The sequence below is a fragment of the Variovorax robiniae genome, from assembly GCF_037889955.1.
In the GTDB taxonomy this organism is placed as follows: Bacteria; Pseudomonadota; Gammaproteobacteria; order Burkholderiales; family Burkholderiaceae_C; genus Variovorax; species Variovorax robiniae.
Window position 1 is genome coordinate 1 of the sequence record NZ_JBBKZS010000005.1, and the last position, 57,671, is coordinate 57,671.

The window sequence follows — 57,671 nt, forward strand, 5'->3', positions numbered from 1 at the left end:
CAGGCCGCAGGCGATCCAGCTGAGCGCCACCACCGACGTGAAGGCGCTGATGCGGGCCAATGGGGGCCGGTATGACATCGAGCAGGACCCACTGTGGAACGGGCAGCAGGAACCCAACACAGAAGCCTTTGCGAAGGAAGAGATTGCCTTCTACCAGTGCGACCACCTGGGAACGCCCCAGGAGCTCACCGACCACGAGGGCAACATTGCCTGGAGTGCGAGCTACAAGGCCTGGGGGGAGGCCAGGGAGGTCATCTCGGAGGCCGCCAGGCGCTCAGGGGTTACGAATCCGCTCCGGTTCCAGGGGCAGTACCTTGATGAAGAGACCGGGCTGCATTACAACCGGTATCGGTACTATGACCCGGGCAGCGGCCGGTTCGTCAGCAGTGATCCCATCAAGCTGGCGGGTGGGGTCAACCTGCAGGTATATGCGCCGAATCCTACGGAGTGGATCGATCCACTCGGTTTAATGGGGTATCGAGTCGCGACTAGAACTGATCGCGGAGTTGATCTCGGTAAAACACTCACCGACAAACAGGCAATTCAACGAGCGCAGCGAGGACAGGATGTGCACGCAGATAGCCGCAGCGAAGCAGTAACACTGGCCAAGAAATGCGGTCCTAGAAAAACTCATGAAACATCAACCGCATCCCAATCAAGAGACAGGGAGTACTGAGGGGCGCTTGCCACACGTTCACCCAAATGATCACGTAGACACTGTTGGAAATTCACACATTTTCTATCCCAAATAAAATGTCTCTCTATTTTTTATATTTTGAGTCAAAAAACAACCTCGCGACAAACTACGACGGATTTAAAGACGTCGGGAAATTTGATTTTCCTAAAAATCTATCGGCCGGAGCGATGCGCCTCCAATACGAAGGGAAAAATTACGAATGCGCAATCGTTTCAGACAAATCCCATCAGTGCGCAAATGATTACTTTTTGAAAGGAAATGACGACATTAAACATGAATTAATTGAATTCATCAAGTCAAGGCTGAAAAATGAATGCATCATTTCCAATTTAATTGGCTACGTTGAAAGGAATGAAAAAATTCCCCCGAAAGTTTTGGAATTGGAGAGCATAGAAATTAATTCGTTGATTGAAAAATTTACCACTCGCAATCTGAGCGACGGACGTGGTCTCAGAATAAGCAGGATGAATTAAATACCCTGATCTAAAACGCAACCTGAATGAGCGCTCAAGCAATCATCCGCGCCCATGACCTCTGGCGCAAAGGCATCGGAGGAGCCCCGGCCGGCTTGGCCGGCCAGAGCGACAGCAGCGCCTACGTGGGCCTTGACCTCAACCTCGCCCAATTTGCGGCCTCCACCTTCGCTGGCAGCAGCTTCAGCGCAACGACCTTCAAGCAAGCCGGATGGACTGGTTGTCAATTCATCGGCTGTACCTTCACGGCCTGCGATTTCTCCGGCATCTCCATCACTGGCTGCACATTCACCAACTGCACCTTTGCCCAATCGCAGTTTCAGAACAGCGGGCTCAGCAGTTCCAAATTCAATCGGTGTCAGTGGAACAGGCTGACCTTCGACCACAGCCACTGGTCCGGCGTGGACGTGCTGGATTGCACCGGCACTGGTATCCAGGCCGATGGCTTGTCCGGTGAGCATGTCGACTTCACCGGCAGCTGTTTCGAGCAGTCGGAGATGCGCAACACGCAGATCAACTGACTGAGCCGGCGGGAGGGCAACCGGTTTCGATATCCATCACTTCACTCTAAGGCGCGCAGCACCAAGGTCATGCATGGCACTGGAGCTTGAGGAAGAACATGTTCATCAAGCCGAGGGCGAATCGCTTGGAGGCGGGGAGCACCCGCCCAACACACGCTAATCCGGCTTGATCTTCGCCCGCTCGATCACAGGCTTCCACCGTTTTTTCTCCGTCTCGATGAAGCGCGCGAACTCCGCCGCCGTGCTGCCCACCGGAATGGCCGCCTCGGACTCCAGCAGCTTCTGCGCGGCCGGCTCCTTCATGGCCTGCGCCGCGGCGGCGGAGAGCTTGTCGGCATGGGCTTGCGGCAACGAAGCCGGTGCCAGCAGGCCGTACCACTGCGTCATCTCGAAGCCGGGGAAGCCCTGCTCGGCGACCGTCGGCACGTCCGGCAGTTGCACCAGGCGCTGGCTGGTGCCGGTCGCGATGCAGCGCAGCTTGCCCGCCTTGATGAAGCCGATCACGGCCGGTGCGCCGACCGCGGCGGCGTCGACGCGGCCGCCCATCAGGTCGGTCAGTTGCGGGCCGGTGCCGCGGTAGGGCACGTGCAGCAGGAAGGTGTTGCTCACCATCTTCAGGTATTCGAACGCCAGGTGACCCGCACTGCCGTTGCCGGCGGAGCCGTAGTTGAGCGTGCCCGGCTTGGCCTTGGCCAGCGCGATGAACTCGGTGAGGTTCTTCGCGGGAAGGTCGTTGCGCACGACGTACAGGCTCGGCACCTTCGACAGCAGCGAGATCGGCTGGAAGGCCTTGTCCGGGTCGTAGGGCAGCTTGGCGAAGATGAAGGGGTTCACGGCAATGGTGCCGATGTGTCCCAGCACCAGCGTGTGCTGGTCCTCGGCGCGCGCCACGTCGACCATCGCGACGTTGCCGGCGCCGCCGGGCTTGCTGTCGACGTAGACGCTCTGGCCGAGCAGCTTGGTCATCTCCGACGCAGCGGCGCGCGCCACGATCTCGGAACTGCCGCCCGGAGCGAAGGGCACCACGAGTCGGATCGACTTGCTGGGCCAGGCGGCCTGCGCCCTTGCCCCGATCGGCAGCATCGACGCGGCGGGGAGCGCGACACCCAGGCGCAGGGCGCTACGGCGTGTCAATTGGAAGGTGTTCACTGGGTATCTCCTTGGGTTGGTGTTCTTCAAGCGACTCGGGGCGACGCCGCGGTGGGCAACGGCATGGATGATGCAGCCGCCGCATCCCGGGCCTGGCTGCGTCCCATCCACACGACGATAACCGCGCCCAGCCCCGTCAGCAGCGCCAATGGCAGGAGCGAGAGCGGATAGCTGCCGGTCGCGTCCTTGATGGCTCCCAGCATCCAGTTGGCGCCGGAGGTGCCGATGTGGGCCAGCGTGTTGATGGCGGCGATGCCTGCGGCGGCCGAACTGGCGGACAGCCATTCGGTCGACAGCGCCCAGAACGGACCCTTGATCGAGTAGGTGCCGACGAGGATGAAGGTCAGCAGGACCATCGTGGCGGCGAGCGAACCGGCGGTGAGTTGCGTCGCGACAAGGCAGGTGCAGGTGAGCGCCAGCGGCAAGGCGGTGCTCCAGATGCGCTCGCCCGACTTGTCGGCACGGCGGCCCCACAGCACCATGACGATGGACGCGATGGCGAAGGGAATGCCGTTCATCAGGCCCGTCTCCATGGTGGTGAGCCCGAGCGACTTGAGGATCTGCGGCTGCCACAGCGACAGCGCATTGCTTGTGGCCGAGCTGCCGGCATACACGATGGCGAGCGCCAGCACGTACTTGTTCTTCAGGATCTGCAGCACCGACATGTGGGCCACCGGACCGGCCTGCTGCGCTTCTGCCGCCAGCTTGGCATTGAGCCAGTCGCGCTGCTCGGGCTTGAGCCACTTGGCGTTGTCCGGGCGGTTCGGCAGGATGAAGAACACCATCACGCCGAGTACCACCGCGGGAATCGCCTCGATGATGAAGAGCCATTGCCAGCCGCGCAGGCCGAGCCAGCCGTCGGTGCCGAGCAGTGCGGCGGAGATGGGCGAGCCGAGCAGGCTGGAGATCGGGATCGCGACCATGAAGGTGGCGACGATGCGGCCACGGTACTCCTTCGGGAACCAGTAGGTCAGGTACAGGATGACGCCCGGGAAGAAGCCGGCTTCGGCGGCGCCGAGCAGGAAGCGTCCGAGGTAGTAGCTGTAGGGCCCGACCGCAAAGGCAGCCAGTGCACCGACGATGCCCCAAGTGACCATGATGCGGGCGATCCACAGCCTGGCGCCCAGCTTCTGCAACGCCAGGTTGCTCGGAATCTCGAACAGGATGTAGGCGATGAAGAACAGGCTGCCGCCGAGTCCGAACATGGCTTGCGACAGGCCCAGGTCATGGTTCATCTGCAAGGCCGCGAAGCCGGCGTTGACGCGGTCCACGTACGCGATGAAGTAGCACAGCATCAGGAAGGGCAAGGTGCGCCAGGCGACCTGCCGCATCGTGGACTTTTCCAGTGCCGATTTTTCAAGCGGCTGAAGGGGAGCGGAAGGGGTGTGCATCGAAGTCTCCTTGTAGTTCACGGGGTTCACATGACGAAGGAGCACGACGCCTCTGGCGTGCGCGTGTCCATGTTCCGGCCACGGTTCAGGTGGTCGTCGATCTCGGCGGCGGCGCCGATCATTCGGCCGTAGAGGAAGACGGTGAAGGCCGCGGCTTCCAGGTCGCGCTCGGTCAGCGCGCCGGCCTTGTAGTCCTTCCACAGCAGCGCCAGCAGCAGCGCCGCGATGACCGCGTCGACGTTGACGCAGAAGACGTACGGCGTCGCGCCGGTCGCGTGCAGCGCCTGCACCAGTTCGAGGTAGTAGGCGTGGAAGATGTTGTAGTCGCCGCGCTTGGCCATGTAGCTGGCGATGAAGCGTTCGCGCGGGTCGTGGTTGACCGGCTTGCCCTTGAACACGGGGTGGTGCACGCCGGGCAAGGCGGGCGTCTCGGTGCCCAGTTCCTTGGCGGCGCGCTTGTCGGTCTTGTACGACTTGGCGAAGGCAGCGGCCATGGCCTTCAGGTCGATGCCATGCGATGCGTCGGTCGGGTCGGTGAGGCCGCTGTCCTTGAACTGCTTCAGAAGGAAGGCCATGCCTTCGAAGCCGTTGCCGCCGTGGCTGTAGCCGGTGTGCGTGAGGAAACCGGCCATGGCCTTGTTGATCTGCACGCGACCCGGTGTCTGCGGGCCGTCGGCGGCCACTGCGCCTTTCGCACCCTGCGCGGAGATGGAGCCGGGGCCATTCGAGACCAGCAGGCCGATCAGCATCTGCAAGGGCCGCGACTCGTCCTCGGTCGGCTTCTTGCCGGTGATGGCCAGGAAACACAGGTCGGCCATGGTCCATTTGCCGAAGCGTTCCTCGCGCGAGATGCCGCAGAGCGACCCGGCCTGGTGCTGCTCACCCGGGATCGACGCGCCGACCATCACGCCGTAGAGGCGCAGGTACCAGGGCAAGGTTTCCGCGGTGAGGCGGCTGATGCGCTTGCGCACCAGCGGGCCCCAGGCGATGGTCGTGGCGATGGCGGCCAGCAGCGCATCGCGCGAGGGACGGCCGCCGAGCGATTGCACGAAGCGCAGGAAGACCGACTTCGCGCCGCGCTGTTGGACGGCTTGCAGCATCGCTTCGGGACGGGGGTCGTCGGCCTCTTCCGGTCCTGCCATGAACAGTTCGCGCACGGCCGCATCGACCTTAAGTTGGCTGAAGTCGAAGCCCTCGTCATTGCCGTCCTTCAGGCCCGAGCCGGCAAACAGCTCGATCAGCGCCCGACTGCATGCGAGCGTGCGCTGCACGCGGCGCGGCCCGACGATGGCCACGGCCGCGGCCATCACGGTGTTGGGCGAGTTGCCGCCGTCGCGCGCCGCATCGGCGGCCACGAGGATCGGATCGCCGACGAGGTTCACTTCCGCGGCGACGGCGATGTCGAGCAAGGCCCGTTCGTTCGGCCCCGCGACTTCGTGCACCAGCGGCAGCGAGAAGTTCGCCTGCAAGGGCTCCAGCGCGAGTTCCAGCACCGAGCGGCCATGCACCGAGGTGACCTGCGTCTTCGAATCCATGACCGACGCGCCGGAGCGGTCCTTCATGTTCTGCCGCGCGATGACCGCGCCGACCTGCGCGCCGATGTCGGCGATCTGCTCGGCATAGGGCGCGGGGGCGGTGACGGGCTTGAGCGCCAGCGCATCGGGCAGCGTGATGCCCTGGTCATTGGCCATCCACGGCTTGAGGGCCAGGCTGCCGCGCGGTGCGAAATCGGGCTTCGCGCCGTTGAGCTTCATCACCGCCGTCAATGCGACCGGGATGTGCGCGATGTTGCTGACCACTGCGCCCTTGCGCGAGACGATCGGGTTTTCCGGCGTGTAGAGGCCGTCGACACCGAAGGCGTCCATGAACCAGCGCTCCTTGTCCTCGGCGCGGTCGCCCGAGCCGGCCATGGCACCGGCATGACCCACGGCCCGCGTGAGCTTCGATTTCCAGCGCCCGACCACGCAGGCCACCACAGGCTTGCCGAAGTCGATGTCGTGCTCGTAGTAGCCGCCGGGCTCGGCATAGAGCACCGCGGCGCGCGAGCGGCCGTCGTTGCGGAAGGCATGCGCGAAATCGCGCGCGGCATAGTGGATGTAGACGTCCTTGCCGGAGGAGACCAGCGTGGTCGTGCCCCAGCCTTCGGTGCTGAGGTACTGCGCGATGGTGCTGGTGAAGCCGCCGGAGTTCGAGAAGATCGCGACCGTGCCTTGCACCAGCGCCTCATCCGGATGGTCACCGCCGAGCGCACCGCCGATGCGGGTGCGGCTCCAGGAATCGGCCACGCCGAGGCAGTTGCCGCCGATGATGTCCACGCCGCGCTGTTGCGCCATCGCGCGGATCTCGCGGGCATCGTGCACGGAGATCTTCTCGGTGATGATCACGACCTTCTTCAGGTCTGGGTTCACGCGGATCAGTTCGGCCACACCGTCGCGCACGCCCGAGGGCGGCAGGTAGACCACGCCGGTGTTGAAGCTGTGGCCGGCGTCCAGCCCCTCGCGCACGTTGTTGAACACGGGGATGTTGCCGACTGGCGTCTTGAGCGACTGGCCGCTGCGGCCGGGCGAGGTGCCGAACACGACGTTGCCGCCCGAGAAGGCATGGCTGGTGGGCGTGACCTGGCGCGACTCGCCGCCGAGGATGTTGAGCACGCAGACGCGATCGCCGCGCGTGGCTAGGTCGGCGAGGGAGTGGATGCCGAGGTAGTACGGGGATGCTGTGGTGGCTTGGGTTTGCATGATGTCGTCTCTCTCAGTGGGCGGTGGCAGCGGCGTCGGCGTGGGCGGCGGCGGGTGCAGTGATGGGAGCACTGGCGATGGCAGGGGCAGTGGCGGTGGGAGCAGCGGAGGTCGCAGGGGCGGTGGCCTGGATGACGGGCTGGATCGCGGCCTGGACCGGCGCGGCGATACCGAGGTGCGCTGCGATCTGCGCACGTCCTTCTGCGCGCATCCACGCGTCGACCTTCTTCGCGTAGTTCACGACCTCCGAGATCGCGCTGTCGAAGCCGAAGAAGCGATAGGGCACGCCGAGTGCATCGCAGGCCTCGGCCAGCGCGCCGAAGCCGCGCACCAGGTTCGGACCGCCTCGGCCCACCACCACATACAGGGGCGTCGGCCCATGCTGCGAGAAGTGCTCGCGCAGCGCGTCGCCCATCGCGCGCAAGGTCTCGTGGATGTCGGTGTTGTTCGACTTGCCACCGATGATGAACAGCACGTTCGACTGCTTCAGGAAGTGGCGATAGCAGATGCGCGCCACCTCCTTCATCTTCTCGTAGGGCGGGTTGCCGCCGAAGTCCGAGGAGATGCTGGCCGCCTCGCCCAGCACTTCCGTCACCAGGCTGTTGGCGCCGCCGCCGAAGGTGGGCGCGAGGATGGTGCCCTTCTCGTTGATGACGAACACGTCCGACTGCCCCTGGTGCGTGCGCAACTCGTTCACCTCCTGTTCGAAGGCAGAGACGTCGGCCGCAAACAGATGGTCGGGCAGGTTGAGGCGCGCTACACGCGGATCGTCGCGATCAAAGCCGCACTTGAAATCGCAGGCCACCGGCGTGAGGCGGCCGTTCTTGTCGGCGCGCATGCGGATCGGGTTGAGCTCCAGCGTGGTCATGCCGTAGTGGTGCATCAGCTCCCACAGCTTGGGCAGGTGCTGCACCAGCGGCGAGATGACTTCGCGCGGCGCGCCGATGTCGGTGAGCGCATTGGCGATGACGAAGGCCTTCAAACCCGTGAGTGCGTCGAAGGGCACGGTGCGGATCTCGTCCTTGCCGAGTTCCTCGATGTCGACACCGCCCTTGTGCGTGATGGTGATCGTCGGTGCGCGGAAGCGCGTGTCGTCGGTGATGGAGAAATAGATCTCGTGCTCGGCCGGCACACCGCCTTCGAAGGTCACGCCGTTGGCCTTGGCGACAGCGTTGCCGTGCTTGTGCTCCGCGAAGTAGAGCCGCTCCTTCTCGGCCAGCGCGGTCTTCAGGTCGCTGGCCTTGCCGATGAGGCCCGACTTGCCCTTCTTGCCCACGCCGCCGCGAAACAGCGGCTTGATGAAGACCTGCCCGTGGTGCTTGATGAGGTCCTGGATCTGGCCTTCGGACGCATCGGGGCCGAGCACTTCGGAAGTCGGGAACTCCACGTGTTCGAGCAGTTTGGCGCCGTGCAGCATGCCGGTGAGTTGCATTGGAAATCTCCTTGGAAGTTGAAAAAGACGAGGCTCCGCCCGGGCGGGTGCAAGGCGCACCTGCCAGTGGCAATCAGGGGGTGGTTGAGTGGGGGCCGCCGTCTATCGCGGGGCGACCTTGAGGCCGAATTCCTCGGCCACCTTGCGGTAGCCGTTGACGCTGCGCTTCACGTAGGCCTCAAGCTCGGCGCCGGTCATTGCGAAGGCATAGAGCCCACGTTCGATGCGCAATCGTTCGTAGTCCTTGGTGGCCAGCATGCGGGCGAACAAATCGCTCCAAGCCTGGTAGTCCGCATCGCTGACCTTCGGCCCGACATAGAAGCCGCGGATGATCGGCCAGACCAGGTCGGAGCCGGCTTCGCGCGCCGTCGGCACCTGCGCGAGCGGACCCGGCAGGCGCTGCTCCGACATCACGGCCAGCACGCGAAAGGACGCACCGTCCTTGAGCTGCGTCCCCATCTCCGAGGCATCGCCGGTGTAGACCTGCACATGATTGCCCTGCAAGGCCCGCAACGCCTCCCCGCCGCCCTCGAAGGCGACCAGGCGCATGTTGCGGTGATTCACGCCGGCCGCGCGTGCCGTCATCGCGGCCTTGATCCAGTCCTGGCTGCCGACGGTGCCGCCTGCGCCGAACACGACCTTGGACGGATCGGCCTTGACCGCGGCCATCAGATCCTTCAGCGACTTGAAGGGCGAGTCGGCGGCCACCACGATCACGCCGTAGTCGGCCGCCACGCCCGCGACCCAGCGCACGTCGGCTTCGTCATGCGGGCCGAACTTGCCTTGGGCGATGTTCAGCAACGAGCCGCTGGAGAAGGCCACCAGCGTCTGCGCCTCGGCCGGCCGCTGCGTCGCGAAGGCGTTGTAGGCCAGCGCACCGATGCCGCCAGGCAGGTAGCTGATGCGCATCGGCGCAGGAATGAACTTGCCCTCCAGCAGGCCGGCCTGCGCCAGCTTGCAGGTCAGGTCGAAACCGCCACCGGGCTTGGCCGCAGCCACGCACTGGGTCTTGTCGAAGTCGACTGCGAGTGCCGGCGCGGGGGCTGCGCAGAGCGCGATCAGCAATGGCAGCAGGTGTTTCATGGGTCTCGCGTTCCGGCGTTGTCTCTGGGTGTGGAGTCACTGTAGCCAGCGGTGGCTGTCAGGGCGCTTTCAGAGAAACGGCGAAAACCCGAGGGAAAACCCGTGTCAAGAAGCCAGAGGTAACTCGATCGAGACAACAAGCCCGCGACCGCCCTCGCCTGCCGAAAGCCGCATGCCGCCACCGTGGCGCTGCGCGATCGAGCGCACGATCGCGAGGCCGAGGCCGGAGCCCGGCAGCGTCATGTTGCTGGCGCGAAAGAAGCGCTCGCCGGCACGCGACATTTCGTCCTCGGGGATGCCCTGGCCGGAGTCGACGACGTCGAGGATGGCGAAGTCTTCTGCGCGCCGCACTGCGACCGTGACCTCGCCGCCGCGTGGCGTGTAGCGGATCGCGTTGTGCAACAGGTTGGAGAGCGCCTCCCGCAACAGGGCCGCATGCGCGGGGAGTTCCAGTTGTTCGCAGTCGCTGTCGAAGCCCAGGTCGACGCCGCTGTCGCGAGCTGCGGGCCACCATTCCCGCGTGATCTGCCTTGCGAGCGCCACTAGATCGATACGCTCCAACTCCAGTTCAGCCGCATCCGTGCGCGCCAGCGACAGCATCTGGTTGGTCTGCCGAACGGCTTCGTCCAGTTGCGTCTTGACGGCGGAGAGGGCGTCGCGCATGCGATCCGCATCCGGCTCGCGCAGCGCATAGCCGACCTGCGTCGCCAGCGTGGCGAGCGGCGTGCGCAACTGGTGCGAGGCATCGTCGATGAAGCGCCGGCGCGCCTCCGTCAGCGCGCGATTGCGCACGACGTGATGGTTGATCGCCTCGACCAGCGGGCGCACGTCGGCCGGGATGCGCTCGGTGTCCAGCGGCGCCAGGTCCTGCGGCGCGCGCGAGCGCACTTCATCGTGCAACCGTCGCAGCGGCTTCAGCGCCCAGCCGATGGCCGCCGCCAGCAGCACGCTCGCTAGCAGGATCAGCAACAGGTCGCGCTGCACCGACTGCCACACGAGGCTGCGCGTGAAGGCATTGCGCGAGCCCAGGGTTTCGGCCACCTGGATGATCACGCGCTGGTCGTGCTGACTGCCACCGATGCGATCGGCGAGCACGCGCGCATAAGTACCCACGCGCACCGGCTCGTCGAAGTAGACCGAATCCGAGAAGCGCGGCTGACCCGTGACCAGCGTGCCGGTCGGCGCGGGCAAGTCGGCGTTGCCGATCTCGACCAGCCCGTCATCCGTCGCGACGCGGTAGTAGACCTGTCCGCTCGCGGTGAGCTCGAAGAACTCGAGCATGCGGTACGGCAACTCGACCGACAGGCCGCCGCTCTCGGTGGAGATGTTGGCATCGATGGCCTTGATCGCGCCGAGCAGCGAGCGGTCATAGGCCGCATTGGCGGCGTCCAGCGAGGTACGCCAGGTGAGCCACAGCTCGGCCACCACCAGCAGCAGCATGCCAGGCAGCAGGACCATCAGCAGGGTGCGCCGCAGGCTGGCCCGGTGCCACGCGTCGAATCTCATGGCGTGGATTCGAGGACGTAACCCAGGCCGCGCAGCGTGGTGATGCGCACCGGGCTGGCCTCCAGGCGCTTGCGCAGGCGGTAGACCAGCACCTCGATGGCGTCCGGGCTCACGTCCTGTTCATCGGAGAAGACGCGCTCCAGGATCTCCTGCTTGGACAGCGGCTGGCCGCTGTGCTGGATCAGCGTGCGCAGCACGGCGTGTTCGCGCGGCGTCAGCGTCAATGCTTCGTGGGCCAGCATGAACTGCTTGGCGCCGGCATCGTAGGAGAGCGGTCCGCAGGCAAAGCGCGGATGCTCGCTGCCGCGGGATCGGCGAATCAGGGCGAGCAAGCGGGCTTCCAGTTCGGCCAATTCGAAGGGCTTGGCCAGGAAGTCGTCGGCGCCTTCGGTCAGGCTGCTCACGCGCTCCATCAGCGAGTCGCGCGCCGTGAGGATGAGGATCGGCATGCGCTGGTCGGCGGCGCGCAGGTCGGCCAGCACCTCGTGGCCGCCCAGGCCCGGCAAGCCGAGGTCGAGGATCAGCGCGTCGTAGCGCGTGTCCCTGACGGCCCGGCGCACCATGCGGCCGTCCGCGACCCAGTCCACGCGGAAGTCGCTCTGCTCCAGCGCGCGGGTCAGCCAGGTCGCCAGGCCGGCTTCGTCTTCAGCCAACAGGATTCGCATCCGGGCATTCTGCATGCCGGACGGTGGAGGGCTTCAGATTTCGAACTGCGGCTGCAACTCGCGGATGCGCTTCATGGCGACGCCAGCGGCGGCGGTGCGCGTCTCGACGCCGAGCTTGACGTACACACGCTCCAGGTGCTTCTTGGCCGTGGCCGGGCTGCTGCCGAGGATCTCGCCGATGTCCCGGTTGGTCTTGCCCTTGACCACCCAGTAGAGCACCTCGGCCTCGCGCGCGGTGAGCTTCAGGCTCAGGCTCATGGCCTCGATGACGGCGGTGTCCGACACCTCGCGCATGATGATCATCCATTCGGCGCCGTCGTCGTCATGGCCGGTCTGCTGGTGCAGGCGCAGGTTGAGGTGCGCGGCGCCGAGTTCGATCGACAGCACCGGCGGCTCGATGCGGTCGACGGTGCCGGGCAGGTGCTGGTGCAGCCAGGCGAGCACGGCGGCCGGCGTCTCGGGCGCGCTGGTGCCGCAGTAGCGCAGCAGCAGGTCGCGCGCCAGCGAGGTCTGCCAGATCAGCTTGCCCTCGGGCATGCGCACCGTGATGCTGGCATAGCCGAAGGCGTCCAGCGCGTTGCGAGCCTGGCCGGCCTGCCGCGCCGCCTGCCGCGCCTGCCGCGCGCCCTGCAGGTGCACGTTCATGCGGGCCAGCACTTCCTTCGGCTTGATCGGCTTGGTCACGTAGTCGACGCCGCCGGCCTCCAGTGCGGCGACCAGGTGCTCGGTCTCGGTCAGGCCGGTCATGAACACGATCGGGATGTGCGCGGTGCCGGCGTCGGCCTTGAGGCGACGTGCCACTTCGAAGCCGTCGATGCCGGGCATCATTGCGTCGAGCAATACGATGTCGGGCCGGGCCTGCGCCGCGCGCTGCAAGGCCTGCTCGCCGTTGGTGGCGATCAGCACGGTGTAGCCGGACTCGTCGAGCGCGTCATGCAGTACGGCAAGGTTGTCCGGCACGTCGTCGACGATGAGGACGAGGTCGCTGTTGGCGGCGTTGTCGCGCAGCGTGCGGGCGAGTGCGCTGGTCATTGCAGCCCCCACGCTCGGCACTTCGTGTCCTCGCTGCTCCCCGAGGGGGCGTTCGCATCTTGGAGCGGTCCGGCGATGCTCATGGTGTTCATTGCGCGATCACCCGCCCCATGGCCTCGAACTGGAATTGCCGTGCCAGCGTGCGCTGCGCCTCGGTCCAGCTTGCGCATTCGGGTTGCGCTGCATCGATGTCGTCCAACTGGTTCATGATTCCGCGGAAGTAGCCGAGGCCGATGGCTTCTTCGAGCGCCTTGAGGCGCGCGTCGGAGGGCCGCACCTGCACCGCCGGCACGGGTGGTGCCTTGAGCGCGGCAACGGTGCTGTCGGTCCATTGAAGGGCAAGCCGGCGCTCCAGCCAATCGAGCAGGTCGCTGTGGCGCACCGGCTTGACGAAGAAATCCTCGGGCGTGATGCCCACGTCATTCGGCAGCCGCTTGTCGAAGGCGTTGGCCGAGACGATGGCCACGGACGTCTTCGTCAGGCCCAGCCGATGCGCGCGCCGGATGGTCTCCCAGCCGTCGATGCCGGGCATGGCCAGGTCGACGAACATCGCATCGGGCCGATAGCCGGCAGCGATGAGGTCCAGCGCATCGTGGCCGCTGGCGGCGGTGCGCAGTTCGAAGCCCAGCGGCGTCAGCACATGGGCGAGCAGGTCGCGGTCGGCTTCCTCGTTGTCGACCACCAGCAGGCGCCTTCTTGCGCCGAGGTAGCCGCGGCGTGCGCGCAGTGCCGCCAGGGCTTTCGTCGGCTCGGCAATCGCCATCGCGTCATGCACACGCGGTAGGAACAGCCGCAGCCGGAACACCGAGCCCTGCCCCGGCGTGCTCTGCACCTTCATCTCGCCACCCATCAGGTCGGTCAGCATCTTGGCCATCGTGAGGCCCAGCCCCGCACCCGGCACGCCCGTGGCGCCCTGCGATTCGCCGCGCGAGAAGGGCTCGAAGATCACGTCGAGTTCGGCCTGCGACATGCCGGGACCGGTGTCCTCGATCTCGACCGCAGCGAACTCGCGCGCATAGCGCAAGCGCAACGTAACCTGTCCGCTGCGCGTGAACTTGATCGCGTTGCCGAGCAGGTTGATGAGGATCTGCCGCACGCGCTTCTCGTCGGCGCGCACCACGGCGGGCAACTCGCCGGTGGGCTCGAAGCGGAAGGCCAGCCCCTTCTCCGCCGCCTGCAGTTCGAACATGTCGGCCAGCTCCTGCATCGCTTCCGCGAAGGGCATGGGCCGGGGATTGAGCGTGAGCTTGCCAGCTTCGATATGGGCAATGTCGAGCGTGCCCTCGATGAGCGACAGCAGGTGCTCGCCGCCGCGCTTGATCACGGCCACGGCCTGCTTGCGGTGCGGCGGCACCGAGGCATCCTCGCCCATCAGTTGCGCATAGCCGAGGATGCTGTTGAGCGGCGTGCGCAACTCGTGGCTGATGGAGGAGATGTAGCGGCTCTTGGCCTGGTTGGCGAGGTCCGCGGTGGTGCGTGCACGGTCGGCGGCCTGCTTGGCCTCCTGCAATGCGCGGTCGGTCTCCCGGTGCAGCGCGATCTCGCGTTGCAGCAGATGCGTCTGCCGGTTCGATTCCTCCTGCGCCACCTTGCGGCTCTGGTGCGCGAGCACCAGCCACCAGGCCACGATGCCCGCGATGAGCAGCAGCGCCATGTAGGCCTTGAGAAAGCCGCCACGCAGGGACTGCGCACTGGCCGTGGCCGCATCGCTCAGCAGCAAGGCGCGAAGCTCCTGCTGGTAGAGCACGCCGAACACCGCCGCCAGCAGCGGCACGATGATCATCATCAGCAGCAGGAAGTGGCCGAGGCCGGTGTCGAGGTAGCGCCAGCTGCGGCGCGGCAGCAGCCAGCGCAGCACGGCGGACCATTGGGCGGACAGGGCCGCATGCGGCTTGCAGAGGTCGCCGCAGCGCGCGTCGAGCGTGCAGCACAGCGAGCAGATCGCGCCCTGGTAGGCCGGGCAATGGGCCATGTCGGGGCCTTCGTATTCGCGTTCGCAGATGACGCAACGTTGGAGTGCCAGTCGTTGGTAGCTCCCTGCATCGGCCTCGACTTTCGCCCAGAGCACCTTGCCGCGTCCGTCGTGCACCGGCCCACGCGCCAGGTAGTACTTGCCCTTCGTCACCCAGGCCAGCAGCGGCGTCACGACAAAGGCAGTGCCCAGCGCGATGAGTGCCGAAAATGCCTGCGCCGTCTGCCCGAACACGCCGAGGTGCGCGCTGATCGACAGCCCCGAGGCCAGCGCCATCGCACCCACGCCGACCGGGTTGATGTCCCACAGGTGCGCCCGCTTGAACTCGATGCCCGGCGGCGACAGGCCCAGCGGCTTGTTGATCACCAGGTCCGCGACCACGGCCATCATCCAGGCGATGGCGATGTTGGCGTAGAGGCCGAGCACATCGCCCAGCGCCTCGAACACGTTCATCTCCATCAGCATGAAGGCGATGAGCGCGTTGAACACGACCCACACCACGCGCCCTGGATGGCTGTGCGTGACACGCGAGAAGAAGTTGCTCCAGGCCAGCGAGCCGGCATACGCGTTGGTGACGTTGATCTTCAACTGCGAGATCACCACGAACACCGCAGTGGCCACCACCGCCCAGACGTAGTTGGGGAACACGTACTCGTAGGCGGCGAGGTACATCTGGTTCGGGTCGACCGCGCGCTCCGGCGGCACCATGTGGGTGATGGCCAGGTAGGCCAGCAGCGCGCCGCCGAGCATCTTGATGACGCCCAGCACCACCCAGCCCGGGCCGCCAGCCAGCACGCCCGCCCACCAGCGCCCGCGCGTCGACTGGGTGCGCGCCGGCATGAAGCGCAGGTAGTCGGCCTGCTCGCCCATTTGCGTGATCAGCGCGATGCCGACCGTGAGCCCGGCACCGAACAGGTGCATGTTGAAGCCCGCGATGTCAGACTTGACACCGCTGTAGTGCGTGATGCCCGAAAACGCACCAGGATCGCGCGCCAACACATAGCCGAAGGGCACCACCAGCATCAGCAACCAGATCGGCTGGGTCCAGAGTTGCAGCCGGCTGATGACCGACACGCCGTGCGTCACCAGCGGAATCACCACCAGCGCGCAGACCAGGTAGCCCCAAGCCGGCGGGATGCCCAGCGACAGTTCCAGCGCATAGGCCATCACCGCGGCTTCCAGCGCGAAGAAGATGAAGGTGAAGGAGGCGTAGATCAGCGAGGTGATGGTCGAGCCGATGTAGCCGAAGCCCGCGCCGCGCGTGAGCAGGTCCATGTCGACGCCGTAGCGCGCGGCATAGACGCTGATCGGCAGGCCCGCGAGGAAGATGATCAGGCCGGTCGTGAGGATGGCCCAGAAGGCATTGAGGAAGCCGTACTGCACCAGCAAGGTGGCGCCCACCGCCTCGAGGATCAGGAAGGACGCCGCGCCGAAGGCCGTGTTGGCCACGCGCCATTCCGACCACTTGCGAAAGCGCTGCGGGGTGTAGCGCAGCGCGTAGTCTTCCAGCGTCTCGCTCGCGACCCAGCTGTTGTAGTCGCGGCGCACCTTGACGATGCGCTGCGGGGCGTCGTCGTCGGTCGTGACTTCAGGTGGGAGGATGGGCGGGGCGAGACTCACGCAGGGTCCGTGCAGCTTTCGTGCCCGCACTTGTTGCTCGCCCCCAGGTCGCCGCGCTGCGGCTCTCCCCCCCGACCGGGGGCAACACCAGAGGCCCGGCAAAGCCGGTTCCTCGGTGTTCCTGGAATAGAGAAGCACACCAAGCGGTGCGTGGGGACGGCACGACTGTTGCAAAGCGACTGGCCCGCACATAATCCGCCGCTTCCAAGCCACCCGATCCGACCATGGAATTGACTCCACGCGAAAAAGACAAGCTGCTGATCTTCACCGCGGCGCTGCTGGCGGAGCGCCGGCAGGCCCGGGGGCTCAAGCTCAACTACCCCGAGGCGGTGGCGCTGATCTCGGCGGCCGTCATGGAAGGCGCGCGCGACGGCAAGAGCGTCGCGGCGCTGATGAGCGAAGGCCGCAGCGTGCTGACGCGCGCCGACGTGATGGACGGCGTGGCCGAGATGATCCCGGACATCCAGGTCGAAGCCACCTTCCCCGACGGCACCAAGCTCGTCACCGTGCACCAGCCGATCGTCTGAACCTCATTCATCCAGCGGAGATTTCCTCATGCGCCTGTTGTCGCGTTCCACTTTCCTTGCCTTGATCGTCGCCCTGCCACTCGCGGCCGCGGCCCACGTCGGTGCCGACGGCGTCGCGCATCACACGGCCGGGTTCACGCAGGGCTTCCTGCATCCGTTCACCGGCATCGACCACCTGGCCGCGATGGTCGGCGTGGGGCTGTGGAGCGCGCTGGCGGCACGCGGCGCGCGCGACCTGTTGTGGGCGCCGCTGGGCTTTGCAGCGATGCTGCTGGTCGGTGCAGTGACGGGACTGGCGGGCGTGCAGGTGCCGGCGGTCGAGCCGATGATCGCGGCGTCCTTGCTGGTCGTGGGGCTGCTGGTGGCCACGCGCTTGCGCCTGCCCGGCCCGGTCGCCGCGGCGGTGGTCGGTGCGTTCGCCGTCTTCCATGGCGTGGCGCATGGATACGAACTCTCGGGTGAAACCGGCGCCGGCGCAGCGGTCTTCGGCATGGTGCTCGCGACGGCCTTGCTGCACATCGCCGGCATCACAGCCGGCTGGCTCCTGCGCCAACGCAGCACCTTGCTGCCGCGCATCGCCGGCGCCGCGGTCGCGCTGTTCGGCGTGGCACTGCTCGCGCAGGTGGCCTGAACATGATCCCCGGCGAACTCATCACCGACGAGGGCGAGCACGTTCTCAACCCGGGCCGTCGCACCGTGACGATGGTCGTGCAGAACACCGCGGACCGGCCCATCCAGGTCGGCTCGCACTACCACTTCGCCGAGACCAACGGCGCGCTCGCCTTCGACCGCGAGGCCGCGCGGGGCATGCGGCTGAACATCGCATCGGGCACGGCCGTTCGCTTCGAGCCCGGGCAGCAACGCACGGTCGAGTTGTGCGACTTTGCTGGCGACCGCATCGTCTACGGCTTTCAGGGCCTCGTACAAGGAAAGCTGTAAATGGCAACGATTGGCAGGCGTGCATACGCCGAAATCTTCGGCTCCACCGTCGGCGACCGCGTGCGCCTGGCAGATACCGACCTCGTCATCGAAGTCGAAGCCGACTACACCCTGCGCGCCGGCGGCTACGGCGAGGAAGTGAAATTCGGCGGCGGCAAGACGATCCGCGACGGCATGGCGCAATCGCAGCGCACGCGCAATGAAGGCGCGGTCGACACCGTCATGACCAACGCGCTGATCCTCGACCACTGGGGCATCGTCAAGGCCGACATCGGGCTGAAGGGCGGGCGCATCGTCGCGATCGGCAAGGCGGGCAACCCCGACGTGCAACCTGGCGTCGACATCGTCATCGGCCCGGGCACCGAAGTCATCAGTTGCGAAGGCAACATCGTCACGGCTGGCGGCATCGACAGCCACATCCACTTCATCTGCCCGCAGCAGATCGAGGAGGCGTTGAGCTCCGGAGTGACCACCATGCTCGGTGGTGGCACTGGTCCGGCCACCGGCACCTTCGCGACCACCGCGACGCCCGGCCCCTGGCACATCGAGCGCATGCTGCAGGCGGCCGATGCCTTCCCGATGAACCTCGGCTTCCTCGGCAAGGGCAATGCGAGCCTGCCGGCCGCGCTGCACGAGCAGATCGACGCGGGCGTGATCGGCCTCAAGCTGCACGAGGACTGGGGCACCACACCCGCCGCGATCAGCAACTGCCTCGACGTGGCCGATGCCACCGACACCCAGGTCGCGATCCACAGCGACACGCTGAACGAATCGGGCTTCGTCGAGAACACCATCGCGGCGGTGAAGGGCCGCGGCATCTGCGCCTTCCACACCGAAGGCGCGGGCGGCGGCCATGCACCGGACATCCTGCGCGTGGTCGGCGAGGACAACTTCCTGCCCTCCTCCACCAACCCGACGATGCCCTACACCGTCAACACGCTCGACGAGCACGTTGACATGCTGATGGTGTGCCACCACCTCGACGCCGGCATCGCCGAAGACCTCGCCTTTGCCGAATCGCGCATCCGCAAGGAGACGATCGCGGCGGAGGACATCCTGCATGACCTCGGCGCGATCAGCATGTTCAGCAGCGACTCGCAGGCCATGGGACGCGTGGGCGAGGTGATCATCCGCACCTGGCAGACAGCGCACAAGATGAAGGGCCAGCGCGGCAAGCTGCCGGAAGACGGCGCGCGCAACGACAACTTCCGCGCCAAGCGCTACGTCGCCAAGTACACGATCAATCCGGCGATCGCGCACGGCATCTCGCATGAGGTGGGCAGCATCGAGGTCGGCAAGTGGGCCGACCTGGTGGTGTGGAAGCCGGCCTTCTTCGGGGTCAAGCCCTTCACCATCCTCAAGGGCGGCAGCATCGCGATGGCGGCGATGGGCGATCCGAGTGCATCCATCCCGACGCCGCAGCCGGTGCACTACCGACCGCAGTTCGGTGCGTATGGCGGGTCGCTGGCACGAAGCTCACTGACTTTCGTGTCGCAGGCCGGCCTGGCCGCGGGCATCGGCCAGCGCTTCGGCCTGGCCAAGACGCTGAGCGCGGTGAAGAACATCCGCGGCGTGCGCAAGCAGCACATGGTGCACAACGGCTACGCTCCCAGGATGGAGATCGATGCGCAGACCTATGCGGTGCGGGCGGATGGGCACCTGCTGACTTGCGAGCCGGCGGTGTCGCTGCCGATGACGCAAAGGTACTTCTTGTTCTGAAGGCTCGTGCCGGGTATGAGGCGGGCGTCGGAGTCAGCCGCCGCGCGGCACGATGTGATCGCGAATCCAGTTGGCAAATTCGGCCTCGTCGATGCCGCTCGCCGCGACATCGAGCATGGACAAGGTCGCCTCGGCTTGCGACACCACCAACCTGTACCCGTTGAGCGCGAGGAACAAACCGACTGCGAGGAACGCCACCCGCTTGTTGCCATCGACAAAGGGATGGGTCTTGGCAAGGCCCACACCGTAGGCCGCGGCCAGTTCCGCCATGTCCGACTCCCCATAGGCGACGAGGTTGAGCGGGCGTGCCAGTGCAGATTTCAGCAAGCCTTCGTCACGGATACCGGGCGCACCGCCATGCTCTGCAAGACTCTCTTCATGCAGCAGCATCAGGGCGCGTTGGTTGACCCAACGCCACTCGCTCATTTGGCCAGCTGGTGGAAGGTGTCGCGGAACTCGCGCATGAACTCGCGACCGAGCTTGACTTGCTCGTCCAGTTCCGGGTCGTACGGCGTCAGCGTGTACCCGCCATTGGCGGACTCGCTGACGAACAAGGTGTCCCCCTTCTCGACCTTCAGGTACGCGAGCATTTCCTTTGGCAGGATGACACCGACCGAGTTTCCGATCTGCGTAAGTTTGAGGGCGGACATTCAGCGCTCCCTAAGTTATAACGGTCGTTATATTATCTGCACTCCGAGCCTACCAATCAAGCCCAGCACATGCTCACCGCCAACAAACTGATGCCGCAAGGCAAGGGCCTTGCTCCCGTCCTCCTCAAGCGCGCCGCCACCGTCGAACTCGACTGGGACGTGCGCCAGAAGAGCCGCTTCGACGCCACCGATTCGCAGGGTCGGCAGATCGGCGTGTTCCTGCCGCGAGGCACGGCCGTGCGCGGGGGCGACGTGCTGGTGGCCGAGGACGGATCGCTGGTGCGCGTGATCGCCGCGCCGCAGCCGGTGCTGGTCATCACGCACTGCTCGGCGCATGGCACGCCTTTCGACCTGACGCGCGCGGCCTACCACCTGGGCAACCGGCATGTGCCGATCGAACTCAAGCCCGACCACCTGAAGATCGAGCCCGACCATGTGCTGGCCGCGATGCTGCGCTCGATGCACCTGATCGTGCACGACGCCAACGAGGCGTTCGAGCCGGAAGGCGGGGCGTATGGGGCGCAGGGTGGCGGTCACGGACACGATCACGGCCACGCGCATGACCATGGGCATTCGCATGGTGGCAAGGCACCGGTCGGCCCCGTGTTGCATCCCGATGCCTACACGGGCACGCCGACTCAAGACGACCACGCACATGACCACGGGCACGGCCACGATCACGACCACTCCCACGGCCATTCGCACTGATGCCTGACGCCCCTGCCGCTGCCCCCGCCGCACTCCCCGCGGCCAGCCTGCTGCAACTCATCTGGCTCGCCTCACCCGCGTTGCCCATCGGCGGCTTCTCCTATTCCGAAGGCCTGGAAGCCGGTGTGGAATGGGCTGGCCTGGCGAGCGAAGCGCAGGCCTCCGACTGGATCGTCGACCAGCTCCACCTGAGCCTCTCGCGTGGCGACCTGCCCGTTGTCGCGCAAGCCATCGCGGCCTGGCGCGCCAACGATGCCGAACGCATCCGCACCCTCAACGCCTGGGTCCTGCAAACCCGCGAGTCCGCCGAGTTCCTGCTCCAGGCCGAGCAGATGGGCCGCTCCTTCGTCGAGTGGCTCAAGCTGCACCATGACGGAATCGCCGGCGCCTTCGACGGCCTGCCCGTCACCTATCCCGTGGCCTTCGCCTTCGCGGCCAGCCGCACCGATGCCGGCGTGCGCGATGGCTGCCTCGCCTTCGCCTTCGGCTGGGCCGAGAACATGACCGGCGCCGCCGTCAAATGCGTGCCCCTGGGCCAGAGCGCCGGCCAGCGCATCCTGGGCCGCCTCGCGCATGAAATTCCCACGGCCGTCGACCATGCGATCACACTCGCGGATGACGATCGCCAGGCCTTCTCGCCGATGCTCGCGGTCTATTCCGCACGGCACGAAGCCCAGTATTCCCGCCTTTTCCGCAGTTGAACTTCTTGCATCACACGACCATGTCCTCCGCCCTGCACCACATCGCCAACCGCACCAAGAAACTGCCGCCGCTGCGCGTGGGCATCGGCGGACCGGTGGGTTCCGGCAAGACCACCCTGCTGGAGATGCTCTGCAAGGCCATGCGCGACAAGTACGACCTCATCGCCATCACCAACGACATCTATACGAAGGAAGACCAGCGCCTGCTGACCGTTGCCGGCGCCCTGCCCGCCGAGCGCATCATGGGCGTGGAAACCGGCGGCTGCCCGCACACCGCGATCCGCGAGGACGCCTCCATCAACCTCGAGGCCATCGACCGCATGCTCGGCGACTTCCCGGATGCCGACGTGGTCTTCGTAGAATCCGGCGGCGACAACCTGGCCGCCACCTTCAGCCCTGAACTCAGCGACCTCACCATCTACGTCATCGACGTGGCCGCCGGCGAGAAGATCCCGCGCAAGGGCGGCCCCGGCATCACCAAGAGCGACCTGTTCGTCATCAACAAGACCGACCTCGCGCCCTACGTCGGCGCCGACCTGGGCGTGATGGAGGCCGACACGAAGCGCATGCGCAAGCAGCGGCCCTATGTGATGACCAACCTCAAGACCAACACCGGCCTGGCCGAGGTCATCGCGTTCATCGAGCAGCGCGGGATGCTGGTGGAAGACTGACGAGCGCGAGGGTCGGCGCGCACTGGATGCTCCGACGCGCGCCGGCTTGTCCGCGATGCGCGGTGAAGTCAGTCCAGGTACCCGAGGTCGCGGATGTCGGAACCGATCGCCGCCGGGTCGGCCCGGTGGAACGGAAGGCTGATCAGCAATTCAAGCCGGCGGCGCAGGCCGTAGAGGATCTGGATGGCGGCGTGGGCCGTGTCCTCGGCCTTCGCGAATGACGCCGCATCCGGGAACGCCCACAGCGCGGAATACGGTTGCCCGGGCCAGTTGGGCTCCAGGAGTTGCGTCGGCCCGTCCAGCGAGATGACGAAATCGAAACGTGCCGAGCCCGGCCGGGCCAGTTCGTTCCAGCCTCGCGGCTGCGTCACTGGCACTGCAATGCCGGCACTGACCAGCGCACCGGCTGCCGCGGGGTGAATCGACGGGCTGACATGCCTTGGATCGCCACAGGAAACGACCGCGAAGCGGTCCCCGGCAAGATGCATGAGGCACGCATGGGCCAGGATGCTGCGCAGGGAGTTGCGCCTGGAAACGAAGACTATTCTTTTTGCCATCGAAGTGAGTCAGCGCAAACCACATTGCCGCCGCGACAAGCGGCCTGCCGCGGCGCGGATTCTCATTAACGATTGTTACGCAACCACCGCTCCATTTCCCTGACGCAGCGCAAGCCAGGCGCCTTGCCTTGTCCCGCAGGTAGTCCGCCAGCACGAAGCTGGTGAAGAACAGCGGGCGCAACACCGCCTGCGCGTCCTTCCGGCCGGGCTGCCGGCGCAGTCCTTCAACGCCCGCGAACCGAACGAGCGAAGCACCATGTCGTGCAGCGACTGGCGATGGACCAGTCCATCGACGCGCAGAAGCTGCGGACCACCGGACGACGGCGCACACGCTCGCTCGCGCAGACCAGGTGGCAACTGACGCCCAACGGCGCGATCCCCCTGCCGGCGCGCCGCAGTCGGCCCGAGGCCAGCAGCCGCTCGGCAGGAATGGCGTGCCGATGCCAGCCAACGGTCCCCGTCCGGCCGGCCCGGAGACCGCGTGACGTCGACTTCGCCCGGGTAGACAATCCCGCCGTGCAACCCTCCACTGCTCCCGGTTTCCTGCCCATGACGGGCATCTACGAACCGTCGGCCGTCCAGCAACTGCCGGACGGGCGGCTTCTGGTGGTCGAGGACGAGAAGCACCATCAGTTCAGCCTGGTCACGATCGCCGCCGATGGCAGTATCGACAGCGAGCGGCTCACCCCGGGGTTGCTCCATGTCTTCGATGACTTCTGGAATCTCAGCGACCTCGAAGGACTGGCCCTCGACAGCGCGGGCTTCGTCTACGCCATCACCTCCCATTCCCGGGATGACGACGGCGACGAGAAGAAGTCCCGGGAGCGCCTGGTCCGGTTCCGGATCGATGGATCCAGGGTGATCGATCCCAAGGTCTTCCGCGGCCTGAAGGGCGCCTTGACCGCGCAGTTTCCCTTGCTTGCGGAGGCGGCCGGAATCCGCGATGTCAAGAACGGCGGCGGGCTGAACATCGAAGGCCTGGAGATCCACGCGGACGAGAAGCGGCTCATGATCGGCTTTCGCAGTCCGTTGCACGAGGGCCGCGCCATCATCGCGAGCGTGCTGAATCCGAACGGCATCTTCGCGGACGACGAGCCGCCCCGACTGGCCGCCGAGCTCGATGAACTCGACCTCGATGGCCACGGCATTCGCGCCCTGACATGGCTCCCTTCCCTGGGCGACTACCTGGTCATCAGCGGGCCGGTTTCACGCGAGCCGGGCGAGTTCGCGCTGTGGCGCTGGAATGGGCGGCATGAAGGGCCGGCACGACGCATCACCATTCCGGGATTGCAAGGACTGGGACGCGGAGAAGGCGTGGCCCCTGCCGTGCTCGACGGCGTGGAGCGGATCGTCATCGTCAGCGACGACGGCAATCGGAAGGAAGAACGCCCTGCCCACTACCTGTTGCTGGACCCGGGCCAATTGAAAACCGGGCGCTGATTCAGAGGGTGGATGGCAGCCCGTGGCATCGAGGATCCGCCGACCAAAGCTGGCACCGAAAATCCCCTACCAACGCGAACAGGCCGCCACCCACGCATCGTGATCGGCAATTCTTACGCGCGTGTGATGCCGCAAGGCTGACAGGCGCCTCACGCCGTCGCGACAGCGCTGCGACTGCGCAGGCCCGCCACCAGCAGGATCAATCCGAAGGCCACGCCATACACACAGGCGACGATGCGCCGCTCGCCACTGCCCGCAGGCCCCAGCAGCAGGCCCACGCCGAAGAGCGCCGTGCACACGCTGGCAGCCACCACGGGCCACACGAAGGACTGCGTGGAAAAGGGTTCGCCACGCTGCCGCATCGCCCGCAGCAAGGCGTAGATCACGCCAGTGATGCCCATCGCGATGAAGACCGTGACCACGGCGGTCGTGAAGAAGGCGCCCGTGAAAAGGTTCGACGTGATGTTGGGATTCAGCAGGATCGTCCCGCCGAAGACGAGGCGCACCATGGCATCGAGCAGCACCACGAAGAACAGCCATTGCCCCTGCACGCTGCGGAACAACGCGATGGCAAGTCCCAGGCCGAGCACCCCGTCGATCACGCCGTACCAGCCGCCCAGCGCCGTACTCTTCGGCGCCAGCAGCAGGCCGAGGCCGAACAGGATATTGAAGGCACCGCGGAGCAGAAGCAGTTGTCGCATGAGCATGGCCCCTGGGCAGGTGAAGCAATCGACCTTACTAGCTTGCCAGGCCGCATGCAAACGCACGTTCGGGAACGGCCCCGTGCACTTTGGTGCAACGAGCGGTTACGGCATGACTTGCGCTCAGGTCTTTCAGCTACATTGGCCCGCAACTCACCACAGGGACTACCTCATGCGTTACTCCGCAATCGTGTTGGCGTGTGCACTCTCGCTGTCCCAGGCAGCGCTTGCAAAGGATCCTGTGAAGCCGGCCAACGCCGGCATGGGTGTCGCAGGGGGTGAGCTCGAAGTTCGCGCCACCGTCGTCGAGCTCGACAAGGCCCATCGCACCCTCGTGCTGAAGGGCCCGAAGGGTAAGGTCGTGACGCTCGCCGTCCCCGCCGAGGTCAAGAATTTCGATGAAGTCCGCGTGGGCGACCAGCTCGTGCTGCGCTACGCAGCCGCCGTCGCGGCCATGCTGGAGCCCGTGGCCAAGAGCGACGGCATCCGCGAGCGCGTGGAGACCAGCGGCGGCGGCACCGCACCCGCCGGCTCGCTGCCTGCGGTCGGCGCATCGAACACAGTGGAAGTCCTGGCGGTGGTACAGGCCATCGACCGCAAGGCCGGCACCGCCACGCTGCGCGGCGTCTCGCGCACCGTCACCGTGAAGATTCCGGAAGGCATGGACACCAGCAAACTCAAGGTCGGCAGCGAAGTGCGCGCAGTGATCACCGAAGCCGCTGTCCTGAGCGTGGAGCGTGCGGCGAAGAAATAGCGCACGCTTGTGAGTCTGCGCAGCTTGCTGCGCACGGTTTGCAATACGAGGGGGAACAACACATGTCATTCGCAGGCAAGCTACGGCTTGTGGCGCCCGCGGCCGTGGCCGCGATGATCGCCTTGACGGCCGCGCCGACCATCGCGCAGCAGCAGTCCAAGCCCAACATCATCCTGATCGTCTCCGACGACACCGGCTATGGCGACCTCGGGCCCTACGGCGGAGGTGCCGGTCGCGGCATGCCGACGCCGAACATCGACCGGCTCGCGAACGAAGGCATGACGCTGTTCTCCTTTTATGCGCAGCCCAGTTGCACCCCCGGCCGCGCGGCCATCCAGACCGGCCGCATCCCCAACCGCAGCGGCATGACCACGGTCGCCTTCCAGGGCCAGGGCGGCGGGCTGCCGGCGGAAGAATGGACACTCGCCTCGGTGCTGAAGAAGGGCGGCTACAAGACCTTCTTCACCGGCAAGTGGCACCTCGGCGAGGCGGACTACGCATTGCCCAATGCGCAAGGCTACGACGAGATGAAGTACGCCGGCCTCTATCACCTGAACGCCTACACGTACGCCGACACGACCTGGTTCCCCGACATGGACCCCGAGTTGCGGGCCATGTTCCAGAAAGTCACGCGGGGCGCGCTGTCGGCCAACGCGGGAGAGAAGCCCGTCGAGGATTTCAAGGTCAACGGCCAGTACGTGAACACGCCGGCGATGGACGGCAAGCCCGGCGTGGTGGGGATTCCATTCTTCGATCGCTACGTCGAGAAGGCATCGATCGACTACCTCGACCGCAATGGCAGGTCGAACACGCCCTTCTTCATGAACATCAACTTCATGAAGGTGCACCAGCCCAACATGCCCGACCCGGACTATGTCGGCAAGTCCATGTCGAAGAGCAAGTACGCGGACTCCGTGGTCGAACTGGATGCGCGCATCGGCCGCATCATGGACAAGGTGCGCGAACTCGGCCTCGACAAGAACACGCTGGTGTTCTACACAACCGACAACGGGGCCTGGCAGGACGTCTACCCCGACGCCGGCTACACGCCCTTCCGCGGCACCAAGGGAACCGTGCGCGAAGGCGGCAACCGCGTGCCGGCCATCGCGTGGATGCCAGGCAGGATTCCGGCAGCAAGCAAGAGCCATGAACTCACCGGGGGTCTCGACCTGATGGCCACCTTCGCCAGCGTCGCGGGCGTCCCGCTGCCGAGCAGCGATCGCGCGAACAAGCCGATCATCTTCGACAGCATCGACATGTCGCCGGTCCTGTTCAGTGCCCACGGCAAGTCGAACCGCAAGAACTGGTTCTACTTCACCGAGAACGAACTCTCGCCTGGCGCGGCGCGCGTGGGCAACTACAAGGCCGTGTTCAACCTGCGCGGCGATGACGGCGCCAGGACCGGCGGGCTGGCGGTGGACTCGAACCTGGGCTGGAAGGGTGCGGAGGCGTATGTCGCGGCGGTGCCCCAGGTTTTCGATCTTTGGGCCGACCCGCAGGAGCGCTACGACCTGTTCATGAACAACTTCACTGAACGCACCTGGACCCTGGTGACCATCAACGCCGCGGTGAAGGAACTGATGCAGACCTACGTCAAGTACCCGCCGCGCAAGTTGCAAAGCGAAGCCTACAGCGGCCCGATCACGCTTTCGCAGTACGAGCGCTTCCAGCACATACGCGACGCCCTGGCCAAGCAGGGCTTCAACATGCCGATGCCCAACGGCGACTGAGACCGCGGCCGGCCACCCTCAAGGCCCCGGCTTGCCCGGGGCTTTTTATTCTGCGACAACCACTCTTTCGCAATCGATCATGAGCAAGCAGCAACGCAACAGGCGCAAGGCCACGCGGCCTGCGACGGCTGCCACGGTGACGGCGCCGGCCGTCGAGCCCGTGGCGACACGGGCACCCGCGCCCTCCTCGCGCCGGAACTTCCTGACGGCGCTGGCCGGGGCCGCCGTCGTGGGTGGCGTGGCCTATGGCGGCATGGCCTGGTGGCAAGGCCGCGCGCCAGCGGCCAGCCAGGTCGCCGCCGCCGGCAAGGCCTCGCAACGGGTTCGTCCGACCGTCGTGCAGGGCGACGGCGTGAACGGACCCAAGGGCATGGTCTGGGTGCCCGGCGGCGAGTTCGCCATGGGCAGCGACAGCAAGCTCGCCCAATCCAACGAGAAGCCTGCGCACCCCGTCCGGGTGCATGGCTTCTGGATGGACCGCAGCCACGTGACCAACGCGCAGTTCCGCGAATTCGTGAAGGCCACCGGCTACGTGACCACGGCCGAGCAGAAGCCGGACTGGGAAACCATCCGCGTGCAGAGCCCACCCGGCACGCCGCGCCCTCCAGACAACATGCTCGTCCCCGCAGCAATGGTCTTCGTCGGCACCGATCGGCCGGTGAACCTCAACGACTGGTCCCAGTGGTGGCAACTGGTGCCCGGCGCATCGTGGAAGGCGCCGCAAGGCCCCGGCAGCAGCATCGAGGGCAAGGACGATCACCCGGTCGTGCAAGTCAGCTACGAGGATGCCGTGGCCTTCGCCAAGTGGGCGAACAAGCGCCTCCCCACCGAGGCGGAATGGGAGTTCGCCGCCCGCGGCGGTCTCGAGCAGGCCACCTATGCCTGGGGCGACGACTACCAGCCCGACGGCCAGCCCATGGCCAACATCTGGGACAAGACGGCCAAGGGGCGTTTTCCGGTGGTTCCGAAGGTCAGTGCCAAGGCCGGCGGCGCGATCGGCACGCAGCCGGTCGGCACCTTCCCGCCCAACGGCTACGGCCTGGTCGACATGACCGGCAACGCCTGGCAATGGGTGGCCGACTGGTTCCGCGGCGACTACTTCCAGCAGCAGGCCAAGGCGCAAGGCAACAAGCCGATCGACAACCCTGCCGGCCCGCAGGACAGCTGGGACCCGGACGACACGAGCGCGCCGCCCGCCGCGCCCCGGCGCGTGACCCGCGGCGGCTCCTTCCTCTGCAACGAAGACTATTGCCTGAGCTACCGCCCGAGCGCGCGGCGCGGCAACGACCCATTCAATCCCATGAGCCACATCGGCTTCCGGCTGGTGAGCGACGCGCCCAAGCCCGCCGGATAGCCTGCGCTCGTCGTCGGCCTTCGTTCTTACTGGACGCCCACACGCAGCGTGTACTGCGCCGCCGCGCGCTGACGCGATGCAGCGCGATTGAGATACACCCGTACCCTGTATATGCCGTCCTTCGGAAGCGTGCCCGTCCAGCGAGGTTCGCCACCGATTTCCCCTTGGTACAGCGCCTCTTCGGAGTCGGGTGGCAGCACATTGAAATAGATGGACTTCGAAGGGGATTCAAGGTTGACGGTCATGGTCTGGCCCGCCCGTGCGCGCAGCACGTGGTCTCGCACGTCGCTGTTCGGGCCTTGAAGCTTTCCTGTGGCCGTGCCCTGGCTCGCGCCCTTCGCAAAGTTGAGCGCTTGCGCGGGGACTGCCGGCTGCGCCTGGCTTGCCGAGGCGAATGCGAACAGCAGCGCGGCAGCGGCTGCCTTCCAGAGTGACGCGGCGCTGTCGGCTTGCTGTGGGGTGCGTGGATCGCTTGATGTCATGTGGTTCCTGCTGGGTGGTAGATGGCAACTTGCACGGTCACTCCCCGGTGCGCATTCGCCGGACAACGAAGAGCCCGGCAGCGACGTTCAGTGTCATTCCAAGCGCAAGGAGCGCGAAGCTGAGCCAAGTCGGCATCGGCGGCAAGGCGAAGATCAAGACCGTCCAAGGGAGCGCGAGTGCCAGGGCAAAGACCGCCGACAGCGGGTCGCGAGCCACCCCGAACCAACCGTGGGCGCTTGCCGGGATCAACAGCAAGCTGAGCAGGGCAAGCAAAGCGTAGATGCCTATGGCAAGACGGAGGGCTGAGCGCATCGTGGTCCGAAGCCCTGCGGCAGGGCGATGACTTGCTCGGCGGCAATGGATCAAGACCGAGGTCCGACAGTGCCAGGAGCAGCCAGTCTATGAACGAGGTCACTGGAATGCAATGGCGCGACAGCCTCATGCGCGCGCAATCACCCGCCCTTCTGCGGCACCTTCCGCAACCTGGCCGGATCGTAGCCCTGGCTTGCGACGAACTCGGTCAGGCGCGCCAGGTCCTCGCTGGAAATGCTCGGCGTGCGCGCCATGATCCAGACGTAGTCGCGCTTCTCCCGCGTGATCACGGTCTGCGTGTAGTCGGGCGACAGGTACGAGATCCGGTAGTCCGCCTTGATCGGCCAGATGTACTGCTCGCCCCAGATGGCGTTCGTCTTTTCATCGAGAACGTAGCCGCGGGACGTGTAGGTCTTGACCGGGCCGTCGAAGGCATCGGCGTTGAAGGTGAAGGTCGTCGGGATGGTGCCGTCCGGATCGAGCCGGTAGTTCTCCATGGCGTTGTGCGCGCCGTTCTCCAGGCGGGTGGGAATGCTGGCGATGACATACCAGTTGCCCATGAAACGCGAGAGGTCCACGCGCGGGACCAGCGTCACCGGCGGTCGACTGTTCTTTGAGACGCCTGCGCACGCGGCCAGCACGGCCAAGCACGACAGGACAAGGATTCGCAGACGCATGGACTTTTCCTCGAGCCGGCAACAACACCGTTCGAGCTTGTACGCAGCGCCGCGCGTGAGGGATCAGCAAGGTCGATAAAAAAGAAAGGCGCTTATCCGCCTGTCACTTGCCCGCCCCCAACCGCTTCGCCTGCCACTTCACATACGGCACGGTCGAGATGAGGCTGACCAGCAGGTAGACCATGATCGCGGCGGGCACCAGGTTCGGTTCGCCGGGGACCGAGTTGGCGGTGGCGATGGCAATGGCGATGCCGGGGTGCCGGCAGGCGGTCGACAGCGCGAGCACCTCTCGCTCATAGGGGTCGGGGCCACCGAGCCAATGGCCGACGACCAGCGCGATGGCCACGAACACGACGATCGCGACCAGCGTGCCGTCGCCGAGCACGGCACCCAGCGCACGGTGGGCGGCGATGAGGATCGCGACACCCGCGATGGGCAACATCCATTCGCCGATGAGGATGGCCGGCCTGGCAACGAGCGCGGCCAGCTTGGGGATGAAGCGGTTGCAAAGCATGCCTGCCAGCAAGGGCAGCACCGCCGCGGTGAGGATGATCTTCGCGATGGCCTCGGGCTGGATGCTGTAGGACCTGCCGTAGAACATGTCGAGCAGCTTCATCTCGAGGGGGATGACGCCCATCGACAGCACCGCCATCGTCACCATCAGGCCGAGCCCATAGGACGCTTTCCCGCCCGCCTTGTCATGCCGGCGCGGCAGCAGCGGCGGCACCGGCGAGATCGAGAGCACGACCAGCGCGGCCTCGACCGCGAAGCGGAAGTCGAAGACCTTCGCCAGCACGACAGCCACGATCGGCATCACCACGAACATCGCGAGCACCGAGCGCAGCAGCAGCGCCGGCCGCTTGAAGACATACATCACGTCCTCCATCGTGGCGCGCAGGCCGAAGCCGAACACCGTCACGATGATGCTCGCCTGCAAGGCAAGGATGACCAGCTCGCGTGCGTTCATTTGCACAGTCCTTTTCTAGAAACCACTTTCGCGCCGCAGCACTGCCAACAGTTGCGTGGCGCCCTCGCCCAGCAGGCTGCGGCGCGCACCGTCGATCTGGAGGTGGCCGCGCACCTCCTGCAAGGCCGGCGGCGGCCCGTCGAGTTGCACCAGCACATGGAACAGCGCGGGCGTCGGCACGAGGGCCTCGCCCTGCTTGGCCGTGGCCAGCGGTCCGCCGAAGCGGGACGACAGCATGCGATGTTCGAGTTGCGCGACGCGCGTGCTGCCGATGGCGATGACACGGCCTTCTATCGGCGTGAAGTGCCCTTCCGGGTAGAAGCGCACGCCGGCGCCGCCCTCGATGCGATGCACCTCGTCCGGCTTGATGTAGGCATCGACCTGCCAGCTGCGCGGATCGACCAGCACGCCCAGCGCCTCCTTGGTGCCGGTCCATTGGCCGGCCTGCCAGTTCGGGTCGACATCGCGCCATTGGCCGTCGAAGGGGGCCTGCAGGTTGAGACGCGCGATCTCGGAGCGGGCCGCGCGCTCCTCCTGGATCTGCACGTCCAGGCGTTGCCGCGTGGCCGCTTCCTCGGCGAGGCCGGCGGGTTCGGCCATCAGGCCGGTGAGGCGCGCGTTGACGCTGCGCACGCCGGCTTCGCTGCGCGTCATTCGCTCCGTGATGTCGGGCTGCTCCAGCGTGACCAGCGCGTCGCCGGCGCGCACCGCGCCCATGCCGCGGATGTCGCGCAGCAATGCCGGAAAGGGTGCGAACACGCGCATCTGGTGCTCGGCCCGCGCCACGCCGTAGGCATGGATCTGTGTCTGCCAGGGCATCGCCAGCAAGGCCAGCAACGCGGCTACAAAGAGCAGCACGAAGAACTTGCGTCGCATGGGAATGCCAGCCCTCCGGGACCACCAGTGCCCCATTTCGCGCCAGATCGGGCGCAGGATGAACCATGAGACTTCCACCGCGAACAGGAAGATCCCGAGCAGCTTGAAGAACAGCAGGTAGACGGCCACCGCGATGCCGGCGAACAGCACCAGCCGGTACACCCAGGTGACCATCGCGAAGGCGATCAGCGCGCGGCGCCGCCCTGCGTCGAAGGGCTCCGGCCATTCTTCGTCGAGGCCCAGCAGCCCGCGCCGCAAGGCCACGCGCGCGAGGCGCTGCGAGCGCTCATGCAGGTTCGGAAAGTCCAGCAGGTCCGACAGGATGAAGTAGCCGTCGAAGCGCATGAACGGGCTCGCATTGAGCGCGATCGACAGCACCCAGCTCGTGGTCGCGAGGTAGAAGAAGCCGTCGCGCAACGCGCCCGGCTCGCTCACGGCCCAACCGAGCGTGGCCAGGCCGGCGAGCGACAATTCCGTCAGGATGCCGGCGCTGGCAATGGCCAGGCGATGGCGTGAATTGCGCAGCTTCCAGGCCTCGCCCGTGTCGGTGTAGAGCATCGGCCACAGCACCACGAAGGCCACGCCCATGTGCGCCACCTTCAGGCCCAGCCGCGTGGCCACCAGCGCATGCCCCATCTCGTGCAGCGCCTTGCCGAAGGCCACCGCGATGGCGAAGCCGACGATGCCTTCGGCCGAGAAAGATTCGACGATGGCGCTGCGGAAGGCGTCCCATTGGTGCGCCACCAGGACCAGCCCGAGCAGGCCCAGCGCCAGCACCAGCAAGCCCGTCACGGGATGGAACAACCAGCCGAGATACTTCGACAGCCAACGAAGCATGCGTTGCGGCCGCACCAGCGGAATGCGGAAGAACAGGTAGTGGTGCAGCCAGCCCTTCCAGGTCAGCCACGGGTTGCCCTCGCTCTGCGCGCGCAGGCGGTCGACCGTGTCCGGGCCGGGTCGCAGCAACTGGTTCTGTTCGAGGAAGCGGCGGAAGTCGAGCACCTGTTCCGCGTCGGGCTTGAGCGCGGTTTGTTTCGAGATCTGTTCGCTGATGCGGCGCGGCGTCTGGCCCCAGCGCAACAGGCATTCGAACTCCAGCCAGCCGATGCGGTAGAAGCGGTTCACGACGGTGTCCTGGATGACCCAGCTCGGCTCGCCGCTGCGGTCCGCCGCGGCTTCGCTCAAGCGCAAGTCCTCGCGCAGCGGTGGCAGCGGCAGGTCTTCCGGCGAGAACGGCAACGCCGACATCACCAGCCCAGCCAGGCGCGCGCCGCCGCGATCGGACGGCGCAGCAGGTAGTAGCCGAGCATCACGCGCTCGCCGTAGAGCTTGGCCGTGCCGTGCAGGCCCAGGCGGCGCGGGCCGCCCTCGCCTTCGATGCTGGCCAGCAAGCGATAGGCGACCACGCTCTCATCGGTGCTGCGGGCCTGGTAGCTGGTCTCGAGGATCTTGCCCTCCAGCGGCTCCAGCGGATAGGCGGTGAGGTAGAGCGTGACCGGTGCGCCCACCTCCAGCGCGATGGCATCGGCCACGGGCAACTGCACCAGCATGGCGGGCTGGGCCGGGTCGGCCACCTGAAGGATGCGTTCGCCGGTGACCACCGGCTTGCCGATCCAGTCGTTCGGGTCGCTGTAGACGGCCACGCCGGCGCGGGGCGAGAGCACATGGGTGCGCGCCAGTTGGGCCGTCACGGCCGCCCACTCGGATCGCCGCTGCTGCGCCTTCCCGTTGAGCACGGTGAGTTCGCTCTTGCTCTGCGGGTTGTCGAAGGCGCGCTGGCTGGCCGCGAGCAGTTCCGCATCGGCCACGGCAACTTCCCTGCTGAGCACCTCTGCGCGGCTGCGCAGCGTGGTCTCGTCGAGCGTGAAGAGCGGCGTGCCCGCCTCCACGGCCTGGTTGGGCCGCACCAGCATCTGCGCGATCACGCCGTCGATCGGTGAACTCACGATCTTGGCCTCGCGCGAGACGATCTCGGCTGGCGCCAGCGCCGTCTGCCGCACCGGCACCAGCGCCAACGCGCCCAGCAGCGCCAGCGCCAGCAGGGCGTGCCGGCGGCCCGGACGCCAGCCGGCAAAACGGCGTTGCCCCGTCAAGGTCGACCAGCAGTAGGCCCAGGTCTGCCAGAGGCCTTGAAGCAATGGTTGCAAGGGTTCCAGCGGCGGCGCATCCATGAGGAACAGGAGCAAGCCCAGGCGCTTGCCGTTGCGGCCCTGCAGCGGCACGCACCACACACCGGCCGGCCACCATTCGGTCCAGCCGTCAGCCACCTCGGCAGGTGGCTTCAGCACATCGCGCGACAGCCACTGCGGCTCGTTGCCATGCAACTGTTTCGCCAGCCAGCGCGCACTGCGGCGCAGCCACACCAGGTAGGGCGAATCCTCCTGCGGCTTGGCCAGGCCTGACACGCACAACAGCTCGAACGATTCACCGCGCTGCGCCAGCACCAGCGCCTGCCGGAACTGCAGCAACGGATACAGGTCGTTGGCCATCGAGAAGGCCAGCGTGTTCAGCGTATCGGCGGCCAGCGCCTTGTCGCGCAGCGCGCCCAGGTTGAGCAACAGTTGCGCGGGGAGTTGGACGCGGTCGTTCACGGAGCGCTCGGGAAGCTCGCGATGCCGCTCATGCCGGCAATCAGGTCGGGGAACTTGTCATCGAGCTTGCCTTCCAGTTCCACGGTCTGCGCCACCGCATCGACGCGCGCATTGATCGCGCTGATGCGTGCCGGGTAGGTCTTGCCGGTCTCGGCGATGCTGACCTTGAAGGGCTGGCCCGGCTGCAAGCCCTTGAACAGGGTCGAAGGCACGTTCAGCCGCAGCTTGAGCGCGCTGTCGCTCACGATGTCGAACAGTGGCGTGCCCGCGCTCACCGTCTGGAAGGACTTGGCATAGACCTTGGCAATGCGTGCCGCGAAAGGCGCGCGCACCGCGCAGTAGCCGGCCTGCGTCACGGCCAGCGTGCGCGCGCCGGCGGCCTTCTCGGCTTCGGTGTTGGCCATGTTGACTTCCAGGTCGCCCACGGCGTTGAGTTCGCGCAGGGCCTTCTTGGCATCGAGGTTCTGCCGGGCCTGGGCCAGCTCGGCTTCCGCCACCTTGGCCCGGGCCACCTGCTCGCCGCATTGCAATTGCACCAGCAGCGCGCCCTTGGGCACCTGCTTGCCAAGCGAGCCGTTGATCTCGCCGAGCGTGCCGTTCATCTGCGCCGACAGCGTGGTCTCCAGCTCCGGCACCAGCAGCACGCGGATGGCCGACGGATCGACGGCGGCGGGCTTGGGAGGCGGCGTACCCGGCAGCGGCGCAGGGGGCTTTGCGGCGGGCGCCTGCGCGAACACGGGCATGGCGAGGGCCGCGCCGAGAACCAGCGTCAAAGAAAATCGTTCAAGGCTTCGCAAGGCTCGCACCGGCACCTCCGCCTGTGGTGCTGCGCAGCAGCTGGGACTGTTCCATCTCGTTGGTCACGCGCTGGATCTCGGCGGCCAGCGTCTTGATGTCGTAGCTGTCGATGGCGGTCGGGAACACATCCAGGCCGACCGAGTTGTAGAGGCGCCCCCAGGCGGCCTCCGCATTCGCGAAGGCGGCCTCGCGCTGGTAGCGCGACAACAGGAAGCGGCCCTCGGCACGGATCACCTCGAGCTCGGAGCCGAAGGTGGTCTTCTTCGCGGCGCGCGCGTAGTCGAGCAGGTTGGTGTCCACGCGCAGGCTCTCGTTGGCGAACTGCACTTCGTTCAGCGTCAACTGGTAGCGCAGCGCGCCCACGCGCACCTGCGTCAGCACGGCCATCGACAAGGCCACGCGCCGCGAATCGTCGGTCTCGCGCTGCGACGCCTGCGCCGCATTGAGCGAAGGCAGCGACAGCAGCTTGAGCAGGTTGATCGACACGTCGATGCCTGTGGCGTTCCAGTAGTTGTTGTAGAGGAAGGCGTTGGAGTCGTAGTTGCGGCCGACGTTGAGGCTGACGTTGGGCCACAGCTGCGCCTTGGCGATGTCGATGTCGCGTTCATTCACCCGCTTGCGATACCACTCCTCCATGATCTCCGGCCGCCGCACCAGCGCGAGCTGTTCCAGTTGCGCGATGTCCGGGCCCAGCATCGGCAACGCCGGATCGGGGATGTCGACCAGTTGCATCGGCGCATTGGCCGGCAGCGACATCAGCGCGCGCAACTCGGCCTGCGAGAACTCCAGGTCCTGGCGGCGGATGGTCAGCAGCGACACCGAATCGAGCAGCGCACGCTGGTAGGCCAGGATCTCCTGGCGCGGCAGCAGGCCCTTGTCCTGCGCCTCGCGCGCCTGCCGCAGCGCTTCATTCGTGCGGGCCAGCAGCCCGTCGACCTGCGGCATCAGCCGTTGCGCGCCGAGTGCGCGCCAGTAGGCATTGCGCACGTCCTGCAGCACGTTCTGCGCGACCTTGCGACGGCGTTCCTCGGCCATCATGATCTGGTCGGCCTTCTGCGCGGTGCGGTAGTAGGCGATGCTGAAGTCCAGCGTGCTCCAGCTCAGGCCGAGGCTGCCGATGTAGCGGTAGCGCTCCTCGGAAGTGGATGCGCGCAAGCTCACCTGCCGGTCCTCGATGCCGATCGAGGTGCCGCCGGAATCGTTGTTGCGACCGAGGTGGCCGGCCGAGGCGACGAGCCGCGGCAGCATCTCGTAGCTGGACACGTCGCGCAGGTTGGAGGCCAGCGCGCTTTCCATCAGCTTGAGGCGGTAGTCGAGGTTGTACTTGAGCGCGCGGGCTGCGGCCTCGTAGAAGGTGATCGGGCCGGTCACGGGCTCCTGGTCCTGGTACATCTTGACCTGGTCGGCCTTGGCGCGATCGATGGTTTCCTGCTCCGTGTAGGGCGTCGGCTTGAGGCCCGAGCAGGCCGCCAGCGCCAGCGCCAGCATCGCGGTGCCCGGAGCCTTGATGGACCAGTACCGCATGCTTGCGTTGCTACTCGAACCAGGAGGGACCGAGCCGCTGGGATGCCAGCCTGAGCTGCTCCGTGAAGGCAGCGGCGGTCTGCCCTTCCCCGAGGTTGCTGTTGCCATTGGGTACATCTCCGTTGTTGTCGTTGGTGCTGACGAGCTGCGCCGGACCGAGGATGAGATCGCCATCGGTGCGCGAGAACAAGGATGGATCGCTGAGCAGCCCGTCCGCGGACAGGCTGACGCGGCCGTGGCGTCCGAGCAGGCGGGCCAGGTCGATCTGGCTGGCGATGGCGCTTTGCCGCACCGCCGTGTGGACGTACTGGCCACCGACGTCGGTGAGGCGGTCGCCCATCGCCTGGTCGCGGCCGTCCAGGCCCTCGCCGATCGAGCTGCTGCGGATGCCCTGGTCGAACACCAGCGCGGCATCGGTGCCGTCGGTCGACAGGCGCGACAGGCGGTTCATCAGCGAATTGCTCTCGACCACGGGCGCGACGAAGATCGCCGGCTGGATGTCCCTCGACAGCATCCCGCCATCGAAGCGCTCAAAGCCGCGCTGGTAGCCGGCCGGTTCCTCGTCGTCGACCGGGATGAAGGGCGCCGCGATGTCCAGGCCGATGCGCAGCTCGGCCTGGTCGGTGCCGCCCGTGCGGTCCGACACGGTGTAGGTGAACACGTCCGTCAACACCTGCCCGGCGCCGGCCTGGGCCTGCACCTCGGGGTTGCTCTGGTCGATGGTGTAGGTGTAGCTGCCGTCGGCGTTGATGACCAGCGTGCCGTAGCGGCCCTGGATCGGCTGGCCGATGGTGCCTGCGGTGCCGGTCTCCGTCTCTGCGCCGGGGCGGATCCCGGAGACGTGCAGCGCGTCGCCGCCATCGATGTCGGAATCGTTGGGCAGCACATTGCCGACGGCCTGCGGCGCCGGTGTCTGGTCGGCCGCGAAGTTGCTGTCGTTGAGTGCGATCGGATAGTCGTCGGCCCCGCGCACGATGATGACCAGGACCGTCTGCGACTCGGCGCCGGCCGCGTCGCGCATGGTGTAGTTGTAGACCTCGGTGAGCGTCTCCAGGCCGGTGCGCAGCGCCTGCACGGCGGGGTTGTCGTTGTCCACCGTGTAGCTGTAGCTGCCGTCGGCATTGAGCACCAGCGTGCCGTAGAGCCCGGCGAGCGGCGCGCCAGCCAGGGCCTGGGCGCCGGCACTGTTGGCATAGCGGTCGACCGCCTTCGTTTCGCCATTGGCCACGCTGTCGACATCGGTGTCGTTGGTCAGCACGTTGCCGGTCGGGTTGTTGCCCGGCGTGGTGTTGAAGGTGCCGCCGGCTTCCAGTGCGAAGGTGGCGTCGGCATGGGCGATCGGCGTGTCGTTGCGGCCGTCGATGGTGATGCGCAGCTCGGCGCTGCGGCCGACGTCGAAGATGTCGTGGACCGTGTAGGTGAACACGTCCTCCAGCGTCTGGCCGCTCACGCGCAGCGCCTGCACCTCGGGCAGCGCATTGTCGAGCGTGTACTGCCAGGTGCCGTCGGCCGCGAGGACGAGGTCGCCATAGGTGCCGCGCAGCGACGCGCCACCCACCACGCCGGCGGTGCCGGTGCCATCCCGGGTGCCGGTGCGGAAATCGGCGACATGCATCGCGTCGCCGTCCGGTTCGATGTCGTTGGCCAGCACGTTGCCGCTCGGGTCGATGCCCGGCGTGGCGTTGTCCAGTCCCCCTGCCTCAACGGCGGTGGCCGCGTCGTTGATGCCGAGCGGCAGGTTGTTGAGGCCTCGCACGACGATGGTCAGTTGCGCGATGTCATCGAGCCCGCCCAGGTCGGTGACGCGGTAGGTGAAGGTGTCCAGCACGAACTGGCCCGGCAGCAGCGCCAGCACCTCGGGTGAGAAGGAATTGACGCGGTAGATGTAGTCGCCGTTCGCGCCGATCACGAGTTCCCCGTACTGGCCCTGCAAGATCGCGCCGTTGGTGCGGTCCGAGCCGACCGGGATGGCGGTGAAGGGAAGCGGCACGCCACCCAACAGCGGATCGGGTTCGGGGCCGACCCTCACACCCGTCCCGGTGTCGACATCGGTGCGGTCCACATCGGTGTCGTTGGCCAGCACGTTGCCGGTCGGGTTGATGCCCTGCGACCCGACCAGCGCCGGCACGGCCAGGTTGAAGTTGTCGTTGGCCACCGGTGCATCCCAGGCGCCCTGCACCACCACCGTGATCTGCGCCGTGTCGCTGGCGCCCTGGGTGTCGTGCATGCGGTAGGTGAAGGACTCGGTGAGCGTGTCGCCTTCGCGCATGCGCTGCACCAGGAAGGCGTTGTTGTCGACCACGTAGCTGTAGGTGCCGTCGGCATTGACGGTGAGCGTGCCGTACAGGCCGGTGACGACCTGGCTGCCAGCCACTGTGGTGAAGGCGCCGCCCGCGGCCTCGGTGCCGCTGCGGATGCCGTCGACCGTCTTGGTGTCGTTGGCATCGACGTCGGTGTCGTTGGCCAGCAGGTTGCCGGTGGGATCGATGCCGGGAGTCTGGTTGAGCGTGCCGCCGGCTTCTTTCGCGATGAGCGGATCGTCGATGGCGATGGGGTCGTCGTCGCGGCCATGGATGGTGACCGTCAGCGTTGCGGTGCTGCTCGCACCTGCCGCATCGACGAGGGTGTAGGTGAAGACTTCGGTAAGCGTGTCGGTCTCGATGCGCAGCGCCTCGACGGCCGGGTTGGCGTTGTCCACCGTGTAGCTGTAGCTGCCGTCGGCATTGAGCGTGAGGCTGCCGTAGGCGCCTGCGAAGGGCGTGCCCAGCGTGCCGAGCGTGAGGCCCTGGCGGAAGCCGGAGACGGCCAGCGTCTCGCCGTTGCCGCCGCTGTCCACGTCGGCGTCGTTGGTCAGCACGTTGCCGGTGGGATTGACGCCCGGCACCGCATTGCCGATGCCGCCGGTCTCCACCGCGCGGGCGGTGTCGTCGACCGCACCCGGCGTGTCGTCGGCGCCCTGGATGGTGATGGTCAGCGTGGCGCGGTCGTTCAGGCCGGCCGTGTCGGCGACGGTGTAGCTGAAGCTGTCGGTGAGCGTCTGGCCATTCGTGCGCAACGCCTGGACCTCGGCCTGGTTGTTGTCGAGGCGGTAGCTGTAGCTGCCGTCGGCGTTGAGGGTGAGCCAGCCGTAGGCCCCGCGCAGTTCGGTGCCGAGGATGCCGGCGGTGCCGGTGCCCGCGGCTTCGGTGCCGGTGCGCACGGTGGAGACGGCCTTCGTCTCGCCATAGTCGATCGGGCCGGCCACGCCGCCGTCGACGTCGGTGTCGTTGGTGAGCACGTTGCCGGTCGGGTCGATGCCGGGTGTGCCGTTGTTGACGCCGCCGGCTTCCACGGCGGTGGCCACGTCGTCCGCGGCCACGGGCGTGTCGTCGGCACCATGGAGGGTCACTGTCAGCGTTGCGGTGGTCGTGGCGCCGAGTGCATCGGTCAGCGTGTAGGTGAAGACTTCGGTGAGCGTGTCGGTGGACGTGCGCAGCGCCTGCACGGCGGCGTTGTTGTTGTCCACCGTGTAGACGTAGCTGCCGTCGGCGTTGAGCGTGAAGCTGCCGTAGCTCGTGGTGAGCGCGGCGCCCAGCGTGCCGCTGGTTGCGCCGAAGGTGTAGCTTGCGATGCCGAGCGCCTCGCCGTTGGTGTCGACGTCGGTGTCGTTGGCGGTGATGACGTTGCCCGTGGGATTGACGCCCGGCGTGCCGTTGGCGATGCCACCCGCCTCCACCGCATCGGCCACGTCGTTGACCGCTACCGGCGTGTCGTTGGCGCCCTGGATGGTGATGGCGAGCGTCGCGCGGTCGGTCTGGCCCGCGGTGTCGATGACGGTGTAGCTGAAGTTGTCGACCAGCGTGTTGGCGCTGGTGCGCAGGGCCTGCACTTCGGCCTGGTTGTTGTCGAGGCGGTAGGAGTAGCTGCCATCGGCGTTGAGCGTGAGCCAGCCATAGGCGCCGCGCAGTTCGGTGGCGAGGATGCCGTCGGTGCCGGTGCCGGCCTCGATGCCGGTGCGCACGGTGGAGACGGCCTTCGTCTCGCCGTAGTTGACCGGGCTGGTGGCGCCACCGTCGACGTCGGTGTCGTTGGTGAGCACGTTGCCGATCGGGTCGGTGCCGACGGTGCCGTTGGCGATGCCGCCGGCCTCGACGGCGGTCGCCGTGTCGTCGGTTGCCACGGGCGTGTCGTCCGTGCCCTGGATGGTGATGGTGAGCGTGGCGGTCGTGGTCGCGCCCGCGGCGTCCCGCAGCGTATAGGTGAAAGTTTCGGAGAGCCTGTCGGTCGATGTGCGCAGCGCCTGGACTTCGGCCTTGTTGTTGTCCAGCGTGAAGGTATAGCTGCCATCGGCATTGATCAGCAGGCTGCCGTAGCTGGTCGTGAAGGCGGTGCCGACGGTGCCCGGGGTGGCGCCCTCGCTGAAGCTTGCGATGGTCAGCACCTCGCCATAGGCGGGACCGTCCACGTCGCTGTCGTTCGCCGTGATGACGTTGCCGCTGGGGTTGGTGCCGGGCGTGCCGTTGGCGATGCCGCCGGCCTCGATGGACACGGCCGAGTCGTCCACCGCGACCGGCGTGTCGTTCGCGCCGTGGAGGGTGACGGTGAGCGTGGCCCGGTCGGTCACGCCCGAGGTGTCGGCGGTGGTGTAGCTGAAGCTGTCGGTCAGCGTGTCGGTGAACAGGCGCAGCGCCTGGACCTCGGCCTGGTTGTTGTCGACGCGGTAGCTGTACGTGCCGTCGGCATTGAGCGTGAGCCAGCCGAAGCTGCCGCGCAACTCGGTGCCGAGCGTGCCGCCAGTGCCGGTGCCTGCCTTGGTGCCGGTGCGCACGCTGGAGACCGCGAGCGCCTCGCCGTTGGCAGGTGCGTCCACGTCGCTGTCGTTGGTGAGCACATTGCCGGTGGGATCGAGGCCCGGCGTGCCGTTGGCGATGCCGCCGGCTTCCGTCGCGCTCGCCACGTCGTCCACGGCGGCCGGCGTGTCGTCCGCGCCATGGATGGTGACCGTCAGCGTCGCCGTGGTCGTCGCGCCGACCGCATCGCGCAGCGTGTAGGTGAAGACTTCGGTGAGCGTGTCGGTCGGCAGGCGCAGGGCCTGCACCGCGGCGTTGTTGTTGTCGACCGTGTAGGTGTAGCTGCCATCGGCATTGAGCAGGAGGCTGCCGTAGGTGCTGGTGAAGGCCGTGCCGACCGTGCCGGCCGTCGCGCCTTCGGTGAAGCCGGCGATGCTGAGCACTTCGCCATTCGCATCGACGTCGGTGTCGTTGCTGGTGATGACGTTGCCCGTCGGATTGACGCCCGGCGTGCCGTTGGCGATGCCGCCCGCCTCGACCGCATCGGCCACATCGTTGACCGCGACCGGCGTGTCGTTGGCGCCCTGGATCGTGATGGTCAGCGTGGCGCGGTCGGTGGTGCCGGCCACGTCGGTGACGGTGTAGCTGAAGCTGTCGGTCAGCGTGTCGGTAGGCAGGCGCAGGGCCTGCACCGCGGGCAGCGTGTTGTCGACCACGTAGGTGTAGGTACCGTCCGCATTCAGCGTGAGCGAGCCATACGCACCGACCAATGCGGTGCCGAGCGTGCCGTCGGTGCCGGTGCCGGCCTCGGTGCCGGTGCGCACGCTGCTGACCGGGAAGGCCTCGCCGTTGGCGGCGGAATCCACGTCGACGTCGTTGGTGAGCACGTTGCCGGCCGGGTTGGTGCCGGGCGTGCCGTTGGCGATGCCGCCGGCCTCCACCGCGGTGGCAGTGTCGTCGGTGGCCACGGGCACGTCGTTGGCGCCCTGGATGGTGATGGTGAGCGTCGCGGTCGTGGTCGCACCCAGCGCGTCCCGCAAGGTGTAGGTGAAGACCTCGGTGAGCGTGTCGGCGGGCGTGCGCAGCGCCTGCACGGCGGCGTTGTTGTTGTCCAGCGTGTAGGTGTAGCTGCCATCGGCGTTGAGCAGCAGCGAGCCGTAGGTGGCCGTGAAGGCGGTGCCCGGCGTGCCGGCGGCGGCGCCCTGCGTGAAGCTGGCGATGCTGAGCACTTCGCCGAACTGGTCGACGTCGGTGTCGTTGGGCGTGATGACGTTGCCGCTCGGGTTGATGCCCGGCGTGCCGTTGGCGATGCCCCCGGCCTCGACGGCTGTGGCCACGTCGTTGACGGCCACCGGCGTGTCGTTGGCGCCCTGGATGGTGATGGCGAGTGTGGCCCGGTCGGTGCCGGCCTGCGAATCGGTGACGGTGTAGCTGAAGCTGTCGACCAGCGTGTCGGTGGCCTGGCGGAGGGCCTGCACCTCGGCCTGGTTGTTGTCGAGGCGGTAGGTGTAGGTTCCGTCGGCATTCAGCGTGAGCCAGCCGTAGGCGCCGCGCAGTTCGGTGCCCAGGATGCCGGCCGTTCCGGTGCCTGTCTCCGCACCGGTCCTGAACTCGGTGACCGCCTTCGTGTCGGCCGTGTCGACATCGGTGTCGTTGGTGAGCACGCTGCCGGCCGGGTCTATGCCGGCGGTGCCGTTGGCGATGCCGCCAGCTTCCACCGCGATCGCGGCATCGTCGACCGCCACCGGGTTGTCGTTGCGGCCCTGGATGACGATGTGAAGCTCGGCCAAGTCGTTCAGCAGGCCGACGTCGCTGACCTGATAGGTGAAGAACTCGTCCAGCGTCTGCCCGGCCTGCAGGCCCTGCACGGCGGCGTTGTTGTCGTCCAGCGTGTACGTGTACGTGCCGTCCGCGGCAATCTGCAGCGTGCCGTAGGTGCCGACGATGGGCGTCGTGCCGGTGGCCGACACGATCGTGGTGAGCGCGCCGCCGGCGGCCTCCGTGCCGGTGCGGATGGCGCTGACCACGTCGATCTCGCCGTTCGCAGGGCTGTCGACGTCCGTGTCGTTGGCCAGCACGTTGCCGTTCGCGGGACTGCCCGCCGTGCCATTGAGCACGCCGCCCGCCTCGATGGCCACGCCGTCATCGTTGGTGGCGATCGGCGCATCGTTGGCGCCCTGGATCGTGATCGCCAGCGTCGCGCGGTCGCTGGTGGCGGCGGCATCGCTCACCGTGTAGCTGAAGTTGTCGACCAGCGTGTTGGCGGTGGTGCGCAGGGCTTGCACCTCGGCCTGGTTGTTGTCGAGGCGGTAAGAGTAGGTGCCGTCGGCATTGAGCGTGAGCCAGCCGTACGTGCCGCGCAGCTCGGTGCCGAAGATACCCGTGGTGCCGGTGCCGGCCTCGTTGCCGGTCCTGAACTCGGTCACGGTCTTGGTGTCGCCCGTGTCGGTGTCGGTATCGTTGGCGAGCACGTTGCCGGTCGGGTCGGTGCCGGGCGTGCCATTCAACGTGCCGCCCGCCTCCACCGCAGTCGCCGCGTCGTCGACGGCCACCGGCACGTCGTTGGCGCCGGTGATGACGATGTGCAGGTTGGCGATGTCGCTCAGGCCGCCAGCGTCGGTCACGGTGTAGCTGAAGGTCTCGTCCAGCGTCTCGCCCGCCTTCAGGCCCTGAACCAGCGGATTGGCATTGTCCGGTGTGTAGGTGTAGTCGCCATTCGCCGAGATCTGGAGCGAGCCGTAGAGGCCGGGGATCGTCGTGGGGCTGCCCGCGGCGACCGGCGTGACCTGGCCGCGATCGTCCTCGGGCACGTCGCGGATACCGGTGACGGTCTTGGTCTCGCCGTTGGCCACCGTGTCGACGTCGGTGTCGTTGGTCAGCACGTTGCCCGTCGCGACCGAACCGGCGGTGCCGTTGTTGACACCACCTGCCTCCACCGCGCCGCCTTCGTCATTGACCGCCACGGGGGTGTCGTTCGCAGGCAGGATGGTGAAGGTGAGCGTCGGGACGGTCGGCGAGGTGTCCGGCGCGCCGGCCTGGTCGGTGACGATGTATTCGAAGGTCTCGGTCAGCGTCTGGCCGCTGGCGCGCAGGGCCTGCACCAGCGGGTTGGCGTTGTCGACGGTGTAGCTGTAGCTGCCATTGAGGTTGAAGGACAGCGTGCCGTAGAGGCCGACCAGATCGACCGGGGCGGTGGGCGACGGCACGGCGGTAGTGTTCGTTCCCACGCTGCGCACGTTCACCAGGTGCAAGGTGTCGGCATTGGTCGCGATGTCGACGTCGATGTCATTGGCCAGCATGTTGCCGGTGGGGTTGACGCCCGGCGTGCCGTTGAAGGACCCGCCGGCCTCGGTCGCGTTGGCGGCATCGGGCACGCTCTGCGGCGGGTCGTTCACCGGGGCCAGCACGATCTGCAGCACGTCGCTGTCCTGCAACTGGTCTTCCACCGGCTCGGCCGGGATGCCGTCGCCATCGGCATCGCCGAAGTTGCCGCGGTCCTTGGTGAGCACGGTCAGCGTGTCGTTGCCGTTGAAGTTCAGCGCGCCGAGGTAGGTGACGTGGGCCAGCGCCGCGTTGAGGTCGGCCAGCGTGCCGCTCAGCGTCATGGTGGCGGTGCCCGTGCCGGTGGTCGTGACGCCGGGGGTGGCCTGCCCCAGGTTGAGCACGCCCTTGGTCACCGTCAGCGTGACGTCCAACAGGCCCGTGCCTGCATCCGCGTCGGCGATGGTGATCGGGGCAATCTGCAGCAGCACGTCTTCGAGGCCGTTCTGCGTGGCGGGCAGCGTGTTGACCGGTGCGTCGTTCTGCTGCACATAGCCCGCGTTGGCCACGGCAGTCGCACCTTCGCCGACCGCCGACACCATCTGGCCGAGCGGCGTCGCGGTGTCGGTGTCGATGCGCACGCGCAGCTCGCCGACGGGCTGCGCCAGCGTCACCGGCGTGGGCGCATCGATGCGGTATTGCCCGGCCGCGAGCGCACTGAAGTTGAAGACGCCGCTGGCGTTGGTGGTCGTGGTGAAGGTGGCGTTGTCGGCCGTGGTGGCCAGGTTGCCATCGGCGCCGCCCCAGGTCAGCGTGACGGTCTGGCCGGCCAGCGCGGGGCCATCCGGCGTGGTGCTGGTGGTGGCCGATGTGGAGTCGTCCCACAGCGTGCCGGTGATGAGACCGAGGCCCGCGCCTTCGGTCAGTATGTAGGTGTTGGGCGGGGTGCCGGTGCCGTTGCGCTCGCCCTCGGTCGTGCCATCGGTGCCGACGGTCGAGCCGCCCCAGGCGGTGAAGGTCTCGGGGAGGCTGCTCCAGGTCAGCGTGGCATCGGTGTTGGCAAAGGCCGCATTGGTGGCGACATCGACGCCATAACGCACGATCACTTCGACGCCGGGATCGAGCTTGGCGAAGTTGACCGTGATGCCACCCGGGCCGGCGTTGAAGGTCACGCCGGGCGGCAACGTGCCCAGCGTGTAGACGGTGCCGCCGATGGACACGCTGGTCGGCGTGAAGGCGGTTGCGCCTGCGAAGCCGTCGACCAGTTGCACGTCATAAGCGGGCGCGGTGCCGTTCTGCGTGAAGCGCACCGACACATCCGCATGGCTGGTTGTGGCGGTCGCATTGGGCGTGAAACTGTCGACCTGCTTGACCACGCTGTTGAAGCCGGGTTCCACCACGGTTTCGAACAAGGTCTCGGCGACCGAACGCACATCCAACGCGCCCACCAGGTGGGATGCCGTGGCCGCCAGTTGGCTGGCCGGACTTCCAAGGTTGGAACCGACATTGGCCACGCGTGCAGAGAACTCGATGGTCAGGCCCTCGAGGTCCGCATCCTGGTCGGGGTTGACCAGTGTGCCGAGCAGGAAGGTGATGACGGTGCGGCCGTTGGCATCTGTGGTGACGGTGATGTCCGATGGATTGAGCGTGGCGGTGGGGGCGGCACCGCTGAGATCCGGCGTGATCGGCAGGGCAATCGCACTGCTGCGGTTTCCCACCACGTTCAACGTGCCGCCCGTGGTCAGCCCGGGCGCGCTGATGATGTTTCCGCCTGTCGAGATGAAGGCAAGATTGACCGTGCCATCGTTGAGGAACTCCAGCCCCTGATCCAGCGTGACCTGGACGCGGTAGTCGTTCGTTTCGCCTTCGCCCAGCGCCGACACCACGCGATAGCGCACGATCTCCCCGATCGCCACCTGCTCGTCCAGGCCGGCCGTGCCGTCAGGCGAAATGGGTGTGTCCGCCAGCCCGCCGACGCGTGACATCTCCACACCGTTGAGCACTTCGATGCGCAGGAAGGCCGCGCTCTGGTAGTCGTTCAGGGCGCCGCCATTGAGCGGTCCGCCCGCGCCGGTGCGCTCGTCGGCCTGCGCCGTGCTGTCAGCGCCGTTCAAGCTGGTCCATTGCACGGTGGCCGTGTTGTCGATGCTGGGCACGTTCTGCGCCGTCGCCGAAACGGTTCCCGTGACGCGCAGGACGATGCTGCCGCCCTTGGCGATGTCGATGTTGGACCCGGTCACGCTTCGCAGCACGCCGCCCACCAGTTCGAAGTCGGCGCCGCCGTTGTTGGTGGCACCACCCGCATAGGTCACCCCGGCCAGCGTCAACCCATTCAATTGGGCCGGCAGCACGTCGTTGAAGCTGATGTCGTAGGCATCGAAATCGGTGGCGCCGCTGCCGTTGGTGATGGTGATCGTGTATTCCACCGGGTCGCCGAAGTCGACGCCCAGAGGCGGAAGCGTGTTGGTGGCCTGCGTGATGGTGAGCGTGGGCTCGCGCACGGTGACCGTGGGCGCTGCGTTGGAGCGCGGGATGATGCGTTCGATCGGCGTGCTGCCATTGGGCGTATCGCTGTCCGGGTCGCTGTAGACCGCCTGGGCGTTGTTGGCCAGCGTGGTGCCGGCCTGATTGGCGGCGACGTTGTCCGCGATCAGGCGCACGCGGATCACGAAGCTGTTGTTGCCCGCGACGTTGTCGGCCGCCGTCGAGTTGACGGTGAAGGTCATGCGCGCATCGACACCATCGGCACCCGCCGTGCCACCGATGCCGGCCACTGAACCGATGGTCAGCGTGCCATTGAAGTCGGCGGTGAGCGCGGCGCTGCCGGCCGCGGTGGTGATGAGCTGGTAGCCGGTGCCATTGAAGCTCATGTCCAGCTTCATACCGGGCGGTACGAGATCGTCCACGCGCAGGTTCTGCGCGGTGCCTTCGGGCAGCGTGACGACGATGTCGTAGAGCATCGACTCGCCGATCACCACGTCGGCCCCGGTGGTGCTGGCCGAACTGGAATCCGTGTCGTCCAGTGTGCCGTCAGCGAAGACCTTGGTGACCACCGGCACGGCCACCTGTTCCAGCGCCACCTCGGTGAGATCGGCCGGTGTGAAGTCGCCGCCGCCGGGTGCGCCTGCGTAGTTGCTCAGCGTGGCGGTGCTTTGAAGCGTGCTGCTGGTCGGGATGGCGGCATCGACCACCACGTCGTAGGTGATGACGACCACGTTCGCGCCGCTGGTGTCGTTGGCGCTGCCGGCCCGCCCGGGCAGCAGCGACGCGAAGTCGACCGGATCAAGGAAGCTGACGGTGTTGCCGGTGATGCTGTAGTCGGTGCCGAGCACCAGCAGCGTGCCGTCGCCGCGGTAGACCTTGGCCGTGTTGGACAGCGCCCCGCCGACGAAGCTCAATCCAGGCGGCAGGGTGATAGAGGTCACGACATCGAAGGCCCCGCCGCCGCCGGTGTTCTCGATGGCCGTGGCCATGCGCAGCGTATCGCCGCCATCGAACCCCTGCACGTCGCCATTGACGGCCAGCGGCGAGGTCACGCTGCCGGTGAAAGGAACGCCGGCGCTGCCCGGCGCGGCCCAGGTGCCGGTGGTGCCGGTGATGGAGCCGCCGGTGCTGGACACCACGCCGTGCGAGATGCTGAGCACGGGCTCGGCGATCGACTGGATCACCACCGCATCCTGCGAGATCAGCTCGCTCTCGTCGATAGTGGAGATCTGGTCGGATTGCGCCTGCGCGGTCACCGAGCGCTGGTCGCCGAAGGGGATGTCGCTGACCCTCAGCGTGAACTGCACCTCGATGCGCGTGCCGTCCACGCCCGGGTTCTCGTTGTTCCCGAAGTTGAAGATCACCGAATTGCCCGCGCCGTTGGTGACGCTCGCCAGCGTGTCGGGACTCGTGTGGCCCGGGCCGAGAATGTACTGGCCCTCGCCGGTGCCCTGGCTCCATGTCACGGTGGACAGGTCGAACAGCGGCAGTGGCAGGTAGCCGGTCAGGAGGAACTGCTTGTAGTCGCCCGTGACCAGGTCATAGCTCATCTGGAAGGTGACGATGTCACCGGGATGCAACTCCACGGTGCCCGGTGGCGTCGCGCCATTCACGTCGACGATCTGGATGTCGACGTTGCTCGGCGTCACCACGACGCTGGCGCTGTCGTTGTCGGTCGCCGAGCCGCCTGTGAGATTGACCCTGTCTTCCAGCAGCGTCGCGGTGATCGTCGCGTTGTTGCTGACCGCATCGCCCTCGTTGACCGGTTCGGAAGCGCGCACGCCCGACAGGTTCTGGCCGATGACGGTCCGGTAGGTGATCGTCATCGTGGTGGCGCCATCGCGCACCGGATCGAAGGCCAGGTCGCCGGCGAGCGCGCCGGTGGTCTCGCCGGCATTGCGCAGCGTCTGGCCGATGTCCAGCGTCAGCGTGGTGGTGCCATCCACATGCGGGGTCACGGTGGACACCATCGGGGCGGTCCTGGTCACGCCGCCCACGTTGTAGCTGAGCACGCCGCTGCCGGCGACGAAGGTCTGGCCATCGCTCAGTTCGTCGACGGCGTTGAAGCCACCCTGCGTCAGCACGTTCTCGCCGAAGGCGAAGTAGTCCGACATGTTGACCTGGATCGTGTAGGTCAGCGTGTCGCCCGGCGATGGCTCGGGGCTGCCGACGTTGGTCGTGACCGCGGCATCCTTGTAGATCGCGATCGGCTGCGCGACGAAGGTCGCATTGCCGCCGACCCCATCGGCCGTCACGGTGCCGGACGAGGTATCGCGCGGATCGAGCGGCGTCCAGTTGCCCTGGGCCGAAGGCGGTGTCACCGTGATCGTCACCGGCGCACCGCTGACGGGATCGATCACCGGCACGCCATTGGCATCGACCTCCGGCACGTAGAAGTTCACCGTGCTGACGGCCGTGCCGGTCAGCGTGGCATAGGTGATCTCGTAGTGGCTGATGTAGGTGCTCGCGGTGAACGCGGCCTGGATGTCGGCGGGCGCGGTCAGCACCGTGCCGGTCGCGGTCGTGACCGAGGTCAGCACGCCGCCCGCGCCGGGCGTGATGCCGGTGACCATGATGTTGTTGGGCACGTCCTGGCTGATGACCACGTTGGTCACGGTCTGGCCTGCGGCCGCACTGGCCGACACCTCGATGGTGTGCGGAAAGTTCGGCCCGGTGACCGTCTGCCCATCGGTCATCGGAACCGATTGCGACAGGCTGACCACGGTGGGATGGATCGTGAAGTCGTGCGTGCCGACCTCGATCAGCGGCGGGTCGATGGACGGATCGTCGGCCGACTCGTTGCCGAACTGGAAGCCGCCGCGCGCCTTCACCAGCAGGTTGGGCGCCGGGTCGGAGACGCTGGTGTCGGCGAGGTTGCTCAGCTGTGCCGTGACGACGATGTCGACGGCAGGCTGCCCGTTCGTGATGCTGGCATTGGGCAGTTGCAGCACGACGAGTTGATCGCCCGCGCGCATGCCGTAGTCGGCCGCATGCAGCACCAACGGCGCGCCGGTCGCGTCCTCGGCCAACGGATGCGTGGCATCGCCATTGGCATCGAAGGTGACCGTGTAGGTCTTGATCGCCACGCCCAGGTAGGTGGCCGACACGAAGGTCGCGCCGTCGTCGCCGTCCTTGCCGGTCGCGGGGATGAAGAGGTCGATGAAAGGCGCGAAGCCCACTTGCGTGGAAGGGTTGGTGAAGCTCGCCGTGAAGGTGAATGTGCCGCCCAGCAGCACGTCCGATCCTGCCGAGGACAAGGACACGGTCGGGGCCGCATCGGCCAGCAATCCGCTGAATCCGGCAAGGGCCGCCGCGTTGATCGCGATGGGCTTGTCGATCACGCCCGCGGTGGTCTCCAACGTCCAGTTGCCGCCCGCGGCTGCGCTGCCGGTGTCGTCCTTCGACGCGGCCACGTCGGCGCCGGTCCAGCGCGCGATCTCGTTCACCAGCGACTGGCCGACCGCGCCCGCGCCAACGTCGCAACCATAGAGCTGGATGTCCGCACCGGCCTTGAGCGAGCCCTGCCATGCCTCGAGCTTCGGTGCGAGCTGGTCGACGTTGTCGGCGGTAATCGTGCGATTGCCCAACGTGAACTGCCCCGCCGCGCCATGCGACAGGATCTGGATCGAATCGACCTGTCCCAGCTTGCCGAGCGCATCGGTGATGGCGGCCAGCCCGTCTTCATTGCTGTTGATGCGCAGCACCGTCACGCCCGGTGCGGCTTGCGCGCCGAGCTGGCCGAGCGGATCGACACGGCTGTCGACAACGAGCAGCGTGCGTGCTGGCGCGGGCGTGCGCACGGCCTCGGCCGAAGGCCTCGTCGCCACCGCCACATGGTCGTTGGCGCTGTCGGCGGAATGCGTGGGGTCTGTGTGATGCTGGTCGACCGCCGTGGCGGCCGCACCGTCGAACATGATCCGGGGCTCCAGCGCCATCGCCTGGCTGCGGGGCTTGAAATGTCTCATGTTCATGCTCATGCGCGAGTACCCCCAGTGATGGCGGCTTGCGCCGCCGGACCAAGTCGACCTCGATGCCGCGCAAGGCCCGCCGCCAGTGACGCCGGGTGTACGCCAAGCGTATGGACTCGCGCAGGCATGAACCAAATTCTACGTTTCATTGACAATTCAAGATAGTCAACGACAAGGCGCTTCCTCCGGGCGGCAGGGCTCGATTGAAGAGGCTGGATGCCGCGGCCCGACCGTGCATGGCCAGGCGCCGGAGAGCCGCGGCATTCATGCGACAGGAGGATTCCTCGCCGCATGAAGGGCCGTCATGCGGCTACGGATTGACCACGACGTAGTTGACCTGGGAGCCCACGTACTGCGGCTGGTAGTACGCCCCCCCGCACTGCTGGTACGTGATGCCGTTCATCACCACCGGCACGCACGAGGGCGGCAGCGTGTTCACCACCGATCCGACCACCGCCGCCGTGACCGCGACCGTGGCCGTCACGGCCGCCGCCGTGGCGATCGGATGGTAGTCGTCGTAGACACCACCACGGCCGCCGACCACGTTGACGTTGCGGTTGACGTTGACATTGGTATTGCGGTTGACGTTCGCGTTGACGTTGCGATTCGCGTTGACGTTGGCATTGCGGTTGACGTTGGCATTGCCGCCGCGATTGACGTTGGCGCCACCACCACCACCGTGGTTGACGGAGGTGCGGGCGCCGCCACCGTGGGGACCGCCGCCGCCGCCCGGCCGCGCGTCGACCTGGCCTGCGATACCCAGGCCGGCGCATGCAACGGCCACGGACAAGGCGCTGCTTGCGGTGAACGAAAGGAATCTGCTGTGCTGTTGTGTCATGGCACGTCCTTGCAATGAATGTTTGATCGGGTCCATGGGCCGGGGCCTACTTGCCCGGGTTCTCGACCGTTCCATCGGACTTCTGGATCGCAATGCGCGTGCTGCCCGCAGGCGCCTTGAAGTCGAAATCGCTGGCCGGGAATGAGGCCACTGTCTTCCAGCGCATCACCACCGTATGCTGGGGCCGGGCCGGGTCGGAGGTCGTGACGATCACCAGCTTGCGCGGCAGTGGCGTGTTGCCGCGCTGGATCCAGATCTGCCAGTCCACATCGTCCTGCCGGATGGCGAACTGGTCCGTCAGATTGCCATCCACCGCAGACACGCCGAGGTAGGTGGCGCTCTTGATCGACGAGGTGTCCATCTTGCCGCTGTCCCACGAGAACATGTCGGCGGCCGGCACATCGATGTCGTACTTGTCGTTCAGCACGCCCACCACTTCCTTCAAGGTCGGCGGGGCCTGCACCGTCGCGTAGTACTTGGTGCGCGGGCTGTAGATGCTGGCGGTCTTGCCGTTGTAGTAGAGGACGTTGCGATCGCCGCGGTCGTTGTTCATGTCGACCTGCAAGCCGTCCGGACGGCGCACCTTCAACCGGGCGGTGCGGCCCAGCTGGGCCAACTGGCCGTTGTCGAGCGCATCGTCCGTCAGCGAGTAGGTATCGAGCTGGAAGGTCTTGAGCGTGCGCAAGTAGGCCGACATCCGGTCGAGTGCCTTCAGCACCTCGGGGTCGACCGCATCGGCGGCGGGTGCGGCTGTCGCCGCGGCGGGTGCGGCCGCGCTCGCGCCCGCCGGGGGAGGAGCGGCAGCGGGCTTCGCCGATGCACCAGGTGCGGCAGGCTGCTGCGCGCAGGAAGCCAGCAGGATGCAGGCCGCGGCGCCCAGGACCGACAACTTCAAGGACTCGAAAGTACGAAACATGGAAGTTCCCTTCAGGTGATCATTTCGACGACTGACGGGCCACCATACGATCCGCGGAAGGCAGGCGCAATTGCACCCTTGGGCAGTTTCGGCGCTGCCGAGCGCAACGGAACCCGTTGTCAGCGGCGTGATATCGAGGGGAGTTGCCGCAAGGGCAAGGAGAAGCGGTCCGAAAGAAACCTGCGCGTCGACATTGCATCGACGATGGCCGCGCCATGCAGGGCGGCCTGGTGATCCCCGAGGGATCGGCGCTCGACAGGGCGTCGAGCGCACGGCCCGCCGGGTCGGCGGGCCGTCTCGGGATCACTCGAACTTCAAACCCTTGGCCGCGTCGGTCATCCAGGCGACGTCGCTGACGATGGCCTTGCGGAACTCTTCCGGCTTGCTGGCGTTCATGATCAGGCCCAGGGCTCCCAGGCGCTCGACCACCGCGGGCGCCATCACCGCCGCACCCAGGTCGCGCGACAGGCGCTGCACGATGGGCGCCGGCGTGTCGGCATGCGCGGCGAAGCCACCCCAGAAACGCATGGGCGGCACCGGCAGGCCGAGTTCGGCCATCGTTGGCGCATCCGGGAACTGCGCCACGCGGGCCGCGTCGATCGTGCCGAGCACCTTGACCTGGCCCTTGGGTGCGAACTGCATCGCCAGCACCGACGGGATGATGGTGAACGAGACCTCGTTGGCGACCACGGCCTTGATCATGTCCGGGCCACCCTTGTAGGGCACCGCCATGCCGGTGAAGCCGAGCGCCTTCTCCATCTGGGCGATCTTCAGGTGTTCGCCGCTGCCGGGGCCGGGCGTGCCATAGCTCAGCTTGCCGGGGTTCGCCTTGCCGTACTCGATCATCTCCTTCATCGTCTTGAAGGGCGAATTCGGTGCCGCGATCACCATGAACGCCGTCTCGCCGGCCAGCGTCAGCGGGGCGACCTGCTTCGTCAGGTCATAGCGCTTCTGCACCACCTGCGCGGCGACCATGCCGCTGTTCAGGTGAATCAGCGTCTGGCCGTCCGCGGGCGCCGACAGCAGGCCCTGCATGGCGATCTGGAAGATGCCGCCCGGGCGGTTGTCGATGATGGCGACCTGCTTGGTCTGCTTCTCGTACTCCTGGGCAATGGCTCGCGCGGCAACGTCGGCCGCACCGCCCGCGGGCAGCGGAACGATGATCTTGAGCGGGGCGCGGGCCGCTTCGCCCTGTGCGAGCGCCGGAAGCGCCAGGCTGGCGCCGAGGCCGATGGCCGCCTGCAGCAAGGTGCGGCGCTGGATTCGGGTTGGAAGTGTCATGGGTTTGTCTCTTGGGTTCTTGGAAAAAAGGCGATGCTATTCGTCACCTGCCGGGGCCATGCCGCCGCGTCGAGCGGCTTCTGTCGGAAGGACGACACTTTTCCGCGGGTTCCGGCGCGGCTTCCAGGCGAACTCAGGGTAATCCCTGAGCCGCGCCTGTATTGCAAGCTCAGGCCGTGCCCAGCACGGCACCGACGATCGCGTCGTTGCCCGTCGACTGGATGTCGCCGCTGGCCTGCAGGTCGCGTCCGCTGGCGTCGCGGCCGATCAGGCGGGCCCAGGTGTCGAAGCTCATGCGGATCGACGCATCGACCTTCGTGCCGGCAGCCGGTGCGCCGTTGGCGATGACGACCACGCCGTTGCGCAGCAGCAGCGTGTAGTCGTTGTCGGGCTGCGAGAAGTGCAGGTGCAGGGTCTTGTTGCCGTCGGCGCTGAGCGAAGGCGGCAGGCTGAAGCGCAGGCCGTTCACGTAGGTGATCGGCGGCATCTGCTTGACCATCGCGGGGTTGATGATCTTGAAGGGCGTGACGTCGGTGTTGCAGTGCCCTTCGAGTTCACGCGCCTGCGTGAGGCACCAGCTGCGCGTGTTGGCGGCGGTGGTGACCTGCGCCATGCCGCGCAGCGCGTCGGCCTTGATCTGGCGGAACTCGGCCTCGCGCGGGCCGCCGTTCTGCATGCCCCAGGTCGCCATCTGCGCGACCCACGCGAATTCACGCTTGTCCACCGCGGCGCGCGTGGCGCTCAGGTAGGCGTCCTCTCCACCGGCCAGTTCAACGATGCGGCGTGCCTCGTCCGCGCCGGTGACCGGGTGCAGCCTGGCCGTGTCCTTGCCGAACCAGCCCACCATGCCGGCATACACCTGGCGCACGTGGTAGGGCAGCTCGCCATAGTGCTGGCCGGTGAGGCGGCCGTTGGCCAGCGATGCGGGCAACTTGATGGTCTGCGCCAGTTCGTCGGGCGACAGGCCGGCGTTGATGCCGCTGATGGTCTGGTCGTAGATGTACTGGATGGTGTCGCGGTACTCGGTGAGGACGCGGGCAATTTCTTCGCGGCCGCTGATCGGGATGCCGTGCACGCCGATCAGGTGCTCGGGTTGCAGCTCGAGCATCTTGTCGAGGCCGCGCAGCAGTTCGATCGGGTTGCGGTACAGCTCGCCGCGCAGCGTGTAGATGTTGAACATCGCGGGCCAGGCCACGTTGTTGATCACCGTGCGGGTCTCCGGCAGCCAGATCAGCACCGTGTCGTCGGTGTCGCCCCAGGTGTGGAAGAACTCGAACTTGACGCCGTCAATCTCGGTGGCCATCCCATCGGTCGTGGTGTGGGTGGGGCGCACGAAGCCGGTGGTCGGCTTGTACTTGTCCATCTCGTAGAAGAAGGGGCCCAGGCCCATGTGCGGCATCGAGTCGGGACCATCCACCGGCAGGTGCAGGCCGAACTGGATCGCCACGCGGCGCATCATGAAAGGCGACAGGTCGCCGATCATGCGGCTCATGTTGCGCATCATGTCCGGGTGGGCCCAGACCGGGATCTTGCCTTCCTGCTCCAGCGGCAGCCAGGTGCGCGAGCCGAAGACGTAGTGGCCGTGCGTGTAGACCAGCGCGCTGAGCGGCTTGTTGCAGACGGCCATCAGGTCTTCCTTCTGCGTGACCGACTGCTCGACGCAGTCGCCGGTGTCGACCACGATGACGCCGGTCTTGCCTTCGATCATCGTGCTGTTGCCCAGGCACGCGCCGACGTGGCACCAGACGCCTTCGGCGACCTTGTGGGCCTTGCGCTCGAACTGTTCGGCATGCTTGGCGAAGCTGGCGTTGACGACTGCGCCGCGGGCGCCGGTGACCACGTCGACCGGAGCGCCCATGTAGGGGGAAAGCGTTGCGTTCATGATGTTTGTCTTCCTTGTGTTTGTAGATTCAGTAAGCGGGGGCGGGGCGAAGCAATTTGGTGGCCGAGCCTTCGGGGTCGACGATGAAGAAGCCGACGATGCCGCCGACGATCATCAAGGCGCCGGTGAGGGCAAAGCCGTGTTCGAAACCGATGGCGCCGGGGGCGGCCTGGATCAATGCGCCCGACACGGCGGGCGCCATCACGCCGGCCAGCGAGGCAATGGAGTTGTCGATGGCCAGCACGGCGCCGCGGCGCGACGTCGGGGTCACCTGCGCCAGCATCGCCGGGCCGAGCGAATAGATCGCGGTGGTGAGGCCGAAGGCCACGGCGAACAAGCCGATGCGCATGGCGCTGCTGGGTGCGTCCAGCATCATCATGGCCATCAGGATGCCGGCCACGATGAGGGTGATGCTGGCGAAGCGGCCGCGTGCATCGCGAGAGCTCCAGCCCTTGTCCAGCATCTTCTGCGACCACATCGAGATGGCGATCACCAGCGGGATGCTCACCGCGACGACGATGCCGTAGAGGCGGCCGGCCGCGACGTTGTCATAGCCCAGGCCCTTCTGGAAATAGGCCGGCAGCCAGGTCAGCGATGCCGACAGGCCCCAGTAGCCGACGAAGTGCAGCAGGAAGTTGCCGTACACCGTGCGGTCCTTGAGCACGCGGCCCAGCGGCACCTCGGTGGCCTTGGCCCGGGCCTCGGCAGCGGAATCCTTCACGTCGAGCTTGCCCTCGGCGCCGACCACCATCCACACCAGTGCCCAGACCACGCCCACGGCGGCCAGCACATAGAAGCTCATGCGCCAGCCATAGTGCGCGGTGATCAACGGCACTGTCATGCCGGCCAGCAGCAGGCCGACCGCGCCGCCCTGCGAGAAGAAGGCCACCGGCAGGTTGCGCTTGTTGTCGGGGAACCACTTGTAGGCGGAGTGGATGGCCACGGGCCAGGCCGGGCCTTCGCCGGCGCCCAGCATCACGCGTGCGCCGATGATGACCGCCAGCGACGAGCTCAGCGCGATCGGCAGCTGGAACAGCGACCAGGACAGCGCCATCACGAACAGCATCCACTTGGTGGACAGCCGGTCGGCGAGGAAGCCGCCGACGATGCCGGAGACCGCGAACAGCCAGAAGAAGCTGCTGCCGATCAGGCCGAATTCACTGGGCGAGAGCTTCAGGTCCTCCATCATCGGCACGGCAACCAGGCCCAGCACGATCTTGTCGGCGAAGTTCACCAGGATGAACACCGTCAGCATGGCGGCGATGCTCCATGCGCGCGCGGGACGATATTTTTCTTGAGCAGTCATTTTTTTGT

The 57,671-nt window shown here is 66.8% G+C and carries 40 protein-coding genes; 13 read left to right on the forward strand and 27 right to left on the reverse strand.

The window, feature by feature from the left end:
• A partial coding sequence (locus WKW79_RS13370; RefSeq protein WP_340335657.1) for an RHS repeat-associated core domain-containing protein occupies positions 1 to 676 on the forward strand: 676 nt, incomplete at its 5' end.
• 520 nt (positions 677 to 1,196) lie between these two features.
• Positions 1,197 to 1,691 carry a pentapeptide repeat-containing protein gene (locus WKW79_RS13375; protein WP_340335658.1) on the forward strand — a complete coding sequence of 165 codons (495 nt, stop codon included), beginning with the start codon at positions 1,197 to 1,199 and terminating at the stop codon, positions 1,689 to 1,691.
• 156 nt (positions 1,692 to 1,847) lie between these two features.
• Here WKW79_RS13375 and WKW79_RS13380 read toward each other — a convergent pair whose 3' ends face one another.
• From WKW79_RS13380 to WKW79_RS13420, 9 genes are all read right to left on the reverse strand, one after another.
• Positions 1,848 to 2,840 (reverse strand): Bug family tripartite tricarboxylate transporter substrate binding protein, encoded by a 993-nt coding sequence (locus WKW79_RS13380; protein ID WP_422823887.1) that lies wholly within the window; start codon positions 2,838 to 2,840, stop codon positions 1,848 to 1,850.
• 26 nt (positions 2,841 to 2,866) lie between these two features.
• Positions 2,867 to 4,231 carry an MFS transporter gene (locus WKW79_RS13385; RefSeq protein ID WP_340335659.1) on the reverse strand — a complete coding sequence of 455 codons (1,365 nt, stop codon included), beginning with the start codon at positions 4,229 to 4,231 and terminating at the stop codon, positions 2,867 to 2,869.
• Positions 4,232 to 4,257: 26 nt separating this feature from the next.
• A complete protein-coding gene (locus WKW79_RS13390; protein WP_340335660.1) occupies positions 4,258 to 6,969 on the reverse strand; it encodes a CoA-binding protein in 2,712 nt (903 codons plus the stop codon).
• A 13-nt stretch (positions 6,970 to 6,982) separates the two neighbouring features.
• The gene (locus WKW79_RS13395; protein WP_340335661.1) at positions 6,983 to 8,401 is read right to left on the reverse strand and encodes an ATP citrate lyase citrate-binding domain-containing protein; all 1,419 of its coding nucleotides are present in this window, start codon (positions 8,399 to 8,401) and stop codon (positions 6,983 to 6,985) included.
• A gap of 102 nt (positions 8,402 to 8,503) precedes the next feature.
• Positions 8,504 to 9,484, reverse strand: coding sequence for a Bug family tripartite tricarboxylate transporter substrate binding protein (locus WKW79_RS13400; RefSeq protein ID WP_340335662.1), 981 nt, complete (start codon positions 9,482 to 9,484; stop codon positions 8,504 to 8,506).
• Positions 9,485 to 9,589: 105 nt separating this feature from the next.
• Complete coding sequence (locus WKW79_RS13405; RefSeq protein ID WP_340335663.1) at positions 9,590 to 10,990, reverse strand: sensor histidine kinase; 1,401 nt, start codon at positions 10,988 to 10,990, stop codon at positions 9,590 to 9,592.
• Positions 10,987 to 11,655, reverse strand: a complete 669-nt coding sequence (locus WKW79_RS13410) for a response regulator (RefSeq protein WP_340335664.1) — start codon at positions 11,653 to 11,655, stop codon at positions 10,987 to 10,989. The genes WKW79_RS13405 and WKW79_RS13410 overlap by 4 nt, the downstream gene beginning before the upstream one ends.
• A 33-nt stretch (positions 11,656 to 11,688) precedes the next feature.
• Positions 11,689 to 12,687, reverse strand: coding sequence for a response regulator (locus tag WKW79_RS13415; protein WP_340335665.1), 999 nt, complete (start codon positions 12,685 to 12,687; stop codon positions 11,689 to 11,691).
• Positions 12,688 to 12,775: 88 nt separating this feature from the next.
• Positions 12,776 to 16,279, reverse strand: a complete 3,504-nt coding sequence (locus WKW79_RS13420; RefSeq protein WP_340335666.1) for a hybrid sensor histidine kinase/response regulator — start codon at positions 16,277 to 16,279, stop codon at positions 12,776 to 12,778.
• Positions 16,280 to 16,503: 224 nt separating this feature from the next.
• Between WKW79_RS13420 and WKW79_RS13425 the strand changes: the two genes are divergently transcribed.
• From WKW79_RS13425 to ureC, 4 genes are read left to right on the forward strand one after another with little or no spacing between them, the layout of a single operon-like run.
• Positions 16,504 to 16,806, forward strand: a complete 303-nt coding sequence (locus WKW79_RS13425; RefSeq protein ID WP_183025330.1) for an urease subunit gamma — start codon at positions 16,504 to 16,506, stop codon at positions 16,804 to 16,806.
• 28 nt (positions 16,807 to 16,834) lie between these two features.
• A complete protein-coding gene (locus WKW79_RS13430) occupies positions 16,835 to 17,437 on the forward strand; it encodes a HupE/UreJ family protein (RefSeq protein WP_340335667.1) in 603 nt (200 codons plus the stop codon).
• Positions 17,438 to 17,439: 2 nt separating this feature from the next.
• Positions 17,440 to 17,745: an urease subunit beta gene (locus tag WKW79_RS13435; protein WP_340335668.1), complete on the forward strand. Its 306-nt coding sequence runs from the start codon at positions 17,440 to 17,442 to the stop codon at positions 17,743 to 17,745.
• Positions 17,746 to 19,464 (forward strand): urease subunit alpha, encoded by a 1,719-nt coding sequence (gene ureC, locus WKW79_RS13440; protein ID WP_340335669.1) that lies wholly within the window; start codon positions 17,746 to 17,748, stop codon positions 19,462 to 19,464.
• 33 nt (positions 19,465 to 19,497) lie between these two features.
• Here ureC and WKW79_RS13445 read toward each other — a convergent pair whose 3' ends face one another.
• Positions 19,498 to 19,890, reverse strand: a complete 393-nt coding sequence (locus WKW79_RS13445; protein WP_340335670.1) for a type II toxin-antitoxin system death-on-curing family toxin — start codon at positions 19,888 to 19,890, stop codon at positions 19,498 to 19,500.
• The gene (locus WKW79_RS13450; protein WP_340335671.1) at positions 19,887 to 20,114 is read right to left on the reverse strand and encodes an AbrB/MazE/SpoVT family DNA-binding domain-containing protein; all 228 of its coding nucleotides are present in this window, start codon (positions 20,112 to 20,114) and stop codon (positions 19,887 to 19,889) included. The genes WKW79_RS13445 and WKW79_RS13450 overlap by 4 nt, the downstream gene beginning before the upstream one ends.
• 69 nt (positions 20,115 to 20,183) lie before the next feature.
• Here WKW79_RS13450 and ureE point away from each other — a divergent pair, with 69 nt between their 5' ends.
• Genes ureE through ureG form a run of 3 tightly spaced genes read left to right on the forward strand, consistent with a single transcriptional unit; the run spans position 20,184 to position 22,194 of the window.
• Positions 20,184 to 20,822 (forward strand): urease accessory protein UreE, encoded by a 639-nt coding sequence (ureE, locus tag WKW79_RS13455; protein WP_340335672.1) that lies wholly within the window; start codon positions 20,184 to 20,186, stop codon positions 20,820 to 20,822.
• A complete protein-coding gene (locus WKW79_RS13460) occupies positions 20,822 to 21,523 on the forward strand; it encodes an urease accessory protein UreF (protein ID WP_340335673.1) in 702 nt (233 codons plus the stop codon). The genes ureE and WKW79_RS13460 overlap by 1 nt, the downstream gene beginning before the upstream one ends.
• 20 nt (positions 21,524 to 21,543) lie before the next feature.
• Positions 21,544 to 22,194, forward strand: a complete 651-nt coding sequence (gene ureG, locus WKW79_RS13465) for an urease accessory protein UreG (RefSeq protein ID WP_340335674.1) — start codon at positions 21,544 to 21,546, stop codon at positions 22,192 to 22,194.
• 68 nt (positions 22,195 to 22,262) lie between these two features.
• Here ureG and WKW79_RS13470 read toward each other — a convergent pair whose 3' ends face one another.
• Positions 22,263 to 22,751, reverse strand: a complete 489-nt coding sequence (locus WKW79_RS13470; protein ID WP_340335675.1) for a low molecular weight phosphatase family protein — start codon at positions 22,749 to 22,751, stop codon at positions 22,263 to 22,265.
• A gap of 276 nt (positions 22,752 to 23,027) precedes the next feature.
• Here WKW79_RS13470 and WKW79_RS13475 point away from each other — a divergent pair, with 276 nt between their 5' ends.
• On the forward strand, positions 23,028 to 24,191 hold the full coding sequence (locus tag WKW79_RS13475; RefSeq protein ID WP_340335676.1) for a DUF3616 domain-containing protein: 1,164 nt from the start codon (positions 23,028 to 23,030) through the stop codon (positions 24,189 to 24,191).
• Positions 24,192 to 24,340: 149 nt separating this feature from the next.
• Here the strand turns inward: WKW79_RS13475 and WKW79_RS13480 are convergent, their stop codons facing one another.
• Entirely contained in the window at positions 24,341 to 24,892 is a 552-nt protein-coding gene (locus WKW79_RS13480; RefSeq protein WP_340335677.1) for a hypothetical protein, read from the reverse strand.
• A gap of 241 nt (positions 24,893 to 25,133) precedes the next feature.
• On the opposite strand from WKW79_RS13480, the gene WKW79_RS13485 reads away from it, so the two are divergent.
• From WKW79_RS13485 to WKW79_RS13495, 3 genes are all read left to right on the forward strand, one after another.
• Complete coding sequence (locus tag WKW79_RS13485; protein ID WP_340335678.1) at positions 25,134 to 25,646, forward strand: hypothetical protein; 513 nt, start codon at positions 25,134 to 25,136, stop codon at positions 25,644 to 25,646.
• 62 nt (positions 25,647 to 25,708) lie between these two features.
• On the forward strand, positions 25,709 to 27,376 hold the full coding sequence (locus WKW79_RS13490) for an arylsulfatase (RefSeq protein ID WP_340335679.1): 1,668 nt from the start codon (positions 25,709 to 25,711) through the stop codon (positions 27,374 to 27,376).
• Between the two features lie 79 nt (positions 27,377 to 27,455).
• The gene (locus WKW79_RS13495) at positions 27,456 to 28,730 is read left to right on the forward strand and encodes a formylglycine-generating enzyme family protein (RefSeq protein WP_340335680.1); all 1,275 of its coding nucleotides are present in this window, start codon (positions 27,456 to 27,458) and stop codon (positions 28,728 to 28,730) included.
• A 26-nt stretch (positions 28,731 to 28,756) separates the two neighbouring features.
• Here the strand turns inward: WKW79_RS13495 and WKW79_RS13500 are convergent, their stop codons facing one another.
• The 14 genes from WKW79_RS13500 to WKW79_RS13565 form a co-directional block, all read right to left on the reverse strand.
• Entirely contained in the window at positions 28,757 to 29,212 is a 456-nt protein-coding gene (locus WKW79_RS13500; protein ID WP_340335681.1) for a hypothetical protein, read from the reverse strand.
• Positions 29,213 to 29,249: 37 nt separating this feature from the next.
• Positions 29,250 to 29,525: a hypothetical protein gene (locus tag WKW79_RS13505; protein WP_340335682.1), complete on the reverse strand. Its 276-nt coding sequence runs from the start codon at positions 29,523 to 29,525 to the stop codon at positions 29,250 to 29,252.
• Positions 29,526 to 29,665: 140 nt separating this feature from the next.
• Positions 29,666 to 30,202 carry a lipocalin family protein gene (locus tag WKW79_RS13510; RefSeq protein ID WP_340335683.1) on the reverse strand — a complete coding sequence of 179 codons (537 nt, stop codon included), beginning with the start codon at positions 30,200 to 30,202 and terminating at the stop codon, positions 29,666 to 29,668.
• A 103-nt stretch (positions 30,203 to 30,305) separates the two neighbouring features.
• Positions 30,306 to 31,169, reverse strand: a complete 864-nt coding sequence (locus WKW79_RS13515) for a bile acid:sodium symporter family protein (protein ID WP_340335684.1) — start codon at positions 31,167 to 31,169, stop codon at positions 30,306 to 30,308.
• Positions 31,170 to 31,184: 15 nt separating this feature from the next.
• A complete protein-coding gene (locus WKW79_RS13520) occupies positions 31,185 to 33,293 on the reverse strand; it encodes a site-2 protease family protein (RefSeq protein ID WP_340335685.1) in 2,109 nt (702 codons plus the stop codon).
• On the reverse strand, positions 33,293 to 34,636 hold the full coding sequence (locus WKW79_RS13525) for an efflux RND transporter periplasmic adaptor subunit (protein ID WP_340335686.1): 1,344 nt from the start codon (positions 34,634 to 34,636) through the stop codon (positions 33,293 to 33,295). The genes WKW79_RS13520 and WKW79_RS13525 overlap by 1 nt, the downstream gene beginning before the upstream one ends.
• The gene (locus tag WKW79_RS13530) at positions 34,633 to 35,409 is read right to left on the reverse strand and encodes an efflux RND transporter periplasmic adaptor subunit (protein WP_340335687.1); all 777 of its coding nucleotides are present in this window, start codon (positions 35,407 to 35,409) and stop codon (positions 34,633 to 34,635) included. Before WKW79_RS13530 ends, WKW79_RS13525 begins: the two co-directional genes overlap by 4 nt.
• A gap of 10 nt (positions 35,410 to 35,419) precedes the next feature.
• Positions 35,420 to 36,958: a TolC family protein gene (locus WKW79_RS13535; RefSeq protein WP_340335688.1), complete on the reverse strand. Its 1,539-nt coding sequence runs from the start codon at positions 36,956 to 36,958 to the stop codon at positions 35,420 to 35,422.
• A gap of 10 nt (positions 36,959 to 36,968) precedes the next feature.
• A complete protein-coding gene (locus tag WKW79_RS13540) occupies positions 36,969 to 51,437 on the reverse strand; it encodes a VCBS domain-containing protein (RefSeq protein ID WP_340335689.1) in 14,469 nt (4,822 codons plus the stop codon).
• A gap of 313 nt (positions 51,438 to 51,750) precedes the next feature.
• The gene (locus WKW79_RS13545) at positions 51,751 to 52,278 is read right to left on the reverse strand and encodes a hypothetical protein (protein ID WP_340335690.1); all 528 of its coding nucleotides are present in this window, start codon (positions 52,276 to 52,278) and stop codon (positions 51,751 to 51,753) included.
• A 46-nt stretch (positions 52,279 to 52,324) separates the two neighbouring features.
• Positions 52,325 to 53,194, reverse strand: a complete 870-nt coding sequence (locus tag WKW79_RS13550) for a DUF2092 domain-containing protein (RefSeq protein ID WP_340335691.1) — start codon at positions 53,192 to 53,194, stop codon at positions 52,325 to 52,327.
• A gap of 303 nt (positions 53,195 to 53,497) precedes the next feature.
• Entirely contained in the window at positions 53,498 to 54,475 is a 978-nt protein-coding gene (locus WKW79_RS13555) for a Bug family tripartite tricarboxylate transporter substrate binding protein (protein ID WP_340335692.1), read from the reverse strand.
• Positions 54,476 to 54,644: 169 nt separating this feature from the next.
• Entirely contained in the window at positions 54,645 to 56,357 is a 1,713-nt protein-coding gene (locus tag WKW79_RS13560) for an alkyl sulfatase dimerization domain-containing protein (protein ID WP_340335693.1), read from the reverse strand.
• Between the two features lie 28 nt (positions 56,358 to 56,385).
• Positions 56,386 to 57,663, reverse strand: coding sequence for an MFS transporter (locus WKW79_RS13565; protein WP_340335694.1), 1,278 nt, complete (start codon positions 57,661 to 57,663; stop codon positions 56,386 to 56,388).
• Positions 57,664 to 57,671 lie beyond the last annotated feature (8 nt).

Excerpts from the sequence above, each read along its gene's own strand:
- WKW79_RS13395 (WP_340335661.1), bottom strand. The coding sequence starts at position 8,401 with ATGCAACTCACCGGCATGCTGCACGGCGCCAAACTGCTCGAACACGTG.
- ureG (WP_340335674.1), top strand. The coding sequence starts at position 21,544 with ATGTCCTCCGCCCTGCACCACATCGCCAACCGCACCAAGAAACTGCCG.
- WKW79_RS13520 (WP_340335685.1), bottom strand. The coding sequence starts at position 33,293 with ATGTCGGCGTTGCCGTTCTCGCCGGAAGACCTGCCGCTGCCACCGCTG.
- WKW79_RS13430 (WP_340335667.1), top strand. The coding sequence starts at position 16,835 with ATGCGCCTGTTGTCGCGTTCCACTTTCCTTGCCTTGATCGTCGCCCTG.
- WKW79_RS13535 (WP_340335688.1), bottom strand. The coding sequence starts at position 36,958 with ATGCGGTACTGGTCCATCAAGGCTCCGGGCACCGCGATGCTGGCGCTG.
- WKW79_RS13545 (WP_340335690.1), bottom strand. The coding sequence starts at position 52,278 with ATGACACAACAGCACAGCAGATTCCTTTCGTTCACCGCAAGCAGCGCC.
- WKW79_RS13470 (WP_340335675.1), bottom strand. The coding sequence starts at position 22,751 with ATGGCAAAAAGAATAGTCTTCGTTTCCAGGCGCAACTCCCTGCGCAGC.
- WKW79_RS13410 (WP_340335664.1), bottom strand. The coding sequence starts at position 11,655 with ATGCGAATCCTGTTGGCTGAAGACGAAGCCGGCCTGGCGACCTGGCTG.
- WKW79_RS13495 (WP_340335680.1), top strand. The coding sequence starts at position 27,456 with ATGAGCAAGCAGCAACGCAACAGGCGCAAGGCCACGCGGCCTGCGACG.
- WKW79_RS13500 (WP_340335681.1), bottom strand. The coding sequence starts at position 29,212 with ATGACATCAAGCGATCCACGCACCCCACAGCAAGCCGACAGCGCCGCG.
- WKW79_RS13550 (WP_340335691.1), bottom strand. The coding sequence starts at position 53,194 with ATGTTTCGTACTTTCGAGTCCTTGAAGTTGTCGGTCCTGGGCGCCGCG.
- WKW79_RS13450 (WP_340335671.1), bottom strand. The coding sequence starts at position 20,114 with ATGTCCGCCCTCAAACTTACGCAGATCGGAAACTCGGTCGGTGTCATC.
- WKW79_RS13480 (WP_340335677.1), bottom strand. The coding sequence starts at position 24,892 with ATGCGACAACTGCTTCTGCTCCGCGGTGCCTTCAATATCCTGTTCGGC.
- WKW79_RS13415 (WP_340335665.1), bottom strand. The coding sequence starts at position 12,687 with ATGACCAGCGCACTCGCCCGCACGCTGCGCGACAACGCCGCCAACAGC.
- ureC (WP_340335669.1), top strand. The coding sequence starts at position 17,746 with ATGGCAACGATTGGCAGGCGTGCATACGCCGAAATCTTCGGCTCCACC.
- WKW79_RS13405 (WP_340335663.1), bottom strand. The coding sequence starts at position 10,990 with ATGAGATTCGACGCGTGGCACCGGGCCAGCCTGCGGCGCACCCTGCTG.
- WKW79_RS13475 (WP_340335676.1), top strand. The coding sequence starts at position 23,028 with ATGGACCAGTCCATCGACGCGCAGAAGCTGCGGACCACCGGACGACGG.
- WKW79_RS13435 (WP_340335668.1), top strand. The coding sequence starts at position 17,440 with ATGATCCCCGGCGAACTCATCACCGACGAGGGCGAGCACGTTCTCAAC.
- WKW79_RS13565 (WP_340335694.1), bottom strand. The coding sequence starts at position 57,663 with ATGACTGCTCAAGAAAAATATCGTCCCGCGCGCGCATGGAGCATCGCC.
- WKW79_RS13560 (WP_340335693.1), bottom strand. The coding sequence starts at position 56,357 with ATGAACGCAACGCTTTCCCCCTACATGGGCGCTCCGGTCGACGTGGTC.
- WKW79_RS13385 (WP_340335659.1), bottom strand. The coding sequence starts at position 4,231 with ATGCACACCCCTTCCGCTCCCCTTCAGCCGCTTGAAAAATCGGCACTG.
- WKW79_RS13505 (WP_340335682.1), bottom strand. The coding sequence starts at position 29,525 with ATGCGCTCAGCCCTCCGTCTTGCCATAGGCATCTACGCTTTGCTTGCC.
- WKW79_RS13375 (WP_340335658.1), top strand. The coding sequence starts at position 1,197 with ATGAGCGCTCAAGCAATCATCCGCGCCCATGACCTCTGGCGCAAAGGC.
- WKW79_RS13515 (WP_340335684.1), bottom strand. The coding sequence starts at position 31,169 with ATGAACGCACGCGAGCTGGTCATCCTTGCCTTGCAGGCGAGCATCATC.
- WKW79_RS13490 (WP_340335679.1), top strand. The coding sequence starts at position 25,709 with ATGTCATTCGCAGGCAAGCTACGGCTTGTGGCGCCCGCGGCCGTGGCC.
- WKW79_RS13540 (WP_340335689.1), bottom strand. The coding sequence starts at position 51,437 with ATGAGACATTTCAAGCCCCGCAGCCAGGCGATGGCGCTGGAGCCCCGG.
- WKW79_RS13425 (WP_183025330.1), top strand. The coding sequence starts at position 16,504 with ATGGAATTGACTCCACGCGAAAAAGACAAGCTGCTGATCTTCACCGCG.
- WKW79_RS13390 (WP_340335660.1), bottom strand. The coding sequence starts at position 6,969 with ATGCAAACCCAAGCCACCACAGCATCCCCGTACTACCTCGGCATCCAC.
- WKW79_RS13555 (WP_340335692.1), bottom strand. The coding sequence starts at position 54,475 with ATGACACTTCCAACCCGAATCCAGCGCCGCACCTTGCTGCAGGCGGCC.
- ureE (WP_340335672.1), top strand. The coding sequence starts at position 20,184 with ATGCTCACCGCCAACAAACTGATGCCGCAAGGCAAGGGCCTTGCTCCC.
- WKW79_RS13400 (WP_340335662.1), bottom strand. The coding sequence starts at position 9,484 with ATGAAACACCTGCTGCCATTGCTGATCGCGCTCTGCGCAGCCCCCGCG.
- WKW79_RS13460 (WP_340335673.1), top strand. The coding sequence starts at position 20,822 with ATGCCTGACGCCCCTGCCGCTGCCCCCGCCGCACTCCCCGCGGCCAGC.
- WKW79_RS13510 (WP_340335683.1), bottom strand. The coding sequence starts at position 30,202 with ATGCGTCTGCGAATCCTTGTCCTGTCGTGCTTGGCCGTGCTGGCCGCG.
- WKW79_RS13445 (WP_340335670.1), bottom strand. The coding sequence starts at position 19,890 with ATGAGCGAGTGGCGTTGGGTCAACCAACGCGCCCTGATGCTGCTGCAT.